Source organism: Marinoscillum sp. HNIBRBA16962 (assembly GCF_057801515.1).
In genome coordinates this window covers 634,387-692,057 of the sequence record NZ_CM173603.1, presented here as the reverse complement: position 1 = coordinate 692,057, position 57,671 = coordinate 634,387, and the positions used below count along the sequence as shown (strand labels likewise).

31 protein-coding genes (2 of these 31 only partly in view) are annotated in these 57,671 nt (G+C 44.1%); 3 read left to right on the top strand and 28 right to left on the bottom strand.

Annotated elements, in window-relative coordinates; genetic code table 11:
- The 5 genes from AC3E9V_RS02900 to AC3E9V_RS02880 all read right to left on the bottom strand — a co-directional run.
- Positions 1 to 1,481 carry the 5' portion of a SulP family inorganic anion transporter gene (locus AC3E9V_RS02900; RefSeq protein ID WP_488751685.1) on the bottom strand. It extends 250 nt beyond the left edge of the window, so only the first 1,481 of its 1,731 coding nucleotides appear in the window; the start codon lies at positions 1,479 to 1,481; its stop codon lies off the left edge, out of view.
- A 64-nt stretch (positions 1,482 to 1,545) separates the two neighbouring features.
- Positions 1,546 to 2,175 (bottom strand): Crp/Fnr family transcriptional regulator, encoded by a 630-nt coding sequence (locus AC3E9V_RS02895; protein ID WP_488751684.1) that lies wholly within the window; start codon positions 2,173 to 2,175, stop codon positions 1,546 to 1,548.
- Positions 2,176 to 2,329: 154 nt separating this feature from the next.
- Positions 2,330 to 4,651 (bottom strand): ABC transporter permease, encoded by a 2,322-nt coding sequence (locus AC3E9V_RS02890; RefSeq protein ID WP_488751683.1) that lies wholly within the window; start codon positions 4,649 to 4,651, stop codon positions 2,330 to 2,332.
- 335 nt (positions 4,652 to 4,986) lie between these two features.
- Entirely contained in the window at positions 4,987 to 5,454 is a 468-nt protein-coding gene (locus AC3E9V_RS02885) for a hypothetical protein (RefSeq protein ID WP_488751682.1), read from the bottom strand.
- On the bottom strand, positions 5,451 to 8,069 hold the full coding sequence (locus tag AC3E9V_RS02880; RefSeq protein ID WP_488751681.1) for a BNR-4 repeat-containing protein: 2,619 nt from the start codon (positions 8,067 to 8,069) through the stop codon (positions 5,451 to 5,453). The genes AC3E9V_RS02885 and AC3E9V_RS02880 overlap by 4 nt, the downstream gene beginning before the upstream one ends.
- 609 nt (positions 8,070 to 8,678) lie before the next feature.
- On the opposite strand from AC3E9V_RS02880, the gene AC3E9V_RS02875 reads away from it, so the two are divergent.
- Positions 8,679 to 11,813, top strand: a complete 3,135-nt coding sequence (locus AC3E9V_RS02875; RefSeq protein ID WP_488751680.1) for a glycosyl hydrolase — start codon at positions 8,679 to 8,681, stop codon at positions 11,811 to 11,813.
- 9 nt (positions 11,814 to 11,822) lie between these two features.
- The gene (locus tag AC3E9V_RS02870) at positions 11,823 to 13,280 is read left to right on the top strand and encodes a hypothetical protein (protein ID WP_488751679.1); all 1,458 of its coding nucleotides are present in this window, start codon (positions 11,823 to 11,825) and stop codon (positions 13,278 to 13,280) included.
- Positions 13,281 to 13,368: 88 nt separating this feature from the next.
- On the opposite strand, the gene AC3E9V_RS02865 is transcribed toward AC3E9V_RS02870, so the two are convergent.
- A complete protein-coding gene (locus AC3E9V_RS02865; RefSeq protein ID WP_488751678.1) occupies positions 13,369 to 13,896 on the bottom strand; it encodes a DinB family protein in 528 nt (175 codons plus the stop codon).
- Between the two features lie 171 nt (positions 13,897 to 14,067).
- Between AC3E9V_RS02865 and AC3E9V_RS02860 the strand changes: the two genes are divergently transcribed.
- A complete protein-coding gene (locus tag AC3E9V_RS02860) occupies positions 14,068 to 15,120 on the top strand; it encodes a tetratricopeptide repeat protein (protein WP_488751677.1) in 1,053 nt (350 codons plus the stop codon).
- Positions 15,121 to 15,407: 287 nt separating this feature from the next.
- Here AC3E9V_RS02860 and AC3E9V_RS02855 read toward each other — a convergent pair whose 3' ends face one another.
- The 22 genes from AC3E9V_RS02855 to lacZ form a co-directional block, all read right to left on the bottom strand.
- A complete protein-coding gene (locus tag AC3E9V_RS02855) occupies positions 15,408 to 15,566 on the bottom strand; it encodes a type II toxin-antitoxin system mRNA interferase toxin, RelE/StbE family (RefSeq protein WP_488753650.1) in 159 nt (52 codons plus the stop codon).
- 150 nt (positions 15,567 to 15,716) lie between these two features.
- Positions 15,717 to 15,941 (bottom strand): hypothetical protein, encoded by a 225-nt coding sequence (locus AC3E9V_RS02850; RefSeq protein ID WP_488751676.1) that lies wholly within the window; start codon positions 15,939 to 15,941, stop codon positions 15,717 to 15,719.
- Between the two features lie 149 nt (positions 15,942 to 16,090).
- Positions 16,091 to 17,158, bottom strand: a complete 1,068-nt coding sequence (locus tag AC3E9V_RS02845) for an RICIN domain-containing protein (RefSeq protein ID WP_488751675.1) — start codon at positions 17,156 to 17,158, stop codon at positions 16,091 to 16,093.
- A gap of 62 nt (positions 17,159 to 17,220) precedes the next feature.
- Positions 17,221 to 19,311: a glycosyl hydrolase gene (locus AC3E9V_RS02840; protein ID WP_488751674.1), complete on the bottom strand. Its 2,091-nt coding sequence runs from the start codon at positions 19,309 to 19,311 to the stop codon at positions 17,221 to 17,223.
- 388 nt (positions 19,312 to 19,699) lie between these two features.
- Entirely contained in the window at positions 19,700 to 20,788 is a 1,089-nt protein-coding gene (locus AC3E9V_RS02835; protein WP_488751673.1) for an InlB B-repeat-containing protein, read from the bottom strand.
- A 72-nt stretch (positions 20,789 to 20,860) separates the two neighbouring features.
- Positions 20,861 to 22,990 carry a PKD domain-containing protein gene (locus tag AC3E9V_RS02830; RefSeq protein WP_488751672.1) on the bottom strand — a complete coding sequence of 710 codons (2,130 nt, stop codon included), beginning with the start codon at positions 22,988 to 22,990 and terminating at the stop codon, positions 20,861 to 20,863.
- Between the two features lie 139 nt (positions 22,991 to 23,129).
- Positions 23,130 to 26,654, bottom strand: a complete 3,525-nt coding sequence (locus AC3E9V_RS02825; RefSeq protein WP_488751671.1) for a cadherin-like beta sandwich domain-containing protein — start codon at positions 26,652 to 26,654, stop codon at positions 23,130 to 23,132.
- Positions 26,655 to 26,877: 223 nt separating this feature from the next.
- Positions 26,878 to 33,591, bottom strand: a complete 6,714-nt coding sequence (locus AC3E9V_RS02820; RefSeq protein ID WP_488751670.1) for a cadherin-like beta sandwich domain-containing protein — start codon at positions 33,589 to 33,591, stop codon at positions 26,878 to 26,880.
- 401 nt (positions 33,592 to 33,992) lie between these two features.
- Positions 33,993 to 34,262 (bottom strand): hypothetical protein, encoded by a 270-nt coding sequence (locus AC3E9V_RS02815; RefSeq protein ID WP_488751669.1) that lies wholly within the window; start codon positions 34,260 to 34,262, stop codon positions 33,993 to 33,995.
- A gap of 437 nt (positions 34,263 to 34,699) precedes the next feature.
- The gene (locus AC3E9V_RS02810) at positions 34,700 to 35,317 is read right to left on the bottom strand and encodes a hypothetical protein (protein ID WP_488751668.1); all 618 of its coding nucleotides are present in this window, start codon (positions 35,315 to 35,317) and stop codon (positions 34,700 to 34,702) included.
- Positions 35,318 to 35,411: 94 nt separating this feature from the next.
- A complete protein-coding gene (locus AC3E9V_RS02805) occupies positions 35,412 to 37,997 on the bottom strand; it encodes a T9SS type A sorting domain-containing protein (protein WP_488751667.1) in 2,586 nt (861 codons plus the stop codon).
- Positions 37,998 to 38,095: 98 nt separating this feature from the next.
- Complete coding sequence (locus tag AC3E9V_RS02800) at positions 38,096 to 40,549, bottom strand: DUF6055 domain-containing protein (RefSeq protein WP_488751666.1); 2,454 nt, start codon at positions 40,547 to 40,549, stop codon at positions 38,096 to 38,098.
- 489 nt (positions 40,550 to 41,038) lie between these two features.
- On the bottom strand, positions 41,039 to 43,675 hold the full coding sequence (locus tag AC3E9V_RS02795; protein WP_488751665.1) for an alpha-L-arabinofuranosidase C-terminal domain-containing protein: 2,637 nt from the start codon (positions 43,673 to 43,675) through the stop codon (positions 41,039 to 41,041).
- 471 nt (positions 43,676 to 44,146) lie between these two features.
- On the bottom strand, positions 44,147 to 44,584 hold the full coding sequence (locus tag AC3E9V_RS02790) for a hypothetical protein (protein WP_488751664.1): 438 nt from the start codon (positions 44,582 to 44,584) through the stop codon (positions 44,147 to 44,149).
- A 407-nt stretch (positions 44,585 to 44,991) separates the two neighbouring features.
- Entirely contained in the window at positions 44,992 to 46,683 is a 1,692-nt protein-coding gene (locus tag AC3E9V_RS02785) for a RagB/SusD family nutrient uptake outer membrane protein (protein WP_488751663.1), read from the bottom strand.
- Between the two features lie 40 nt (positions 46,684 to 46,723).
- Positions 46,724 to 49,969, bottom strand: coding sequence for a SusC/RagA family TonB-linked outer membrane protein (locus tag AC3E9V_RS02780; protein WP_488751662.1), 3,246 nt, complete (start codon positions 49,967 to 49,969; stop codon positions 46,724 to 46,726).
- A 155-nt stretch (positions 49,970 to 50,124) separates the two neighbouring features.
- Entirely contained in the window at positions 50,125 to 51,117 is a 993-nt protein-coding gene (locus tag AC3E9V_RS02775; protein ID WP_488751661.1) for a FecR family protein, read from the bottom strand.
- A 142-nt stretch (positions 51,118 to 51,259) separates the two neighbouring features.
- Positions 51,260 to 51,826, bottom strand: a complete 567-nt coding sequence (locus AC3E9V_RS02770; RefSeq protein WP_488751660.1) for an RNA polymerase sigma factor — start codon at positions 51,824 to 51,826, stop codon at positions 51,260 to 51,262.
- A gap of 94 nt (positions 51,827 to 51,920) precedes the next feature.
- Positions 51,921 to 53,726, bottom strand: a complete 1,806-nt coding sequence (locus AC3E9V_RS02765) for a glycoside hydrolase family 2 protein (RefSeq protein WP_488751659.1) — start codon at positions 53,724 to 53,726, stop codon at positions 51,921 to 51,923.
- 9 nt (positions 53,727 to 53,735) lie between these two features.
- A complete protein-coding gene (locus AC3E9V_RS02760; protein ID WP_488751658.1) occupies positions 53,736 to 55,892 on the bottom strand; it encodes a glycoside hydrolase family 43 protein in 2,157 nt (718 codons plus the stop codon).
- Between the two features lie 66 nt (positions 55,893 to 55,958).
- Positions 55,959 to 56,798 (bottom strand): glycoside hydrolase family 16 protein, encoded by an 840-nt coding sequence (locus tag AC3E9V_RS02755; protein ID WP_488751657.1) that lies wholly within the window; start codon positions 56,796 to 56,798, stop codon positions 55,959 to 55,961.
- A 126-nt stretch (positions 56,799 to 56,924) separates the two neighbouring features.
- A protein-coding gene (lacZ, locus tag AC3E9V_RS02750) for a beta-galactosidase, LacZ type (RefSeq protein WP_488751656.1) crosses the window boundary here: on the bottom strand, positions 56,925 to 57,671 show its 3' portion. Its footprint extends 2,391 nt past the window's final position; the window shows 747 of its 3,138 coding nt (coding positions 2,392–3,138); the start codon falls outside the window, past its right edge — the gene reads right to left on this strand; it ends in the stop codon at positions 56,925 to 56,927.

Sequence of the window (57,671 nt, the reverse complement as noted above, 5' to 3'; positions counted from 1 at the left end):
CTCATCGGGCCAGCATCCAGAATTACTGTATTAATTGCTCCTCTTGATGCCTTAACCGATTCCTCTACATAATCTTTAAAATACTGAATATTTATAAAAGTAAGTGGAGCATCTACCCTTAATATCAAAAGGCTGTCCCACACTTCCAGATCCTTGAATCGTTTTACATTTCTAAACTCATAGTGCCCTTTAATGCGGCCCAGCCGGGCAATATGAGGATATGCCGCCTTGTAGAGTAGCACTAAAACAGAAAGTACAATACCTGTAATGATACCGGGCACCATACTAAAGACCAGTGTGACTAAAAAGGTTGAAAGTAACAGTAAGAACTCCACTTTACTATCCTGCCAAAGTTGTTTTGCATATTTGAGATCAATAAGCCCTGCCACAGCTACCATGATCACTGAAGCAAGTACCGCCTCCGGAAGGAAATAAAATAACGGGGTAAAAAACAAAAGAGTAAGTCCAACAAGCACTGCACTGACAAGCAATGCCAATGGGGTATTTGCTCCCGTTTGTTCATTGACGGCTGACCTGGAAAAGCCTCCGGTCACAGGGTAAGACTGAAACAGGGAGCCAATAAAATTAGAAGCTCCAAGCGCTACCAGTTCCTGATTGGGGTTGACCCTATAGTTTCCTCTTTTGGATTCCAGGGCCTTAGCCACCGAATAAGCTTCCATAAATGCTACTACCGCAATGGTGATAGCTAATGGGATCATTTCCTGAAAGATCTCGGTGTTCAAAGCCGGAATAGAAAAAGACGGTAGGCCCTCCGGGATACTTCCAATCACACTTAGGCCTGCCTCCTGTAAATCAAAAAAATATACAGCCAAAATCCCCAGGAATACCGCAATCAAAGCCCCGGGTATTGCAGGGTGGGCTTTCCGCGCTCCTATAATAATGATTATCCCTGCAATACCAACCAGAAAGGTTATGAGATGCGTATCCCCGATCTTCGTAAAGGTATCCAGCAACACTTCATAAAAACTGTTACTTTTTATCACTTCTGTGCCCAATATATATTTTAGCTGATTGATGCCTATGAGAAGCGCTGCTGCAGAAGTAAAACCGCTGATCACTGGTTTTGAAAGCAGACTTGTAATAAATCCCAGCCGAAATACACCAAGCAGGACCTGAAATATACCGACCATTGTGGCAAGAAGGATAGCATACGCAATATAGGTTTCGGTTCCCTCTGTTGCCAGGATCGAAACACCTGCGGCAACCAATAAAGAATCCATCGCAACTGGTCCTACGGAAAGCTGTCTTGAGGTGCCAAACAACATATAAATAAGCTGAGGAGCAATGGATGCATAAAGTCCGTAAACAGGTGGAAGTCCCGCTATCAACGCATAGGCCATCCCTTGTGGAATGAGCATTACACCTACGGTAAGCCCGGCAAAAAGATCACCTTTTAAGTATTGTTTTTTATAGCGGGGTAACCAGGTCGAAATGGGGAAAAATCGCTCCAGGAATTGCATTGGTTCAATGTTGAAAACACAAAGGTACTGCTTTCAGAAGGAAGGGACTGTAACAATTATCACATTACAGGATCTCAATTCGGTTCCGATACTGTTCTATTCTTCCTTCTTTTTCCAGTTGCTTCAGCAGACGAGAAATCACCACTCTGGAAGTACTGAGCTCATTGGCAATCTGCTGGTGCGTTTTGTTAATCACAAAAGATCCGGATGCCTGCTTTTTATCCAGCAAATATTTGTACAACCGTTCATCCATCTTGAGGAAAACCACACTATCAATCGTATTTAGTAGCTCATCAAACCGAGTGGCGTAAGAATCAAATACAAACTTGCGGAATGACCGGTATTTGGTGATCCAGCTATCCAGAAAAGTAGTAGGGATCATCCAGAGAACAGAATCCTCCTCAGCCACCACATGAAAAGCATTTTTACGACCCTCTATACAGCATGTGATGGACATGGCACAGGTCTCTCCTCCCTCCAGAAAATAAAGAAATACTTCCCGACCGTTCGGATCCTGTCGCATGACCTTCAAAAGCCCTTCCAGTACAATGGGCATTTCTTTGGAGTCAGCCTCAGGACTAATAACTACCCCTCCTGCTCGCACTTTTTTCAGACGACCGATGGTCAGTATCTCTTCACGAAGTTTTGGTTCCAGCTGGGAATTATCCAGGACCCTGGCTACTAATTCTTCCATTTTATACAATTACCTATGACAAAACATATCTGCCTTCAAGATAATTCTAAAATTCAAGTGAGTGATACTATTTCGACAGTCTGCTTCAAAATGGGAGACACATTGTCGTGAGTTTAGCAATCAGGTTGTATTACCTGCCAAAAACCAGCCGGTTTTACTCATACCTCAGTGACTTTACAGGATTGGCCCGGGCTGCCCTCAGAATGGTAAAACCTGTAGATAACAGACCAATAATAATAATTACAACAGCAGCGACAATTAATGGTATCACGCCTATTGGCACGTGGAAGGCATAGATGGAATCCATCAACAATTTAGACAGATAGTACCCCCCGAAGCAACCTAGCATGGCAGCTATGAGCAAAATAAATGCAAACTCCCTGGTAAGCAGAAGTAAAATGTGGTAGACCGTCCCTCCCAAAGCCTTCCTGATCCCTATTTCCTTTGTGCGCTTTTCTACATTAAGTGAAGCCAAAGCAAAGATGCCTGACGTTGATAAGAGTCCTCCAAGAATAGTAAGGAAGATAAAAATCTTTTTAAGGTTAGCATTTGTTCGTCGCGAATCGCCACGGGTCAGCTCTTCCTGAAACTCAGCCTGAAATGGTTTATCCGGAAACTCCTCCTTCCAGATTGTTTCTAAATCTGATTTGATTGTAGGCAAGTCTTCCTTTTTCCCTTTCACCAGCATGATCTGATATTCATTTCGTTTAGAAGGATAATACGCAAAAGGTTCAGCCTTAGCAGAGCGATAAAGGTTATCCACATGATTTTTGACTACCCCTACAATTCTGCGTTTCTGATCGCGGACATTGACATGAGCGCTGAGCGGATCTTTTATCCCCGTCAGTCTTAAAAACTCTTCATTAACCACAATGGCCCCTAATTCATCTGTAGCCTTTTCAAAATCAATAAACCTCCCCTGAATCAATTCCAGCCCCATTGTTTCGAAAAAGCGTTCTCCTACCTCAATATGCTGACACTGGTACTCCTCATTATCCACCTTCACAGGAAAAGGATAGCTGCTCATCCCGAGTTGGTGATGGCTGACAGCCGTATTAACCACTTTTGGATTAGCTTTGATGCGGGCATCCAGGATTTTATATTCCTGCTCGTTCTGAATGAAAACGGTCAACACCTCCTCCAGATCAAATCCATAATTCACATTATTCTGAAATTTGGTGTTTTGTATGAAGACTATGCCGTTAATTAATACAATTACCGAAATGGCAAACTGAGAGCCAACCAGCAAGCGTGTTATAAAACTATTGCCCCGTATCTTCACTTTGCCTCGCAATAATGTCACTGGCTGAAAACCACTGTTTTTAAGTGCCGGATAGAGCCCTGCCAGCATAGAAGCTGCAAAAATCAGGGCTAACAATGCCACTGTAAGGTTAAGCCCATTCAAATCACTGTAATCATACCGGAGATTCCACATATCAGAAAACTCACCAATGATGATAGGGGAAATGATCAATCCAACTGCCAGCGAAAGGAGGATGGTGATCAACATCTCAAACATAAACTGCAAAATGATCTGGGCTCGTGATGCTCCGGTAACCTTTCGAATCCCAACTTCCTTAAACCGACGGGCAGTGGTAGCGATGGTAGTATTGGTAAGGTTGAAGCAGGCAATAAGCAGGATCATCAAGGCCATTGAGACGAAAACAACAATAGGCAATACGCTCATCCGCACATTAAACTGGGACCACATAACATCATCCTGCGTTACCGGCTCTTTGAAATGCTCAAGATGAAATGCAATAACTTTAGCATCCTCCTTCAGCTTATTGCGGATGGGCACATATTGCTGAAATAACGCAGTATACTTTACTGCATTTTCAGGATGTGTAAGTCTTACCAGTACTCCGGTGTCACGCCAGTCTCCCCAATTGCTATTGGATAACGAATAGATATCCATGAAATGCTCTATTCGCATCAGGATGTTATAGTTTATTGAGCTATTGACAGGCATCCTGGCGGTTACAGCACCCACCACTCCCTGGATTTCCTTTTGATTGGGAAAATTAAAGGTCAGCACTTTACCAATAGGATCTTCATCAGGAAAATATTTCGCTGCAGTAGACTCTTCCAGGATGATGGTATTGAGGTTTTTGAATGAGCGCGTATCTCCTTTGAGTGCATCAAACTCAATCAGATCGTAAAAGGTGTCATCAGCGAAAAATATGCCTTCACTAAACGACTTGTCTCCGGACCGGACAAATCCTGAATTATAAACATACCTGGACTGTATTTCTATACCTGCCATATCTTCTACAATGGCAGGACCCATAGCAAGTGGAACGCTGATGTGGGAGCTTACTGTACCATCAGGCCGCTCAATGTCTGTATGAATGCGGAAAAGATTTTCTACCTCCTCATCCGGCACTGCCGCATCAAATTCCAGATTAAAAGCCAAAACAAGATAGGCTGTAATACAACAGGCAAGGGCAATGCCAAGGCCCATGGTGTTGATCATTACATAACTTTTATTTTTCCATAGATTTCGGAGAGCAATTCGGAGGTAATTTCGGTACATGGTGCTTATATGGTGATCTCCTTAATTAAACGTATTTTTCAATCACCGGGTAATCGTTTGGTGTAAATGATTGTCATTAAATGTCACCTCAAAAAATGGAGTCAATACAGCAATAATGCACTAAAATAATAGGTAAAAAAGGGATTCTCCCTGGGAGTCATTTGGACCTACGGAGCGGGAAATAAAGAGTGTGTTACACTATGCCTGAGACATTATATCATTAACATAACACTAGCTACTGATAAAAACCTCCCTTCTCGTCATCCATCGCGTGATCAATTAATAATGATCGAATGCCATAATCCTTTTTGGTTTACCCCGGAAAAATCCGTTAAACCCACATGAGACACATCATAATTTTTCAAACCGCTCAACACTCTGTAGGTCAGGAAGTCATCGTATTGGCGAAGTTCCAGTAAAAAGTAGTCATTGTTATAACTTATTTCATATAAGCCTTCCATAAAAGGACGCTCCGAATCATTAACCATTCCTGATTTTATTAGCTGAAAATCAGTGATTTCAGGAAATGGGATACTTAATGACTTCTTTTGCGCCTGCCAATTATGAAGGTAGCTTACCTGAACGCCCTCCCTGCCAAAATAAACCATACTAGTAATCTGACCGTCAGGGCTCATAAGATATGTCTCACTCATACCACTGTAATACAGGATCGCCAAAGCCATGATCAGGTAGACCAATGGGTACCTTAAGAAAAAGCCCTTTTGATCTGAAGTTACCATCATCTCTGATTGACAATTCGTAGTTGACCGGAGGTCTGATCGCAGTGAAATATCTTCATAACCAGAAGTCCCACAGGTAGCCCCCCAGACGAAACACTGGTTGTATTCCGATTTATATTTTCTATCCTCCTGACCAGCTTACCATCCAGGCTGAAAATCTCGAGAGAGGAGATCTCTTTCAGACTCTCTACTCTGAAGGAAGAGGTAAACGGGTTAGGGTAAACACTTACAGACTCAGATGATATTGTTTCTTCTCCCAGCAAAATGGCAACAGTAAATTGAATGGTATATGTTTTTTGATTCGTGCCGTTTTCAGCAGTCACATTAATGGTAGTAGTTCCTGGTAACTCCTGTGCATCTACCACCTCGATTGATTCCGGGCTGTGATCGGATTCTCCTACTACAACCGGAACCTCATCCGTGCCTGCCGGAAGCTCAATGTCATATTCGTATACTTCCGGATCAAAACCTTGGAGAGAGGTACCATTGACTTTAATATCAGACAAAGTGGCATTGTCAGATGCCAGCTGGTAATTAGAGATCAGTATTTTCCCGTCATTATCCGCACTTGCGTAGAGATAAGAAAGAATATTTTCCCCCAGCAATCGCTCTCTGTCTACGAATCCTTCATTTTGGGAATTACCAGCATTGCTCAGATCAAACTTGGTCCAGGTCTGCCATCCATCTGCTGCAGAAGCAAAATAGATCCTGTGATCCCCGGAAACCACATAAAGATTATCGTTTCGATCTACTGCAATCTCACTACGGTTTCTGGCCGAATGTGCAATAACATCACTGTGCCATGTCCCGGATTCATCCTGATAGATGTGTCTCAGATCTCCGTAATTGATCCGGAATCCCCAAAAATTATTGCTGTTTGGATGATCATCACCTATATAAGACTGCAAAATGTGCACCCTGCCTTTACTGTCCACGGTTTGTGCTTCCTGATTGATCAGGCCACGGTTTTTTCCTACAGTCCACACTTTCAGGCCTTCCGAATCCAGGGTCATAGGGTCGGTTTCAGCAGTACCTGTCTGAGTGCCTTCCGCATTGTACCACGTACGTCCATCATCGTCACTATACCCATAGTACACATCATGATTCGTCTGAGGATCAGGGGTTTCTCGCCATACCCAGGAAACATGTAGTCTACCACTCGGATCATAATGCAATCCATTGATGTAGGCATTCTGGCTTACTGAAGTGCCATTGATATACTCACCCACATAGGTCCACTCACCAGTTGCTCCGGAGTATTCCCACAAAAATGAGTCTCCATTACCACTCTGCCCCAACCGACACTCAAAAAGCATATCACCATCAGGTTTTGATATAAACCTGGGGTAAGTAACAGGCGTCACCTGAGTTCCCTCCACCAGGTAATCTTGCTGAGCCCCAAATGAACTACTGGCCCATTCATGACTCTCCGGGTCACTTGCCAGCCCAACTACGGAACGTTGATACTTCAAGGGCACATCATGATGGTCATAAGCAATATGAATGGTGCCATCAGTTTCACAGATACCCATTGAGATAGTCTGGTGATTATCACTGAGTGGTGGTGTACTGCCTCTTACATAATCCAGCGTCATCTCCTCCCACTCTCCTGATGGTAATGCTTTTCTGGCAATGGCTACTTTGGAGTTGGCAGTCCAGTACGTCACATACTGATACCCGTTAAAGGTCTGGATAGCATTCTGCTGGAAGGAGGCAAAATTGGCTCCCTCTACAGAAGAAAAGGAGGACGTGGTGACGGTATCAGTGTCCAACAACTGATAATCCAGGTCGTCACACAAATCTCCAAATCCATCTCCATCTGCATCCGCCTGATCAGTATTGGCAACCTCCGGACAATTATCAAATACGTCAGGAATACCATCACTGTCTATGTCATTTCTTGAAAAGGAAGAAACATACTCACCTCCTGTAATCGTCCCGTCAAAACCACTACCAGTCACATCTGTAGCCGTTGTTGCCAGATCATCAAAACTCCAATACCCGATCAGTCCTGCTTCATCACCTTGTAAGGCTGTGTATCTATTATCGGCAATATCAGTAGCGGACCGTTCCACATTCCAGATCCTGACCTCATCTATAATCCCATTTAGCGTTCTGCCAGCCACGGCCTCATCCCAGCCAAGGTAGGTTGTACCATCAAAGGGATAGCTTGTAAATGATCCGGATTCCGTATGAGCCACTCCATTCACATAAAGCGTCCTGCTTGTGGCTGTTATTACAAAAGCTACATGATTCCATTCACCTGGCATAGGAGTTGCCGGTGACAGGTTCGCAGGAGATGCTCCATTCCAGACCCCTTTTATTTTGGTTTGGTCTATCCAGCGGTCATATTGGATTCCACTATTGTTAGTCCCTCCACGATTGTAAAGTAAGGTAGCATATTCGTTTTGTGAGGCATTTGGCTTATACCACATTTCGATAGTTACCGGCAGGTTGGTAATATTCAATGCGGGGATCGCAACATTACTTAGACTACCATCAGCACCTCCCTGCAAGGAGATCGCATTGTTTCCGCCCTCAGTTTGTGAAAATGCAGAAAAGCTTAATAACAGGATTAAAGCATAAAGGTTTCGTTTCAGGTTTGAAATTGGAGTCATATGTGTTTTAGATCAATACAGGGATAATGGTTCTTATCCATATAAGGAAAAAATCTCCAAAATGATACCGCTATAACCTACGGGTAGTGCGTATTTACCAGTTAAGAGTTGATCGGACGATGTTTGGCTTAGGGATCAATAACGAAGGAATGGTAAATGGTGAAAGTCAACAGCCAAAGTGTTCCCGGAGGATAAGCAGAAAAAAAGAGCGGCCTCCTTGAGGCCGCTCGTGACTTATTCTCGCGAATAAATCTGCCTTAGTTTCCTAAATTTTCAAAAATGAACAGGCCCTCACCAAAATCTGTCTTCACCACTCTTCATCACTATACGTCTTTAAGGGCCGACTCACTTAAGTAAGGACTCATTTTGAAAAGTGATACCGGATCCGGGATAAAAAATTTAAGATTTTGTATTCCACTTCCATTTACACCCCGCCCATTGACATTCATTTTTATCTACATTTCCGGGATACTTCTACCTACGTTTCACTAAAATATTCTACCCAAAAACCGGTATCATTTCATTATTCTCTTCCTTTTAATTAATAGGATCAGCATTCTAAAAATTCAAGGCCTCTTTGGCCCATCTTATAATTGAAATAACCATAAAATGAATAGAAGTTTACTTGTATTGGGTTTAACATTCCTATTGTGTCCGTTTCTGCATAGCCAGACTGTTCATAATATGCAGGGGCTTCAAGCTCCTGTAACTCAGGATACCATTCTTTACTTTCAGGTAATTCCGCAAAACACTAATGGTAGCGGCAACATTGACGCGCTATTCGCACTATCGGAAGGTCCCGTCACTGCGTATTCTGACTGCTCTGCCATCCTGAGGTTTAACAATGTACAGCCATCCCCTTATCTGGACGTTTACAACAATGGCTACACAAGGACCAATAATGTGGATATAAATCTGGGAACTGTTTACCACTGCTGGTTTGAGATCCATTTTGATGAAAAAACCTACAGCACGTATGTGCAAACAGGAGAAACTGCCCCGGTCCTCGTTTATGAAAATGCTTCGTTTAGAAAGAGCGCAGTATCAGGGTTGTTTTACTGGAATTCAGTTTATTATAGCCCTTCTTCTACAAACCCATTATCCATTCAAAACTCAGGTTTTGTAAGTGAAGTCGGCGAGTTCGCCGCTGATTGGCTGATCACCGGGTCAGCATTTGGGATACTTGACAATGAAACCCTCTCCATTACGGATATTTCGCCAATACGCATATCTGACTTTGTAGAAGGGTTGAGTTATGCAGCTTCTGCAGAACTTGAGCTGATAGATGGATCCGGGAGTTCTGTTTCACTCTCCAGTGATGATACCCTGAAAAGTGATATGACCCTGAAAGTGACGGGAATGGAAACTTCAGAATATGATCTGGAGGTACGCTCTGTAAGCAGTGAAAACAAGATCTTAAGTGCTTTCAAGGCTGAAATCAACCACGGAACTGCTCAAGTCACCAAACTCTATAATAACCTGACTTTACTGCAATTTAAAAGTGGGGTCCGTATCTCAGCGTTTGCTTCATTTGAAGTGCTGGATACATCCAAAGACACAATTGCCTCTGACCCTAATGAGATAATTTCAAGTGTACATGCGGTAAAGGTTACCGCTGAAAATGGGGACAGCAAAACTTACACGATCACCACCTCTTCAGAAGCGATGGCTGTAGAAACTGTCAGAGATTCAACCAATACTTTTGGTCAGCTTTACTACCAAAACCTTCAGCTGGAGGGAGATATCGAGTGGCGCATCAAAGACTCCAAAAATCCGTTGCCAGGTAGCTTTATTAATGTCATTTCTGAAAATGTATGGATCTACTTCGAAAACATACGCCCCCAGAAATTCTATGATAACTTCCTGAATCAAATCCGTATTAACAATGAAATACCGGAAGTGGATGTCAATATTCGCCTGGTTTCATATGGAGAAGGCTGTGTGCTCATCAGTCACTCTGATACCTACACTCCTCTGACCGTCTATGCTGATCCGAACCTTGCCGGGGATTCAAAAGACCTTGGGATCTATACTTTTCATAAAAACGCCAGCCTTTCAACCTTGTATGACAACATCGAATCCTTTGTCCTAAGAAAAGGGTATATGGCTTCCTTTTCTGAAAACCTGGATGGCACTGGAAACAGTCAGGTTTTCATCGCTGATGAAGAAGATCTGATTTTTAATGAAATGCCAGACGGCCTGTCCAACAATGTATCGTTTGTAAGAGTGGTGCCCTGGAGATGGGTATCAAAAAAATCTTTTTCTAACGGGAGCTACGAGAAGAACGAAATACTGAACAGTACCTGGAGGTATGACTGGGACAACGCAGCAGAATCCACCCTTAATATTGAGTATGTACCCATGCGTCACAACCCCAACTGGCCCTCTTACTCAAATATCATCAACAAGAAAAATGCAACTCATGCACTGCATTTTAATGAGCCTGATAATCCGGTAGACGATGGTTATGCTACTGTAGAAACAGCCATAGCACAGTGGCCGGAAATGCTGAAATCAGGCCTGCGCCTGGGCACCCCCGCTCCCACAGATGGTGGAGCTCAATGGGTAATTGATTTCGTAAATGAGTGCAAAGCAAACAACTATCGTGTGGATTTTGTGGCCATACACTTCTACCGGGGAGGGCAATCCGTAAACGCATTTTATGATTTTCTGAATTACATCCATACACAAACGGGCCTTCCTGTATGGGTAACCGAATTTAACAATGGTGCAAACTGGACCTGCTGCTTACCCACTTATGAAGAGCAGGCGGAGACGATCAGCGATTGGGTGGATATGCTGGAAGCTGCCCCATTTGTGGAGCGTTATGCACTTTATGGCAAAGTCCAGGCAGAACGTCAAATGTTTTACGACGGCACATTATCCCTTACTCCTGCCGGACGCGTATACAGGGATAAGTCCTCAGGTCTGGCTTATAGCTCCCGGGAAGAGCATGTGAATAATCCGTTCCCGGCAGATCAGGCTGAAGAAATAGAATTAAATACAACACTTTACTGGAACCCACGGCCCGGGACTTCTGCTCAGACTTTATACTTCGGCGACACCAACCCACCGGAATTCACAGCCAACCTAAGCGGAAACCAAAGTCAATTTGAATTAGACGAGTTAGCGTTTAATAAAACCTACTACTGGAGAGTGGATGAATACAACGGAGGTACTGTCCAGGCTGGCGAAGACCTGGAGTTTTCTACTGTTAGTTTTAAAAAAGCATCAAATCCCCTTCCTGCCGATGGAGAAGAAGGAGTAGACCCAAACACGGTGCTTTCGTGGACCTCAGATCCGAACAAGACTGAAATTCATAGCCTGTACCTGGGCGAATCCATTGACAACATGCTGCTGGAAGCCACTTTTTTAGACAATGTCACTTCTTATAGCATGGCTGATCTTAAAGGAAATAAAACCTACTACTGGCGAGTAGATGAACTTGTAAAATGGCGTGATGGTCTGGAGATACTGACAGAAGGAGATATATGGTCTTTCAGTACGGTTACCATTACCGGGTTGGAAGGAGGAGAGTCTCTCACAGCTTACCCGGTTCCTTTGGAAAATACACTTTTTATCAGAGGCCTTGAGAATAAGGAAAGACAAGTTCACATTTTCAACATCCTGGGTCAAAGAGTGCTTTCTGAAAAAACAAATGGAAAACTCCAGGTAGGACACCTGCCCAAGGGAGTATATATCATCAAAATTGAAGGGTTTAAATCCCTTAAAGTCACAAAATAAAGAATAAACATGTTAAAAAAATCATATAAAACTATCCTCGCAGGGCTGTCTGTTGTTGCCCTTGGTTTAAGTATTTCCTGCGATGAAAATACCCCTGCCGAGCCGGATATTTCCACTGAAATATCTATAACGACCAATAGCATCACCAGAACGGGGCTCAGGTCAATAACCACGGGAGGAAAGGTATCAGCAGACCCACAACTTGAAATCACCTCGCGAGGAGTGTGCTGGAGTGAAGAGCCTGAACCAACCGTGGGTGATAAAAAGGTCACTGAAGGATCGGGTATCGGGACCTTTTCAGTAGAGATTACATCTCTGCCGTTAAACACAGATATATTCTTACGAGCTTACGCCACAGGTCCTGATGGCCCGGTATATGGAAATGTGGTGGAATTTTCAACGGCTATAACCTCTTCTCTATCCGGAGATAGTATTGCCTCTAATCAGGTCTGGCTAAGCGGTACCATCTCTGAAGAATTGGAAGCCGCAACCAGGTTTAGTGGCATTTGCTGGGATACTGAGCCAAGTCCACTTATAGCAGCTGGCAAAAACTTACCGCTTGAGGCAGGTCCATTTGAAGTACAGGTGAACAACCTGAATCCAAATACCAAATATTATTTCCGCACATTTATGATCCTGGAAAAAGATACGCTTTACAGTGTGGAGGTGTCTGAAAGCACTTTACCAGTCATCACCATCAACGAGCCAGAAGCGATCGGAGCACGGCATGCCATCGGGATAAGTGCTTTTGCTGAAGAAAATGGTCCGTTGGAGATCCTTACCAGCGGAATTTGTTTTTCCACTTCGGAAAACCCAACGCTGGATGATGATGTGGCCGAAGTTGGGACAGGTCTTGAGGAGTTTCATTACATTATGAAATCACTGACGGCCGGCACCACCTATTTTGTGCGCTCATTTGCCACCAATGAATCCGGTACTGCTTACAGTGAGCAGGTCACTCTCACAACTCCTGAAGACCTCAAGATTATTTATACTCTAAACATGGCCGAGGATCCTACAGCGGATCAGCTGGATGCTTATATCCGTCTTACACATTCTATGAATACAGCCGTAGAGTATTACAATGATTACACCAATCATCAAAAGCATGTCTGGGTGAATTACGTGCCAGGCGTAGCTACTGCAGATGCCACCATTGGAGGATGGATGAGGTTTGGAAGTAACCGGCCTTATATGAATGTACGCACCTGTCTGCACGAATTGGCCCATACCGTGGGAATAGGCACTTCAGATGGTTTTGATAACTTAATGGTGGATGGTATATGGACAGGGCCGGAAGGGAAAAAGACGGTAAAAGAATTGACAGGTGACCCGAATGCGGTTATCCATCGATATGGAGTACATATCGGGCCATTTGGCCTCAACTACGATAGTGAAGGCACTTCGCATGAGGATTTTGTGAATCATTGCCTTTTACTGGAAAGTATGAGAAAGGACGGGTTATAATTTTCAAACGCCGGAGAAGTTTGGAAACCTCTTCGGCGTTTTTTATCCCGGAATCTTTGACGAAGAAAGCCCGTTCAACTATTTAAGATCAATCTCCTTCCTGTTCACTCCAGGGAGGCGTGATATCATTGCTTCTACTGTAGGCAATCAGCTGACCAAGATGCTCATTGGTATGAGACAAAACAATCAGGGCGGCAGTCATCTTCGTAAATTCTCCCGGAAAAGGGAATTCCACTTTTTCAGCAAGATCTTCTGCAGTGGTATTTTTGATAGCTTCAATGATCAACTGGTAGGAAGCTTTGAGTCCTGCCGCAAGCTCTTCTTTGGTTTTGAGCTCTTGCTCCACAGTCTGTAAGTTCACCGATTCAGGCAGGGTAGCCCCGATCTTTGAAGCGAAAAAATAATTAGCTGAAACGATATGCGCCATCACTTCCCCGAAAGAGCGGACCCCTTCCGCAGGTCGCCAGTCGTACTTGTCAGCCGGTATTACTTCAGCAAGCTGCATGACCCGACCGGAGGTGAAGGAGAGGGATCCGGATGATTCATTTTGAAACTGATTTTGGCTCCAGGCGGAGAAGGAAGCCAGTATGCTACAAATAATGAGTAATTTTTTCATAGTTGTATAAGGGTTTAGATTTTATATGGAAAGGTAGCATTTTCCAGGTAAAGTTAAGTGTGATGAAAATAAGAATTATCGGTTACACGAGCCTGTATAAGAAATACTAACCTACCGGTATCATCTATCAGAGCTATCCCTTATATTATTTAGAAGCCAAGTTTTATCTCTATGAAATCCTACTTACAAATGATTATCCTGTCAGTTTTTAGTCTGGCAGCTTACTCCCAATCCTTTGAAGAGATTGGGCAGCAATATTCACAAGGTAACCTGGACTATGTAATCGAAACAGGAAAAGAGCTCTTGTTATCTGACAAAGAAAACCCGGAGTTAAACATGATCGTTGGGCGGGCAATGGCAGATAATGGTGATCATTCTAATGCAATTCCATACCTTGAGCAGGCAGCAAATTCTGACTTTGAAAAGACCTGGGTCCTTTCATGGTCGTTTGCTTACCTGGGTACATGCTATTTTATGACCAGCCAATACAATAAGTCCAAGCAGGCGCTAAACAAAACGCTTGAACTGAGCGCAACCAGAAATTCCAACAAATATGCTCTTAGAAGAACATTGCTATTTGGCCTGGACCCGTTTTATGAAAACTGGACAATAGATTCAACAGCGCAGATCAGGTTTCATTTCCAAAGTAAAGATTCCCTTCCGAATGCAGAAAAGTATATGAATGACCGTCAAAAAGCACTGGATAACATCATAGACTCATTCCCCGCTCGGCTACCCAAAAAAATTGACTTTTTTGTATGGGACGCTGAACTAGACGCTATGAGAATACTCAGAAGGAATCTGGGATTTTCCGACCCGGAGTACCTGATTACCCATAGCAGAAAAAACCAAACTACCGGGCACGAGCTTTGCCACCTCATTATCCATCATGCTCTCAAACCAAAGTCAAAAAGCAGGTTTATAAATGAAGGAATAGCCACCCTCTATGATCAGACACAAAGAAACAGGTTAGAGCTTGCCAAAAAGGCTGTTTCAGAATATGGAAATACATCCATCAAGGAGCTATGGACTAATGGAACTGAACATCCGGAAACCCTTGTTTACTCCGTATCAGCCGCGTGGATGGAATACTGCTACAAGAATCTTTCTGCTGAACAGATAGAAATTATCCTGACTAATCAAGCATTTGATGAGGCAGAGAAGATCCTGGGAGAAGATCTGATAACAGCAATTCAGTATTTTGAACTGCTACTGAAAAATTAGAAAGTTAGAGGGAATATATTTTTTTAGTATTTTTAACCTACGCAGAAAAAAATACAAGAGTTGACAGAATTTGCAGCCGATCATAAGATCATGATCCAAAACATGAATAAACGTTTGAAATTGGTTGAAAACGTTGGCGCCATTGTAACCATAGTGTCAATAACCTCTTTATTGGGCCTTATTGCCGTTTTGATAAATATCGGATTAAACCGAATCTGCATCAGCCCCCTTGCACTATAAACAATGATTTTTGAGGGATCTCTGGTGGCTCACTCGCTACGACCGAGCTATTTAAAAAGGTCAGAGTGAGAACCAAGACGTATCAGTTTTATACGTTTAGGGCTCTCAACCTGGTACCAGATGATTAACAGGTCCGGTTTTATATGGCATTCCCAGTTCTCCTTATAAATGCCCTTTAGTTGATGTGGTTTCATTGTTGGCGGTATGCCTTCCGTGCTTTTGGCTTGTAGCGTTTTTTAATAACTCGGATACCAACAAAAAATCTTTGGGCTTACGTTTAATTTTCTTCAAATCCTTTTTGAACTGGTTGGTTGGTATCAGTTGGTACATCAATCGGGAAATTCAAAAAAGAAGGGTTATATAGAATCTAAAAACGTATCCAGGTCTTCAATGGGTTTTAGATCTTTACTGTCATGAGCTTCGGCAATAGCCCGTCTAGTTGCCTCGTTAGGAATGTTTCCTACATCCTGAAGAAGCAAGTGCTCTATATAATTGTTCAGGCTTCTTTTTTGGGCAGCCGCTTTTTCCTTCACTAAATCCAAAAGCTCTTTATCAAATCTAAATGCTGTTTGTACCTTCATACACATCATTTTGTATGAACTCAAAGATAGTGAATAACACAGTATGAGTTAGAAAAACCATTTGTCCTTTAAAGTAGTCAAAATCAGAATTTTCCAGGTAAAACCACCCCATTTCTGAGGTGGTTTTATAATTATTGCATTGTTTTTCACTAATAAATTCCATCCTCAACCATCGCACTCACGATCTGCACGTGTCTTTGCGCTTTGGTCTCAGACATCTCATTGTTGTAGTTTAAACCATAAGGCCAGAAATGAGATCCACCTGTGTTGATCACTGCGCCGGAACCATCATAAGATTTGATCAGGGCATCGGCATTGGCACCGGTAAAAACACCATTTGATGTATTTGCTGACCATCCTGATGAAGTACCCACACCCCAGGTATGGGCTATCTCATGCAAAGCAGTCCGCTGGTTTTGATAGCCGGTACTAGACCCAAATCGGATGTGGCCGCCGTAAGTAGCATCTGCTGTGGCTACACCGGTGTTATACTCCACAGTCAGTGTACGGGACGGCCAGTCATTTCCGGCATTGTATCGCAATACCGCGGCATCCATAGCCACCGTGATCCGGTCTGAAACATCTTGCGGGACTCCTGAAGAAGTCATGGTCCAGGAAAGCTGTCCGTTACCTGTACCTGTAGCCAGTTGGGTTAAGCTCCATTGCTGGTTTTGTCCGCCCCAGTAGGACCACTGATTGATGTTAGCTCCATTTGCGGTTGACTGTCCTGCTACATCCAGTACTTTACCACTGTTTCGGTTTTCAATGCGATAGTATCCGTTGCCCAGGTCCACAAAGTCCCATTGTTGGTTCTGTCCTCCCCAGTAATGCCACTGGAGCACATTATCGCCGTTGGCAGTACCTGACTGACTTACGTCCAGGGCTTTACCGCTTTTTAAGCTGATGATGGAGTAATAACCAGCACTATTTTCTCTGATCAGCCATTTCTGATTATCTGAACTTGTGGAGCTATACTGGATGATATTGCCACCGTTTTCCAAACTAAAATTACTTACATCCAGGGCCTTGCCACTATTTCTATTGATTATTATAAAGATCCCATCTGATATCGTGGCATTGGGCACTTCAACTGCACCTGCCATTTCAGGTGTTTGAGGCATCGTGACGGAATTGTCTTCTTCACAGCCGGTAAAAACTGTGGAACAGATCGCTAAGCTCAGCATCAGAGCTACTGATAAAATTCTGTATTGTTTCATAAATTTAGATTAGTTAAACAGATGCTGCCATTTAGCAGACAGCATCCATGAATTATAAGAGATTATTTTGATTTGATAAACTTGAGTTCTTTCAACTGATTGCCTGCCTTAAGCCTAAGCATATAAATACCTGGCTCTAAGTTGGATACATCCAGCGTATTACGTTGCAACTGCCCGGAAATGATCAGTTGACCACTTATCGAATAGACTTCCGCCTGAGAAAAGTTGTTGTCACTTCTGATGTGTAGTTTGTCGAACACCGGATTTGGGTAAACGGTAAAATCAACTGATACTTCTTCAGGTTTTTGTTCCTCTGTGGTTCGTGAAGATGACCCTACGAGGTTAAACTGGAATTGTTGATTTTGGCCACCCCAGTAATCATAGATGGTAGCCAATGCATTATTAGCTGTGGATTGACCTGCAATATCAACCGCCCGTCCACTGCCCTTATTCGTAATACTGTAGTATCCATTGCCCAGGTCATTAATTGCCCACTGTTGATTATTCCCTCCCCAGTAGCTGTATATCTGACATTGGGATCCATTTGCCGTACCGGCAGCATCAAGAGCCCTTCCACTGGCAACATTTATCAGTTTGTAATATCCTGAGGAAGCCAATTCCACTGTCCATTTCTGGTTGCTACCTCCCCAGTAAGAATACTGCTGGACATCCGAGTTATTGGCTGTGCCTGCAGCATCGAGGGCTTTTTCGCTATGTCTGGCAATTATACTGTAGGTCTGTCCGGGAACGATCCCGTCCTCTGAACTTCCCTGGTAAGCCATGGTTGAGATCTTGTCACGATATACGATACCGGCTGGGGTGTGGTCATTCGTACCACTATAAAACATCTGGCGAGTGGCTTCTACATTTTCATAGATGGCATAACGCTCTACGAAAGGAGCAGATTCTAACATATTCACCCAGTCATCAATGGTTTCTGCCTGCGATTCATAGGTCGGATCACAGCAGGTCCAGTTTGCACCATTGTTAAATTCGGTTACCCATACAGGTAAACCGGTGGTATTATGGATGTTTAAAAGGAAGTTGTAAAACTGCTGAGTGGTCTGACCTCCCCTGTAAAAATGGATCACAGCAAAATCAACCCGATAATTATTTGCTTCACAGGCATCCACAAAATCATAGAGCCATTGAGCCCCACCATCCGTAGGAGCCGGGGTACCTACTCGTAAGCCTGATTTCAGCATTTCCGGCCACTGCGCTATGGCTGTTTCTACGGTTGCGTACCCATCATCATTGGGGTTATCCGGTTCATTGAAATGAAGCGCATGGGTAGAGTTGGTTTTATTTTGGATGTTTGCATAGGAATTCCACCACCTGTTATGCCTCATGGGTATATATTCCACATCCAGTGAAGAAGTGCGCACATTGTCCCAGTCATATTGCCAGGAGGCATTCAGCAGAGCTGCTTTATCAGACGTTCTTGCCCATCCTTTTTTAGCAGTCCACCTCCAGGGGATAACCCGAATAAATGAGGCAGTATTGGAAAGCCCGGAAGGCATTTGGTCTACGATAATATCTTCCTCATCCGCTACATAATTTTTGCTCGTCCCGGTACCGTCTTCATTAGCCGCAATGGTCACCATGTATCCTCTTTTAAGGACAAAAGACTGGATGTTATCATTCATAGAACCCAGCTGTGCAGCTTTATAGTAGGTGTAGTTACCCATTTGCATTGATAAGCCGGACTGGTTGTTGTCCGAATAAGCAGTCAATGCCTGAAAGCCGGAAGAATGACTGATTACCATAGCTCCCTGCAGGTACTGAACTACTCTGATATTGGTATCAATAGCTGCAGCAGCACCATTCACCTGAATGTGATCCAGCTCATTGGCTGCCACTGAAGAAGGAAGGATATTTGGGAAATAAAGCCAGATATCGTCTGACAATAAATTAATACTGCTGCCACTCAGGGGGTCAGATGCGGAAGTAATGGTCACATTACAAGAACCTGAAAACTCAATATCCCTGTTAGCCAGATCTGAGACCGTAGCATTATAATTGTTGAGTTGTTCCTGCCCAAAAGCTGCCGTGACCGATAATAGTATAAGGAGAAAAAAGGCAAGTAGCAGTCTGGCCCTAAGGGCACTTCGGGCTCTCCGCTCATTGGAGATTGTTTGATAACGTTTTCTCATAGTATTGAATTTTATTTGGTTACCTATTCAATTGCCTCCAAATCAAAATCCAACACGACACAAATCTCCCTTCCCAATTTCAATTTCGGAGACTCATTAAAGCGGATTTAAGGTTGCGGAAATGGAATTGATGATCTTATTATTCCAAAGAACTCAACCCTTTATGCATAACCTCAACTATACAAGGAACTTATTGATAAAACGATACCGAAACGCTCAATAAAAATTAAAATCTTAATTTGTAGAACTATTCCAGTGGTGGTATTGATAATTTTAAAAAAATCGATACTTGTAAGCAATTCCCTGTTGGAAAGTTGCAAGTTGGTCAGTTGCGCCTACTCACCAATCACTAACTAACTACCGACCCTTATTGAAAAGTTGGCTGACACTAGTTATCAGGCATTCCTTCATCGACCCAGACCCTTATGATTTCCAATTCTTCATCAGGTAACTGTCCGTAGGTTGGCGGTGGCATGTTTCCACTTTGGGTCTTACCCACTATACTGGTACCATCTGCCACTATGGCCTCATAAGTCTGATATGAAGGAGAACCATTTGTACCATGGCATCCTGCATCATTACAATTACTTTCGAAAATCGGGTACACATGATCACTGAAACTGACATTTAACACCTCCCATTCCGGCTCTAGCTGTACGTCCCTCTGAGGCATTTGAAATGTTATATCTTCTTTTAAAGAATCTCCAGCTAAAAAATCAGCCCCACCCTTCCAGTATTTAAATATCAAAGGTGTCTCCAACTGCAAAAAAACCTCTACCTCATTCCCGGGTAAATATTGGCCACTCCCGGTTCCGTAAATCACTGTCAGGTTTTTAAAGAAAGAAGAGTCCACCCGATAATTGGCCTGTAATGCGACTGCCTGGTCAGGCATCTGAAAAAAGGTAGGGTTTAAAGTGCTATCAGCTAAAAATTGATTATCTCCGCTCCAAAAATGAAATACGTAAGGTATTTCCCGCTTTTCAGCCTCGATTGACACGGATTCTCCCGGAGCATACATACCTGACCCTGTTCCATTTTCTACATATACTGAATTTTCATCCTCCATATAGTAAATGGCGACCTCATCTTCAGCTACCATACGACCGTCCTCGCTAATCTCTACGTGAATAACATTCCAGCCAATTAATAAGCCAGAAATGATAAAGGATGTTTTCGTAATGCTTACAGGGTCTTCTTCATTTAACTGATAATATAAAAAGACCTCAGGATGGGACAGGTCCGGACCAACCATCTCCAGTTCAACCTGTATATCAGGCGAATTAACGGTATCCGAGTCTATAGGAGCAACAAACTGAATACTAGGTGCAATCTTCTCAGTCCCTTCATCACATGAAATGAGCATGATGCTCAACACAATCCCGATAGCTATCTGGAGAGAACACCGGGCCGCGCAGGCCAACCGTACGTGATCGCAACGGCGAACCGTCAAAATTGGGTGGCAAACCTCTGATTTCATCAATTTTAAACACATAAAATCACAATGAATAAAACACCAATTATAAATACAGGAACCACACATTCATAGAATCTATCTGTTTAAAATGACCTTCTTATGATACCGGGATAACCCGTTTTCTAAAAGATGAAAGATGTACACCCCATCGGACAGAAAGCTTACATTCAGCTCGTTCAATCCCTGACTTACCTGGTATTGATGTAGCTTTCGACCGGTTAGATTGCTAATCACCATAGTTGCAGACTGACTCACATTTACATTGATCAGGTTTTTCGCCGGGTTTGGATAAATAGCAAACTCGTCCCCATTGTCCAGTGAAAGAGGTACAACTGCAGTGTTTACTCTAATGGTATCCCGGTCCAGATCGCCTAATCCGTCTTCCAGGGTCAAGACCACTTCATGCATTCCCCTGCTTGAAAAAGTATGAGAAACATATCCGGTATTAGCTTCCTCTCCATCATCAAAATCCCAGTGATATTCCGCTTGTCCCCTGTCATCTGTTTTTGATGTCCTGCCATCCAAAAGGACGGTCAAAGGTGGTTCTCCTTCAGTCACATTGGCTACTATGGCTGCCTCAGGCTTTGAATAAACATTTATCTCTGTTGATGAAACCTCTGAATCCTGTGAACCATCACTGACAACCAGGCTTAAATAATACAGACCAGGCTCTTCGTAGATATGCTCAATAAACTTTTCGTCGGAGGTATTTCCATCCCCAAAATCCCAGTGATAGGTAAGATCTACTCCCTGTGAGCCGGATGGGTCAGGATTAATTGAAAGAGGTACATGGCCAGCATTATGATCAACGGCAAATTGGGCGACCGGCGCTGGCTGAGTTGCACCCACGCATTTATATATGCGTCCGTTAATTTTAGTAAACATCAGAATTTGCCCTGACAGATTACGAGCAAAGCGCAGGTCTACTCTTCCATTGTTATGATAGGCAGGGAAGGTAGTTACCTCTCCTCCGTCAATGGTAATTTTCGCTTCCTGCATATCATACTGTCTCCCTTGCACCAGGGAATCCATCGGAATGTGAAAAAGCCGACCTATAGGAATATCCCCGAAAAACAGAGTTCCCTGCAGATCACTATCCATATCAGAAGTCCAGATATGTCCTAAAGCAATAGCCCTTCCTTCTCCATGATCATACTGGGCAACAGGATAGATATAAGGCACATTGTCCGAACCGTCCAAAGGCAATATTCCGCGTCCAGGATCGGTGCGATCATGGATGAAGGTTCCTTCCCGCTGATCCCAACCATAATTTCCGCCCTTTTCTACAAGATTTATCTCTTCAATTTTGTGATGACCTATATCTCCAACAAAAAGCAATGTATCCTCACCTCTCACTTCGAAGGATAACCGATGAGGATTTCGGAAACCATAAGCCCAAAGTTCTTTTACAGCCCCTGTCTCATTATACCAGGGATTATCTGAGGGAATGCCATACTTGCCATTGGCGCTGTTGCTCCCTTCAGGCTCTATTCTCAATATAGCGCTCAGGTAGCTTTCTATGGTTCCTACATTTGCAAACAGCCAGTTCTCAGAGCTCGCTCCGTCTCCATTACAGATATACAACATGCCATAGTCAGTATCTCCATCTTCAGCGTATGGGTTAAAAGTTATGTCCTGGGTCCCGTGGATAGTACCCGGGAAATCCATTCGTAGAATTTCGGTATGAGTTCCGGAAAACACATCTGCTCCCGGGTCTGATGCTATCCACCTTGTAATAACCCACTGCAAAGCTGTACTCCCTTCATTAGGAGAAAAGTCGGCCTCACCGGACTCACTATTTTCCGAATGGGTAGTGTAAAAAATACCATTTGCTCCAAATTCCGGGTGAATAGCCACAGCACCGGCACCCGTACCCAAACCCGGTGAGCTTTTAAAGTTGGGAAATTCAGTATTAAAATTTATGTATTCACTGTAAGCACCCTGATCGTCTACGATGTATAAAAAACCATTCAGGTCAATAACCGCCATCCTGCCAGACCCATCGGGTAGCTGCCGGATCATATTGATACGAGCATCTGAGTATCCCTCTCCCCGAGGTATGGTCGTAAAAGACTCCAGGTGTACCACCAGGCCTGATTCCTGAATTAACTCCGGTATTGGATTTACAATATGTTGGGATTTTAAAGTACCGGTACTGATCAATCCCACAATCACCAGGCCTAAAATGCTTTTCACTGATCTCATGGTCTATAACTATTCATCCTTACACTAATAAGTGCTCCAAAAGGAAAATGATACCGAAATGACAAAAAAGAACCCTGAGAAAAATTCTCAGGGTCTTTTCACCACCGCACTCTAAAATCCACTTTTAGAGTATCTTTAATCAGTCAACCTTGATAAATCGTTTGGTTATCACAGAGCCCTCAGCCTGCAACTTTAAGAAGTACATACCTTCAGGCAAAGTGGAAACGTCCACTTTTAACAACTCCCCAACACGGTCCTGTTTGACCTTCATGGCCTGACCTCCGGCATTCATGATCGTGATTGACCTATCTTTCAATGGATTGCTTCCCAGGTCAATGCTCAAGAATTGGCTTACAGGGTTGGGGTAAACTTTTATGATTTCACTAAGCTTATCATCCGCAGACAAAACTTCCGGGTCCGGTTTTGCGCCCACATATATTTCTACCACATAGGTATTTGTAGTTGTACCGTCTTCGGCAGTTACCACAACATTAGCAACGCCGCTTCCAGAAATAACGTCTTTCGCTCCTGCTCCGGATACACTCGCACGATAAAAGGTAGTTTCAGCAAGAACAGTTGCAGTCTCCGTTCCTAGTGGCACTACAGCCACGTATTCAAAAACTCCCGGATCAAATACCGGTTCAAAAAGGGTGGCACCCTCCACTGAAAGTGAAGCTAAAGTAGCATCTGTTGATGCTTCCAATACGGTAATAACAATCGTATAGTCCTGGGTATCGCCACTTTCTGCAGTGACTGTGATCGTAGCAGTTGCACTTCCAGAAGACACATCAATAGTTCCATCTCCTGCTACCGTAGCCCCAATATGATTTGCTGCGGCTGTAACCTGCACCTCATCATTACCATACGGTACATCCAGGGTATATTCAAAGACTCCCGGATCAAATGCCGGAGATATCTCTGCTCCATCCGCTACCACTTCCAATGAAGCAAGTGAAGCATCCGTAGAAGGTGGTGTCACCGTAATGTCAATAGTATATGTCTGTGTAGCAACTCCATCCTCAGCCGTAACAACGATTTCAGCCGTGGTAACTGATTCCGTGGTAACAGCAACTATTCCATCAGATGTAACTGTGACAGAAGCATTCAGATCTGTTGGTTTGTAGGTAATCTCTACTGTTTCCGTACCAAATGGTACCTCTACATCATAAGCTGCAACCTCTGAACTGAATGCCGGGGTCAGCTCACCAAGATCCACCCTTAAGAATTCGAGAGACGCTTCTGCTGAAGCAGCAGCAACTTCAATACTTACCGAATAGGTTTTAGTGGTAGTACCATCAGTAGCTGTCACTACTACATCTACCGGAATGGTACCCCCCGCTGAAACGTCAATTGCCCCATCTCCGGCAATGGATGCTCCTGCCACATTAGCTGTAGCTTCTAAATTAACGGTAGTCGTAGCATATGGAACCTGTAAGGTATAGCTTGTTTCTGCTGAACTGAATACCGGACTAAGCTCACCCACATCAGTAGTGAGAGCAGACAATGTAGCATCCGTGTTTTCGGCCAGTTCAGTGAAGTTTATCGTGTAGGTTTTGGATACAGTGGTATCTTCAGCTTTCACTACAAGGTCAGTGGTACCCGAACCTGCATTAATGGTCACATAACCTTCGCCCTCAATATACGCCCACTGGTCTGCAAGCGTTCCTTTTACCCACAAGGAATCCGTTCCGAAAGGTACATTCACATTATAAGTAGTGACCGCCGGATCAAAAGCCGGATCCAGGGAACCATACTCCAGTGAAATTCCCGACAGATCAGCATTCGTACCCATTGCAGGAATATCTCCCATATTGTCAACTATTTCTACTCTACGTACATTCAGGCCCTGGCTGGATCCTCTGGCACTTAAGGCCGTCCAGCGGTCGATCATATTCGTCTGAAACCTGAATTCAGCACCTTCACCGATAGCAACCGGAGAAGCGGCACCCTCTATCTGCACATAAGCGCTGTACGTAGTGTCAGCAGGAGATATGACCAACCAACAGTGGTATGTGCTATCATATTCAACGGTAACAGTATCCCCATCAAAACCTTTGTTAGATTCAGGCAGATAGCTACCACCATCTCTCAACTGTACCAATCCGGTACCTTCTTCAAAGCGCAAACCTCCTGAAGTATGTCCCCAGTCTCCGATCTTACCATTACTGAATGCAAACAAACCATCCACAGCTACTCCATTATCGGTAATATCAATACGTGAGTACACCACATGGTCTGTGCCATCTAAAACCGGATCAAATACCCCGGTACTTGTATTGTAGACTGCCGGTGGAACCCCAAGTGTCACTTGAACCGTAATAGAACTTTCAAGGTTTTCAGATGTTACTGTCAGCGGTACGGTAACACTTCCGTCTGAAAGGTCTACCGTATCCGGGTACTCAATAAATGCATTTGGATCATTGGTAGTTGCTGAAGCAATATATCCGGTAACCGTCCCTGATGGTAAAGAAACCGTGTATGCTGTCGCCGTTGGATCCAGATCTGAAATGGTTGCGGTAACTTCATCACCATTAAACTTAACTCCTCCTGCTTCTATGGAGGTCAGCATAAATTCATCTACAGTAGCATTTATTGTGTAAGTGGTTGTGGCAGACTCATCTTCTGAGGTCACTGTAATTTCCTGTGTGCCACTTCCTGAAGAAACGTCCAGCGGTTCGTTTCCTGAAATGGTTGCTCCTTCGGCACTGGCAGTTGCTGTAAACGCTACTGTCTCAGTCAGATAAGGGGCCAAAAGACTATATTCAGTTATAGCAGGATTAAAACCTGGCTCTAAAGTACCTGCATCCGGAGCAAGCTCGGCTAGTGTAGCATCCGCTATGGTATCCGTTACCGTCCAGTTGATCGTATAAGAATTTGTGGCCCCTCCCCCAGAAACGTCAATCACTGTTGGAGACGAAACCTCTACTTCTCCATCTCCGGTAACTCTGGCATACGGGGAGTTTGGAATGGCATTTACCGTAACCGTAGTTACGTTGGAAGGCAGAGTCACATCATAGGAAGTGGTCTCCGTGGCAAAAGCCGGAGCAAGTACTCCCATGCTCAATTCAATGTTTGCCAAGGTAACATCATCAAAACCTTCCGGAAGGTCTCCCACAGCATTTACATACTGTACTGTTTCAACTACCAAAACACTCGCCACATTATTATTGGACGCCACCCATGTATCTATCGCAGGGATCGTCAGATCTCCACTGCTTCTCCATCCATAATTTTCACCAATCGTATAAGTGGTACCTTCTGAAACAGGCTGGACATACACATCGTAAGTCTGTGTTGCAAAATGCACCACCATCCAGATGTAATAATATTCTGAAAAATCAAACATTAATTCTTCAGTAAAGGTATAGGAGCCGGCATCACGTGCATCAATGGGCTGACCATCTATAAACCTGAGGATTGCGGCAAACTGACTCCAACTAGTGGCCGTAGTTTCACTACCCATAAGGGAAAACTGGGCATCTATATCTCCAGTACCTTCAGTTCCTACGGCTCCAAAAACAACCATATCATCATTGGATCCGTCAATCACCGGGTCAAGGGTCCCGGTATCATCAAAATTTTGAGCATTTAAGATAAATGGGCAAAACAATCCTATCCATATCAGGATACTCCACCCCGCTTCTTTTAGTCGAATTTTCTTCATATCGATACATATTTTAACATTCGGTAGTACTTTTTCAGGGTTACTCTAGTGCAGAGAATACTCCTAATACTATAAGGGAGGGTTTTCAGGTTTGATACCGGAAAGGCAAAACTTTTTTTATATCCACCTGATGAAAGGTTGGCCCGGTTTGTGAGAACTCCAGAAATAAAAAAATCCCGAACCTCAAGAGGCCCGGGATTAGGAAAAAGTAATAACCAGATTGTTACTCTTTAATCACTTTCAGCATTACAGGTTTATCACCTGTGTAAATGTGCATCATAAATATTCCGTTGGAGAAGCTGCTCACGTCTACCTCTACCTGACTTCCCTGAAGATCAACTCCCTGCCATTGAAGCTTACCATCCATACTGAATATCTTTATAGTAGGGTAAGTAACCTCATAAGCAGACCAATCTACTGTCAGAGTCTCCTGAACAGGATTAGGACCAACCTTTAACAGCTTATCACTATCGTCAAGGTTGAGCACAACAAAATCATCGTCGCAGACATCGCCTATTCCATCACCGTCCTGATCAGCCTGATCAGCGTTTGCAGTGTCCGGACAGTTGTCATCTCCATTGGCCACGCCATCTCCGTCATCATCTAAGATCTCAATACAATCCGGCGTTCCATCACTATCAGCATCTTGCGAAAGGCTTCCGGAATCTAAAGGATCAGAACCACAAGCGATCTCATCCTCATCACTTTGTCCATCACCATCGTCATCGGTATCTGCATTGTCTCCGGTACCATCTCCATCGGTATCGGTATCCTCTGCAGGATCATCAGGGAAGGCATCTTCTGCATTGGCCGTGCCATCACCATCCCGGTCATCATCACATACATCTCCGATTCCATCTTCATCCATATCCGCCTGATCCTCATTGGCAGTACCAGGACAGTTATCCTCTCCATTGGTAATGCCATCGCTATCATCATCTTCATTCACCACACAATCAGGTACTCCATCACTATCAGAGTCTGTAGAAGTGGACGCTGAATCTAACGGATCAGAACCACAGGTTGTCTCATGAGCATCACTTTGTCCGTCTCCATCGTCATCGGTATCCGCATTGTTTCCAGTACCGTCTCCGTCCGTATCTGTATCCTCAGTCTCATCCAGCGGGAACGCATCATCCACATCCGGAGTGCCGTCACCGTCATCATCAGTATCTGCGTTGTTTCCGGTACCGTCTCCATCCGTATCTGTATCCTCAGTCTCATCCAGAGGGAACGCATCATCTACATTCAACACCCCGTCACCATCTATATCATCGTCACAAGTATCGCCTATATCATCTCCATCCAGATCGGCCTGGTCTGCATTGGCAGTAGCCGGACAATTATCCACAGCGTCAGGGATGCCATCACCATCTGTTTCCTCTGTTGTTTCGAGATTCAGATCTGTGATTGCTCCCAGATTACCATTAGAACTACCCAGAGTAAAGTAATAGGTTCCTGCAGTTTCTATCTGGAAGCCGAGCTGTAAATCATGCAATACCCCTTCACTTGGAACACTAATCACATCACTTGTCAATGTATCTCCAGTGTTATCCGCAGCAGAATTGATCTGATAGAAATAATCTGGTGCTGAAGCAACGCTATTCCACCCCATCTTTGCCGTGAATAAGTAATAGCCTGCATCCAGGGTTACCGGATAAGCATAAATGGAGTTTGTACTGGTACCGCCTGTACCATCCCATCTTACATACAATACTCTGTTGGTAGAGTATGAAACACCATCCTGGAAACGGACACCTAAGACACCGGCTTCTGTCCAGCCAGTAGGATCAATATCCGTACACTGCCAACCATAATTATCAGCTTCTGATCCTGCACCGGTAACACCATCACCATCCCAACCAAACATGTAATTAGTTGCATCTACTGTGAAGTTAAGCGTGTAAGCTGCTGTAGTAGTACCATCCTGAGCTGTAATATTGATCACCGTAGATGGAGATGTACCCGTTACGTCAATAAGTCCGTCACCGGAGTCTATTGTAGCTGTTGCATCACTTTTTGTAGCTGTTACATTGACTGAGGAAACCCCGGCAGGAACCAACACCTCATAGGTAGTGGTACCACTGTCAAACGCCCCTTTGAGATAGCCAAAGTCAAAAGAAATATCAGCAAGCGTAGCATCGGTTGAGATAGCCGAAACGGTAATATCAACCGTATAGGTTCTTGTGGTAGTTCCGTCTGTTGCAGTTACCACAATATCTGCAGTGCCACTTCCGCTCGACACATCGATCGTACCATCACCAACTACTGTAGCTCCTGATACGGTAGCAGTAGCCGTTACATCCACGGAATTGGTCCCGAACGGAACAGCCACCTGGTAAGTAAGCGAATCCGAATTAAATGCCGGATCCAGACTACCTACACTTAATGCTATAGCTGACAATGTAGCAACAGTATCTCCAGGATCTACCGCAAAGTTTACAGTATAGGTCTTGGTAGTGACTCCATCAATAGCAGTTACCACAATATCCGTTGTCCCGCTACCAGACGACACATCGATGGTGCCACCGCCAACTACATCTGATATACTTATGGTAGGTGTGGCTGTTACATCTACTGAGGTGGTTCCGTAAGGAAGCTCCACATCATAGGATACAGTAGCAGAATCAAATGCAGGGTTGAGGCTTCCTGAGCTCAGCGCTATGTCAGACAGTGTCGCATCACTGGAGGTGAATGCTTCCAGATTAAGATCTGTAATGGCGCCCAAAACACCTGCAGAACTCCCCAGAGTGAAATAATAAGTACCTGCAGAAGTCACTTCAAAAGCCAGCTCCATATCATACAGTTGCCCTGTATTAGGAACGTTAAGCACATCATAAGCAAGGGTATCACCTGTATTATCCGAAGCTGAATTAATCAGGTACGAATAATCTGGCGCTGAAGCATTGGCATGCCAGGCACCCTTTGCAGTAAAAAGGTAGTAACCCGGTTCAAGGGTTGCCGGGTAGGCGTAGATCGAACTGGTAGTAGCATTGTTGACATTGTCCCATCTTGTAAATAGCACTCTGCTTGTAGCGTATGAGACACCATCCTCAAAACGGATACCAAATTGATTTGCCTCTGTCCATCCGATTGAATCACTGCACAGCCATCCAAAGTTATCCGGTTCCGAGTTTGTACCGGTAGCTCCGTTCCCATCCCAAAGAGCTATAAGATTGGGATCTTTATTGAATGTAATAGTATAATCTTGTGTAGAGCCATTTTCTGCAGTGACTGTGATGGTTGCCACGGCTCCATCCGAGAGCACGAAGGTCCCGGTATCGCCTTCCACTGTCGCTTCTGAATAGTTCTCCACAGCAGTGATGTATGTAGATTCAACAGTGTAGTCATACTCCACTGTATAATCGGTTATCACAGCCGAGAATGCCGGGCTCAAAGATAGCCCCCCATCAATTGAAAGATCAGAAAGTGTAGCATCTGATGAAACCGTCTCTACCTCCCAGTTGATGACATAATCCTTAGTGGTAGTGCCATCTGCTGCTGTCACCGTCACGGTATTAGTGCCTGTAGTACCCGAAATTGCAACCGTACTATCCCCCACAACTGTAGCTAATCCGTTTGCCGCTGTTGCTGAAATGATCAAGGTATCAGACCCTGGAGGCATCAGCAAGGTGTAGGCCGTACTATCCGCAGAAAAAGCTGGATCTAAAACTCCTGCATTCACTGACAGGGCTGATAAATTAGCATTGGTAGTTACTTCCTCCAAGTATAGGTCCGTGATAGCTCCCAGATTACCATTGTTACTTCCCAGGGTAAAATAAAGAGTATCCGCAGAGGTCACTTCAAAAGCAATCTGCATGTCAAACAGTTCACCAGTATTAGGAACGTTCAACGTATTAATAACTAATGTATCTCCGGTATTATCAGCAGCAGAATTGATCTGATAATAGTATTCTGCTGTAGAAGCATTGGCATGCAAAGCCATTTTCGCCGTAAACTGATAGAAGCCCGGCTCAAGAGTTGCCGGATAAGCCCAGATCGAGCCTGTGTTTGTTCCTCCGGAACCATCCCATCGGGTAAAGAGCACACGGCCTGTTTGATTTCCTCCATCATAGTTATATGTCTGATCCGTATACCTTACTCCACCCCCTGCGTTGGCTTCATTCCATCCACTTATCACTGTACACTGCCATCCAAAATTATCCGCTTCTGACCCAGTTCCTGTATGGCCATCTCCATCCCAGCCAAACATGTAATTGGTAGCGTCTACAGTAAAGTTTACCGTATAGGTGCTTGTAGTGCTTCCATCCTCAGCAGTCACTATAATATCTGTTGATGTGCTGCCTCCGGATACATCTATAGCTCCGTCTCCGGAAGTTACAGTAGCAAATTGATCTGTAGGAGTTGCCGTTACATTCACAGCAGAAGCTCCCGCAGGCACCAACACTTCATAGGTGGTAGTACCGCTATCAAATACCCCTTTGAGATACCCAAAATCAAACGAAATATCGGAAAGGGCAGCATCCGCAGAGGCTGTCAGCTTGTTGAAATTGATCGTATAGGTTTTGGTATCTGTTTCGTTTATCGCTGTCACCACAATATCAATACTGGTACCTGAGGTCACATCGATGGTGCTGTCGCCCACTGTGGTGGCTCCTGATACGGTTGGTGCAGCAGTCACATCCACTGCATCGACACTAAACGGAACATCTACGGTGTAAGTAAGCGAATCCGGGTGAAACTCAGGGCTTAAACTCAAACTACCTACACTCAGGTCAATAGCTGACAACGTAGCATCAGTTGAGTCAAGGCCTACCTCCCAGTTTACGATATAATCCTGTGTGGTTACTCCATCCAGGGCTGTCACAGTCAAAGTGGCCGCACCGCTATCGCCTGTGATCGCAACAGTATCATCTCCGGTCACTGTTGAAAACTCGATAGTTGGAGTACCCGTAATGAATAAGGTATCCAGGTTCGGGTCTATTAGCAGACTATATGAGGTGGTCCCTGAATCAAATACCGGATCTAAATCACCATCATTGACTGTCAGGTCTGACAAAGTAGCGTCGCTTGAAGTGAATCCTTCTAAACTCAAATTGTTCACTCCTTGCCAGGATTTCTCACTACAAGTAAACTTCACATAGTAGACACCCGCAGCATCAGTCATAAATATCAGCGAATCACTTCGGTATTGAGTGGTATTACTGGCAGTTTCAAATCCCTTAGAGGCAACGTCTGAAGTAGCATCATTGGATGTCCCAATTCCGACAGTAAGGGTTGCAGGTGGGGTTCCACTACCTCCATACACATAGTCGAAGGAAAATTTATATACTGAATCTGCCTCTAGCATCACAGGATAGGTAAATGCAGAGGTTTCGCTAGCTGTAGAGCCATCATATCTCAGTAGGAATTGACGACCTGTTACAGTGGCCCCACCATCTTCATAGGTATATGGAACACCAGGGGACTGTTCTGGGTCATCTCGAAACCGGCAACCACCCACATTCGCTTCTCCCCAAGGGGCGTCACCTGCTGTATTCTCCCAGCCAAAACTATTTGGTTCTGACCCGGTGCCTGTGTGTCCGTCACCGTCCCAGCCGAACATGTAATTAGTAAGGTCTACGGTAAAGTTAACCGTATAGGTACCTGTGGTACTTTCATCCTCAGCCTCCACGTTGATTACTGTGGAGGTGCTGCCTCCGGATACATCAATGGCACCATCGCCCGAGGTCACCGTAGCAAACTCATGAGTCGGAGTGGCCGTAACATTGACTGTAGAGGCTCCCGCAGGAACCAATAGTTCATAGGTATCCGTACTGCTATCAAAAACTCCTTTCAGATAACCGTAGTCAAAGGAAAACGCTGAAAGTGTGGCATCCGTGGATGCTGACAGCTTATTGAAATTAACCGTATAGGTTCTTTCATCCGTTCCATTTTTCGCAGTTACCACAATATTCGCACTCGTACTGGAAGACACATCAATGGTGCCATCACCTGCAGTAGAGGCCTCAGGCACTGTAGTGGTGGCAGTCACATCCACCGAAGTGACACTGGCTGCAAGATCTACATCATAAGAAAAGGTTTCCGGATCAAATGCCGGGCTCAGACTACCTTTACTTAGTGTAATACCTGACAGGGTAGTAACAGTATCCCCAGGATCAACCGCAAAGTTTAATGTGTAAGTCTTGGTAGTTATATTATCCACAGCAGTCACCACAATGTCAACAGTATCTTCGCCTGCCGAGATATCAAGGGTGCTATCTCCGACTACACCGGCTCCCGGCACAAAAGGCGTGGCGGTTACGTCCACCGAGGTGGTACCATAAGGTAGACCGACATCATAAGAAACAACAGCCGAATCAAACGACGGGCTGAGACTACCGGCACTTAGCGCAATGTCTGACAAAGTAGGTAATATACTTGGAAACTCACCCACTGCATCTACCACCTCCACTGTATTTACACTGGCAGCAGAACCTCCATTGTGAACCAGATACCAGGTATCAATAGAAGAGATTGTCAAATCGCTTGAGTTTCTAAAGTCAGCATTTTCACGTATAGTAGTAATTGAACCATCTAACCCTTCCCGAATATAAGTATCATAGGTTAGGGAAGCATAATGGATCACCGTCCAAACATGGTACACTGTTCCACTTTCAGGTATGATACTATTGTCTTTAACATACCCTGTCCCATCCCGCACATCAATTGGATTTGAGGAGCCTAAAAACCGGCAGAGTGTCGAAAACTTATCATAACTGCCTTTGCTGGTTGAACTTCCCCCAAAACACAAAGTCGCGTCTGTAGAAGATTCGGGATTTACAGATGCGTATATCACCACATCGTCATTGGAACCGTCGATGACCGGACTAAACGTCCCTGTGTCATCTTGAGTCTGTGCATTAACAGCACTCGGCAGCAAAAGGCCGATGGCTATTAATCCCCATAAGCAATAAAGTAGTCGATTTTTTTTCATACTTCAGGTATTTACAGTGATAGTTGATTTTCCGAAGCATCTGGATCCAGGTCCGTTTTTGATAGCCGAGACACAGCATGCCAGATACTCCTCACTATTCTAATAAGGAAGGAATTATGAAAATGATACCGGGAGCGGCTAATACATTTGATACTTTAGTTGGAATGCAAAAAATGGTTTGATAAATAGAAGTATTTCAAATATGCTACTTCACAGCTTTTAATGAAAGAATATCCGGGTACGGGTTTCTGGTATTGGAATGGAAAAAAATTTGTTGGATCACAGTAAAAGTATTATGTTTTCAGGGGCTGACCAGGGAGGAGGGATGCTATTAAGTTAAGGTTGTAAATTCACCTGCTAGTGTTATGATTCTTAAATAGGCCCACTAATTCATGCCATCACTAGTTGACTAGAAGCTCAACTGACCGATCGGCAATGATCCTTTGATGGTAGTTAGCGATTTTCAGGTGGTCGGGAGTCATTTTTACCCGGTCCGCAGTGATTTTTGAGTGGTACTGAGTCATTTTCAGGCGGTACTGAACGATTTCCGGGTGGTGCAGAGTCATTTTTATACGGTCCCCAGTGATTTTCGGGTGGTACTGAGTCATTTCCGAGTGGTCCCCAGCCATTTTTTGATGGTACTGAATGATTTTTGAGTGGTACTGAGCCATTTTTAGGTGGTACTGAACGATTTTCCTCCTCCGGGACCCATTTCCGAAAAATCCGGAGTGTCCCCCGCTGGCGGGGGAAAGGGGGTGGATAGGTCCACCTCATCTGGTGCGAAAGCGCAGGTGGAAGTTTATTTTCCGCCACCCCTCCGCCTTTCAGGCAGCTCCCCTTCGTAAGGGGAGAAGTCGATTTGGGAATAAAATGCTAATGCCGGTATATTTAGCAGACTTAAAAAATTTGCTCCCCTTTGAGGGGAGCTGACTGGTCGGAATTGATCTTTAAGTGGTACTGAGCCTCCAAAATCGGTCTGGCTGAAGCCTGACCTTAAGGAGTGCTGGAAAGCCTCGGAGTCCTTTGGCAACTCTGAGGCGAAAAAGTAACCGCAGCAGGAAAAAACCCGCAATCCGGCCAAGCGCCCAACACGCGACCGGAAAAGCAGCTACCTGTTCCTATAGTTATAGCTTTTTACTACATCTTCCAGATCATATTTCTTTTCTTTACCAAGGGTGATCGATAGAACCATAATGGGAATGCCCGCTAAAAATGGCAGGTTGGGCTTAAATTCAAACCGGCTGACACCTTCTGAATCCGGCACAAACATTTTACCGATACCCACCGCCGTGAGCGCTAAACCTCCGGCAAAAACCCCAACACGAATAAAGTTATTCCGACCCATCTTCCTGATCATGGAAACACTTTGTTCATCATGGCTCAGACTCTTTTTCAAATTGTCATTTGTCAAGGGTTTAAGCTCATCATTGTATTGGTAAAAGGTATAATTATTGAAACCGCCTGCATCACCAACCCAGTAGGGATCGTAGGTTTCCTTAGAGAACTTAAATATGGAAACGGGGCCCTTTTCGGTTCTGCGCATGGTTACATAGCCCACATCATCAAACTTTTGTACCAGGAAATAATCACTGGCAGTTTGATAATAACTCACCAGTTTGATCCCCACACGGTCTTTCCGATCCAACAGCAAGTGGCTGGTTGGCAACCCTTCATCCAGATGCTGTATGGTGTCCGGGTAAAGGACCTTCCCCGTTCTTAGTCCCAATTCAGGCTGTAAGTTTTGGCTATATCCTGTTATACAAATAAAGAAACATACTGCAGTTAGCGCGTACTTTATTTGAAAACAGTGAAATGCCATCCTATTCTTTGATTATTCTACGAGTAATCGTTTCTTTTCCGTTTGAAAGCTTAAGCAGGTAAACACCACTGGTATACTGACTCAGATCAATCGTGCGTCCGGATTCAGAAATATATTCACTCCAAATAACACTCCCATCCACCGAGAGCATGGTCAGATGACGATAGGAACGATCCAGACCGGACCAGTCAATATTAATAACACCGTCCGTAGGGTTAGGAAACACGTTAAACCCTGAAGATTCCTTAATATCCAGAGGGCTGGCAACTACAAACTCTACAATGTACTCTCTCGTGGTTTGACCTGCCTCAGTAGTAACCGTTATAGATGCCTGCCCTGGAAGTGCAGAAGCTGGCTCTATTTTAATCTTGGAAAAGGGAACACCGGAAAATGCAACCACATTAGGTATAACCTTCGTTCCTGTCGGCAACTCTATCATATAGTGCAAGCTATCCGGATGAAAATCCTCCAGCTTTTTGCCACCCACAAAAATACTGTCTAAAGTAGCATTTACGGTATTCGGACTGTAATACATCACAGCGGTCAGGTAGTTTGAATAGGTGACATATTTACCTCTCATCCACATCACGTCAAATGATCCCGGAACATGTCCACGCGGGATCACCGGCCGCACGTTTATCACACTATCAGGCGTGTTTTTAGTGAGCTGTTCAGTGTCCCAATTTTCTCCTTTGTCGCTGGTGGTGTATTTAAAAATTTCGAAAACACCATCTACCTGTTTTGACAAATAAACTACTGAAGGGTCGTCAGGGTCCACGGTCAAGCCTCCGGAATAATTAGGTTCCGGCTCTCCGGCACCTTCAGGGGTCTGAGGAAACCATCGCCCACTATTCACGATGTGATTGTTGTTCCATTGAGTCCCGTCCCAGTGTGCATAGTAGTAGTCGTGATTGAGGTCATCCGGGAAGGCTGCATAAAGGATCACCGGGCTTTCATTTTCGTCCAGCGCAATGTCCCACGTCCAGCCTTTACCCAGTGAAGCGTCATATACCACTTCCGGCTCCCCGGCATCTATGTCGAGGGCATCTGCCGCACCACTGTAGCTTTTAATCAGCGTACCATCTGCTTTGTAAAACTTGTTGTTCTTAAAATACACATAGTAAATTTTATTCGCAGACTCCTGACGCGGATGACCTGTAGTAAAGGTAATGTGCATACCACCCTTGCTATCTTGTGTATACTTTACATAAGGCCGCTGCTGGCTGCCTCCCCTGGTGATAAGCTCCTGTGGTGTGCCCCATGTCACTCCACCATCGGTAGATACACACATGGTAGGGTGCCAGGTAGAACCATCGCGATAAAACATGACCGTAGAATCCCCGATCTGGTATGGGTTGGCATACGTCACACTGGTTCCAAAAGTGGCTTCCGGTCCAAATGAAGTAATGTCTTCCGGGTTTTCTGAAACTACCACCCGCATGGGGCCGTAAAAATGTCCCGAGTAGGCTACCACAATTCGTCCGTCCTCCCGGATCAAAAAGGTGGGATTGTTATGATCATCCACCTGAAATTTCTCATTGATCGTATGCGTGATGATCTCACCTGTCTCATGGTTGTAGCTACCTACCTGCACAGTGCCATCACTGGTGACCCAACCTGTGTAAGTCTGCTTCTTTTCGCCTTCATAGTATACTGCGCGCGGATCCTGAAACCAGCACCAGGTACCATCCGAAGTAAACTCCTTCGTACCTGGAGCCATCCAGGGTGGCAACACTTCCTTTACATTAATGGTCTTGGTAAGTGAACCGCTGGTTACCTCAATGGAGCCATCAGTTAACGACTCTTTATTGTCAAAGGCTGCAGTTACTGATACGGCAGAACACTTAACTTCCTCCGGAGTAATGGAGGCAGGTGTGAGGGTCATCCCGTCAGGAGCAGAAAAGGTAATGTCCTCCGTGAATCCGAAACCGCTGACCTCAAAAGACTGTGACAATCGTGTACTGTCGTAGGTCAATTCTGTCTTTGAAACCGAAAGGAAAGGGTCTCCGGTATATTCTTCCAGGGACAGATCTCGAATACCACCCAGAACCCCCGAACTGGCTTCCAGGGTAAAATAATAAGTGCCTGTTTCATCCGGAGTGAATGCCAGCTCCATATCATGTAAAATTTCTTTAGAGGGCGCACTCACCTGATCTTTGGCAACGGTCTTCCCTGAGTTATCCTTAGCCGAATTGATCTGGTAGGTATACACCGGAGCGCTTCCGTTATTGTGCCAGGCAATCTTGGCTGTGAAAATATAAGTTTTACAGGCTTCCAGGTCTGCGGGATAGCTAAAAATCGAAGAGGTAGTAGTACCACCTACTCCATCCCACCGTACAAACAGGATGCGACCAGTCAGGGTACCTTCACCATAAGCGTAACTTATGTCATCCTGAAAACGAACGCCAAAAGCATTGGCCTCAGCCCATGTAATCGCCGGGGAACAATCCCACCCAAAGTTGCTTGGCTCTGAGCCTGCACCGGTGGCTCCTCCCCCATCCCAGTCTGACATCAGGTTTTGGGCGGACAGGGCCTGTGTCATTAGTACTAAAACATAAAAAAATAAAAGTCTGTAAAGTTTTTTCATCGCGAAAATTAGGTTTCTCTTCTTAAGGAGAAGGGAGCAAAATCAAAAATGATACTGAAATCAATGATTTTTTTGATTTATATTTTTATAGATAAAACCTACTCTTTTACCAGTTTCAGAATAGTGAGATGCACTCCGTCATGAATTTTCAGAAAATACAGTCCGTTTTTTAACCCTGAGACATCTACATCCGCACCTTTTGCTGTCAGCTGAACCCCAACTTGCTGAAGCCTTCCGGACAAGTCAATAATTTGAATAGATGGATGGGTATTGGCTTTGCCGGTCCAGTTTACGTGAATATTTTCCCGGGCCGGATTTGGGCCAAATGACATCCTCGACCTTTGTAAAGCCACCGGTAAAGCCAATACAGCTTCGGCTGAAAGGATGGTGTACGAAGTGCCAGCATTGGTCTGTAGAAAAAGCGTGTCATTAACCAATCCAATTTCATCAGGCTGGAAGCTGATCAAAACAGTTTCCGAGCCGTTCCCGCCTATAGTCAATGCCTGCGGACTTACTGAAAACCCTTCCGGTGCAGACATTTGGGTAATTTCCAATTGATCTGTGCCCATATTGGTGATCAACACGGACAGAGAATTACCGGAACCAAGCAGCACCAGACCAAAGTCCACCTTTTCTGGCAATTTGGCTTTGGCTACCAGCACATCACAGGCATCACCCACCCCATCTTCGTCCAGGTCAGACTGGTCACCATTAGCTATGTATGGACAACTATCCGAATCATTATCCACCCCGTCACCATCGATATCTTCGGGCGAAACAATACGCACATTAAACTGAAAAACGACATGCACTGAGAGTTCTCCGGCAGAGGTATAAACCAATGCCTGCCGAATAGTGTATTCATCACCAACCTCACTTGAATTCGGATATTGACCTATATTGAAGGTTAAGTTGTCAGGATTGAATTCAGAAAAAATATAGCTGTTGTTTCCCCAGGTAGTAACATTCCCACCTTCATCAAACCAATGACCTGGTGCGCTGGCCGTAGATTGATAATCGAACGCTCCTGAAGGAGTCACCGCACCGTAAAGGACAGATGATCCAATGGCTGCTTTCACCTCAGAAGCCTGAATAACAAACGCCCTGCAAATAGCCTCCAGGTTTAGCTCCACAGGTTTACTGGGGTAAGGGTTGGCATTGCCGGTAAATGGCAGCAATGTCACATCATAGGTCAGCGTATCATTATAAGGCTGGTCTTCTTCCGAAAATTCGTAAACTCCATACAGGTTGGTATGATCGAACCCGACCTGGTAAGGCCATTGCTCATCATTGCTGTCATTGTCATCCCACTGATGGTGCCAGTGACTTTGAGGCGCTCCTGATACCACCAGCCAGAGTTTTTCGGATTTATCCGGTACAGTAAAGGTGAGCGTATCTTTCGGGTTTCCCGAATCAAAAACGGGAGACCGCATTGGGCTGTACACTCGTGTTCCATTTTTCAGCAAAGTAACCAGACCATAGCGCCATCCCGCGTCCTCCTGGTTTAATGACCGGTAACCATCCGCTCCGGCTTTTCCTTCAAAATACACCGTAACTTCAGCTGATCCATCCGGCACATTGAGCCTGATGGCATTATAACCATAGTTCTCAAGGCATTTAGATGAATCTATCATCCAATATCCGTCTTCTGTCTCAGTCATTGGGGCAGATCCATGAGCGCTGGTATAATTTCTCCCATATTCCTTAATGGATGGTATGTCCCAGGTAATCATCCGGGCAGCGTGATCGTATAGCTCATCATTAAACTCTTCCTGAGTCACACCTGTAATTCGCTTATAAGCATCTACCGGATCTTCCGGAAACTGTGAGTCACGCCAAAGCCTGCCTATGAAATCTTTACCATGCAAGTGGGTCCAGTAATCCTGTATGAAATAGTTAGCATAGCGAGGCGCCTCATGCAGGATATGTTTGTGGGTACTGGCCAGATAATTGCCAAAGTTGTGATCCGTAAACTTCGCTTCGGGAAAGACTTCAAAAGCCATCCACTGGGCGCACTGCTCCCACCAGCCGTTACCGCCTTCTCCGTTTGGTCCCAGCCCATACATCCAGCCTCCCGGATGACCATCGCAGTGCACCTGGTACTGAAAGCAATGACCTACCTCATGAGCTACTGTCGTGCCGGATGCCTGGGCAGCATTGGCGCTAAGGCTAAGCAGCCCGATCATATCATCCACACCCGATCCGGTAGCCTGCCAGGTGGTAGAGTAGTATAGCAAAATGATCATTTTGTAGGTGTCGGTCCTGGAATCTCCTTCTATGATAAACTTCAGCGAGTCGCGGTACATTTCAAAACTTGTTTCCGCAATGTCCAATACGGCATCCACGTCTACCTGGTAGCTGCTGTTTGGGGTGGTTTTTGGATCAGTCCCATAACCAGCTTCCCAGAAGACAATGAAGTTTTCAGATTCTCTGCTTCGGGCATAGCTCCATTTACCTGCATCATTGTTCAGGTCTATATTCCCGAACGAGGATGGTACATAAATGGACTTTTCACTCTGCTGAGCGTACGGCCTATCAAGTGTTCCTAGCATAAATAGCATTAAGCCCAGGTACACGAAATATGATTTACAATGGATCATGAATTAGTATCAAGTAATGTCTTGTCTATTAAAACAAGGGCTTACCCATAGAGAATGATACCAATCATGAAGGATTTTATAAATAAAAGTTAATGCCATTTCTTAAGCATGTTTTCTTACATCCTCTCCTTCTTACATCCTCTCCCTGGTCGGGCACCCCTTCACCCAAAGGGAGGGACAAAGGGAGCTTAACCAAATGGCATTAATTCTACTCTGTCAAGTTGCGATTAAGCAGTTAGGAGTAAGGAGTATGGGTTTGATACAAATATTCCCCCTTTTTCTTGCAAAGAGGGCGATGGGGGTTATAGAAAAATTTACCAAACCCATACTCCCTTATGATCATTCAATATAATTTAACAAAGTAGGGTTACCGTCAATCGAAAGTACCACGATTAAAACCACCAGGAGCCCCCGATGACAGATACATTCCTGATTTAACTCCTATGGTTTTCCAGCTTTCACCAGGATTACACTAAATGAGTAAGCCGGTAGCGTATAATCCAAATTCGAGGTAACAGCAATTTCAGTTACCTCAGGCTTTACATCTTCATCCTCGGGGTGACCTTTCATAACAGAAAGAAGGGCTTTGGAGTCCGGATTACCCATTGGAGACAAATCCAATGAAGCACCCACCTCTTCAGGGAGCAGGTTGACCAGCTTAATGATATAGTCTCCGGAATCTTCATCCTTTACTACCGAAGCAGCTACCCGCTTTTTCACATCTTTACTTTGATTGGAAAGATCGATGTAAGATGGAATATACACCTGACCAGAATTGTTACCAAAAAGCTTTTGCACATGATAACTGGTGGTCAGCTTTACCTCAGTATTGTTGAAGTAGATGAGATCGGGGTTCCAGTTGGTCTTACCTTCTTTTGCCAGGAGGGGTGCATAGGAAGTCATGGTCACCACATCAGCATTGCGTTCAACTGATATGAGGTAAATCGCTTCAGTCAGTGCTGTTTCCATGTTTAGCTTTCTGCCCGGACCATGGGCAGCATACTCTCCCAGATATACTTTCGGACCATTTCGGTCGTACTTATCGTAAAAATCCTGATTGTTTAATAGCCAACCCGGGGGCACGTAGTAGTGCTCGTCTACCATGGGCACTTCCAGCTTTTTGGCAAAATCCCAGCCTACCTCATAATCCGTACCCGTATAAAAAGGCCCCACCGTACCAATTACGATGATTTCCGGATATTTTTTCTGAACAGCTTCATAGATCATAGCGAACCGCTCTTTAAAGATATTTGTGATCAGGTCCTCGTTTCCAATACCCAGATATTTCAGATTAAAAGGCTCCGGATGGCCAGCTTCTATCCGCTTTCTCCCCCATTCAGTATTCTTATCACCATTGGCCCATTCGATCAGGTCCAGCACATCCTGCACATACTCATCCATTTCGCCAAGTGGTATACCACCACACTGACCGTGACCTCCGGTTCCGGAATTTTGGCAAGGCACTCCGGCAGCCAGCACGGGTACCGGCTCGGCCCCTATATCCTCACAAAACTGAAAATACTCATAATACCCAAGACCCAATGTCTGGTGATATCCCCAAAGATTTCGCATAGGCACTCTCTCCTCCAATGGTCCTATGGAGTTTTTCCACCGGTAAATATTTTCCAGCCCGTCTCCATGAGCCACACAGCCCCCGGGAAAGCGTACAAATTTTGGATTCAGGTCTGCTATCGTTTGAGCCAGGTCAGCACGCAAACCATTCTTTCTTCCTTTAAAAGTCTTTTGAGGGAAAAGCGAGATCATATCCAATGCCAGCTTACTGTCAGACTCAGGAATAATCTCCAGATGGGCATCTGTTACTGATTCATTTGCCTCGATCGTCGATTGAAATTTCTTCCAACTCCCCTCGATCTCTTTGATACGACATTCTCCAAAATTGCCCGATCCGTCTTTAGCTACCAGACGAACTGTTATCTCACCGGCAGATCCAACCAATGATTTCGCAAATACTGAAAAATCATACTTTTCGCCTTTTTCGACCGGTATGCCATCCCAACCTTCGTTGATCAGTCCCTTATCCTCAGGCCGACCTTCCAGTACTGCGTAGTACCTGTTGTTTTCATGTATGGGGGCCGTTGAGTCAATTTTAAATCCATATTTCTCGCCTTCCCAAGACCAGGACCACCATTGGTTCCATTCTTTATTATTTCCCCATTTATCTCGTGGCAGGTATTCGAAATCACGATTCTGAATGAGCTCAGCATATAATCCACCATCTGCCGCCCGGCTAATATCCTCGAAGAAAATCCCGATAAGCTCATCGCTGATTGCTTTGGATTCATCCGGAGTAAGGGTGATCCTCGCCTTCACCGGCTCCAGGTCAGCAAATCGCTGTGGATCGTCTTTCATGGATTCTCTTCGCTCACTTTCATGAAACTCACTCCATTCGTAGTGTTTGATCAGGTCTTCCACAAGCTCCCAGGAAACTTTGTTGACCGCCCCTTCATACACATCACCATCAATCGTCGCTTTCACCCGGTTATTTAGTCGCTTAACCCCTGGATACTCTTTTGTAGGTGAGTAGTCTTTAAAATTTTTCGTAGTTACCATGAAACAATCATCTTCTTCATCACTCATCCAGCTCACCACATAGGAGCTTCCCTGTTTTGAAATTTCTGGCTTGTAGACATTACCTTCGGGCATCACTTCAGGATACACCTGGCTATCCCATTCGTACAGGTTTTCAGAGCTGGCATGTGCAAACTGATGAATTCCTTCATTGAGACTCCACACACAATGCCACCTGCCCTCTTCATCCGGAAACAAATACGGATCAAACATGCGCTTTTGGGATCCCCATCGTCCAAAATCAGAAAACAAAAACCGATGATGCGGACCTATGCCGTGCCAGTTTTTCTGATCCATGCTCCAGGCCAACAGCAGACCACTTTTTCCCTCATCTCTTGAATAGGCAAACAGATAGGTGGAATCTGTGGGACCAACCAATCCATTCGATACGTGACTTGAATTTGCTTGATTGACAAAAAGCAGGGAAAGTAACACAAAACAGGAAATGGAACACCTCAGCGTATATTGCCTCATAAGTCTTAAATTCATCCGGAATAATATTTTAATCAAATTTCATAAATAGCTTTAGCCTGGATAATCCAGGCCGACGTGGAACGAATTATTTATTGAGAACCCTAAACGCACTGATAATCAGCGATTCGATAGCTATCGGATTGACTACTTTTCATTTGCAGTATGATTGTGAATTTTTTTGACTGAATGTCGCATTAACTTACTGTTAGTCAATTCTTTAAGCCAACATGAACCGAAGTTTATGAATTAAGCAGGTTAGATAGCCAAAGTTATTGTTTTTGTTGGAAAACAATGGTCGTCAGAGATATGGAGGTGTAGAAAAAGTACTCTTCTCAGGATTGGCACCTAATACATAATTTCAATCTACCCTCACCAGGATTTCTTCCAGGGCTGTTCCTATCAGTATATTATTGACTTCTACCCTTCGGTAAAAGTTGCCCGTGAGATAAAGGGTATCGTTTTGGATCCGAAAGTGATAAAAATTAGCTACTCCACAAGTTCCCAGGTCTGGAAATAACCGGTCTTACTTATGTTACCATCTTTATCACACGCTGAGATACTGAGCAAATTGCCCTCCAACTCCACTTTAAAATGTGCTGTATCGCCTATACGATCTGCTATGGTAAAGTATTCCAGGTATTCCGTATAGATTCCATTTTCATAGGTATAAGTGCCCCCATTAAATCCTCTGTTGCTATTATAAACAGTATCTTGCCAGAGCGAGGTAAAATGGGTCTCATTGATAACCTTCATTTGCCTGGTATTATCGGCTGAATAGTTTGTTTTCCCATCAGGTCCATAATAAACCCCACTTTTCATTTCCCAGGTACCTATCATGGGATTGGTCTTTTCGCTCCCTGATAAAGTAATAAACGAAATACCCCCTATGAGTATCAGTATGGCAACAATCGAAACAATTCTCATTGAATAAAATTTGTACATTTTAAGACTTAATCCGATATCCTACAAAGATATCTATCTTTATAAGGGAATGTTGTCTTTTTTGATACCGTTTTTTAAGAAAAACTTCTAATATTTTTGGTTATTAGAAGTTTAATAAGAATTGCCTGGAAATTTCCAATAAATCAGTTATACTCAAATTTTCATTAACACCATCCCATTCTACTTCCCTCAGAGTTAAACTCTTTAGGGTAATTTGATTAATTAGACATCATACGGAAAGGAGAATCAATCGGCGAGTCTCTCGTATTTAAGATAGTGGTAAATACCGTTTTAAATATTTATCCCACCCTCATGGCGAAAAAATCAAAAACAATCTCACTCTATACTTTATAGAATGAGATTGTCTTGTTTACAGAACTATTTCAAATTTAGTATCCCGGGTTCTGAGTGAGCTCCGCATCTTTATTCAGATCGATCTCATTTTGAGGAATAGGCAACAACATATGATGGCTATCCAGGCCGTTAGTTGTCTCGATGTTTCCATCAGCCAGGGGAGCTGTACCATTCAGAGTTCTTGCTCTGTCTACTAAAGTCCCTGTACGTACCAAAGTCATCCTTCTGTTTTCTTCTCCTACCAGTTCTCTGGCACGCTCATCCAGAATAAGGTCTAAATCTACATCTGCCGGATCAACATTTGAAGCATTTGCTCTGTCACGTAACATATTGATATCATCAGCAGCTCCTGCAAGATTTCCCTGCTTAAATCGTGCTTCTGCTCTCAAAAGATATGTTTCCCCTAATCGCATCAGGATATAATCCTTCCAGTTACCATACCCAAAAGTATCCCTGGAATCAAATTGCTTCCATTTAAGCGTATAAGGAGCATACTTATAGATGGTATCAGCAGCAAAAATCCTTAATGTATCAATATTTTCACCCTCGAAAGGTTCATCAACATCCTTTGGGATGTAAAATTCAGCGTCCTCTCCATAGGGGATAGGTACTCCTCTTATGGTATCATACCTTTCACCAGGATTATTAAAATATTGCTGACGTTTTATATTGTGTTGGGAATTTCGCATATCACCTGGCTCGTATAATCCGTACAACACCCAGTTATTCAGGCGCATACGTGTCAGCCCTCTTCCACCTAATGAATCCGCCGGTACCATACCGGGAAGGTCATGATAAGCGCCTCCCCATACTCTACGCTGTTGTGGCCAGCCTGTAGACCCACCAGGAACATCAGCCGGGTTTTCTTCTTCAAGTACCCATATAGCTTCCGTATTTCCCTGAGATCTGCGTTGATTACCTACAAAGAACATATCAGAAAAAGGATCACCGGGCTGATCTGCCTGCACGCCATAGCGCTCTGTGATCAGGCTAAACCTTCCACTGTTAATGATCTCATCCAATTGATCTTCTGCCAGGCCAGGTTCGTCTATACGAAGATAAACCTCGGCAAGTAGCTGTCTTGCCATTGATTCGTTTGGACGAGCTTCATGCCTGGTATTATCAATTGTTGGGAGATTACTTACCGCAAATAACAGGTCTTCTACGATCTGATCATTGACTTCACCAAGGGGTGTCCGGGTGAAATCTGTGCGTGCATCGGTGACAGGCTCTGTTAATAACGGAACATCCCCGTAAAGAGTAGCCAGCATATTATAAGCATAAGCCCTGAAGAAACGCCCTTCAGCATTATAAGTATCCATTTGCTCCTGAGTGAGGTCAGCCTCTCCACCTTCTGCATTGGCAATGAGTATGTTTGCATTGCCTATTAACTTGTACAAATACTGCCAAAGATCATCTACTCCATCACTGGTAGAGTTCAGTAATGCGTAATCAAAAAACGGACGTGCATCTCCATTGGACCTGCCCGATGGAGCCCACGTAATATCCGTTCCCAACTGAAAGATCCCCAGCAAGGTCTGATCATCTGTTCGGGTATACCAAGTACTAAAGTGATTATGCAGACCTACAACTGCTGCTTCAAAGCCCAATTCGTCATTCAAGGATTCGGGAGCGAATGAATCTTTCACTTCCTCGTCCAGAAAAGAATCATTACAACTGCTAATCAGGGTAATCCCTAACAAAGCAGTTAAGCATATTTTTATCATATAATTCATTTGATTCAATTTTTTAAGTGAAACCATCAGATCAGAGTGAAACATTCAGACCAAGTGAAATGGTACGAACCAGAGGATAGTTGTTCGTCCAGTCACCTCCCCCTCTCGAGTCATAGTTCATCTCAGGATCCCAGCCAAACCAGTCAGTGAACGTATAGAGGTTTCTACCTGCGATGTACACGATCATGTTTTGGATACCATATTTGTCCAGGAGATCAGCCGGTAAACTATAGCTTAGGCGAACGTCTTTGATACGTACATAACTATAATCCTCAGAAAACGAATATCCTCTATAATTATTAAAAGCTGCTAAAGATGGCCAATAGTTGCTTGGGTTTTCAGGCGTCCAGTATTTGAACCCTTCAGGCAGGTTTCTACGACCTGCTTCATCTGCGTACGTCAAATCCCTGTTGCTACGCAATCCACCCTGTGAGGTCTGAATAAATACTCTCAGGTTAAAATTCTTATATCGAAAGGTATTGGTTAATCCGCCGATCCATTTCGGATCTCTTTGACCAATGATCACCCTGTCTTCTGCTGTAATCTGCTGATCACCATCCTGATCCTTGAACTTTAGATCACCAGGCTGAGAAATGGGATCAGTTGAACTCACGTCTTCACCTTCCTGCCAGATACCCAACTTTTCATAGTCATAAACCACACGGAGCGGTTCACCGATAAACCAGCGATTTCCTATATCATCCTCACCATCACCGTAAAGTTCCAGAATTTTGTTTTTGTAAGTCGAAAAATTCAAGCCGGTTTCCCAGGAAAAGTCGTTTTGTTCAATATTTACAGTATTCAGAGTCAACTCGAAACCCACATTTTGCATCTTACCCAGATTAGCCCATACATTGCTAAAACCCGATGTATTAGGCAGGTTTCTCCTTAGTAGCAGGTCCTTGCTTACTGTCTTATAAACCTCTACAGTTCCATATATTTTGCTTTTAATAAACCCAAAATCAATAGCTCCGTTAGTCGCAGTTGTAGTTTCCCAGTTTAGGTTAGGGTTACCCAATCGATTGTAAAGAATACCTGTAAGCGCCGTACCACCAAATGGGTACTGAACTGCCTCAGCAGTAGATACGGTTTGATTCGGATCGATGGCCTGATTTCCGGTTTCACCATAGGAAAACCGAACTTTAAGTTGATCCACAATGGGAGAGGTGCTCAAAAAGCTTTCATTGCTGGCATTCCAGGCAACAGCAAGTGACGGGAACAACCCATATTTATCTGTATTAGCCCCAAAAGCTGAATAACCGTCTCTTCGAGCAGTCAATGTCAATAAATACCGGCTATCATAAGCATAGTTGATCCGCCCCATTTGGGAAACTAATGAGTATCCATTGCCATAGGAATCATTGGACTGTGTACTACCTGCACTCAGATTGTAAAACAGCAATCCATCATTTGTAAAATTTCTAGACTGAGCTTCAAACCCAAAATCATCTACTTTCTGTGCACTGTACAGCGCTGTAACATCCACATGATGCTTACCAAAATCCTTAGTGTATGTCACAATATTCTCTACCACCCAATTGGAGGACTCGTCGTAGGCGATTTCAGCCGTACCACTCTGGTCATTGGCTGCCCGACCTGTGTATTGCGACCATCGATCCAGATTGTAATTATAGGATCCGTTGATCCGATACTTCAGGCCTTCCAGAAATGGAGCTGAGATTTCTGCATACCCAGTCCCTGTCAGGTTTCTGTCACGATCTACACGCTCTCTGGTTAATCCCAATAACGGGTTAAGGAATAGCTGCTCTGGTGCCATCGGATAAATGATGTAATCACCATTTTCATCCCGGGGGACCGAATAAGGGCTCATGGCTGTGGCCTCCAGCAAGTTGACACGTCCACCGTCTGAATTATTCTCTGTAAAAAAGGCTGACGTACCTATTTTGATGTACTCATTGATTTTCGAGTCCAGATTGGCCCGGAAGGTGGTCTTCTTAAACTTATAGCCCTCTACTACTCCATCCTGGGACAGATGAGATCCGGAGAGGTAGTACTGCACATTTTTTGTGCCTCCGGATACGCTTAAGTTATGCTCCTGGATCCTCCCCGGCTGTGTCGCAAGGTCCATCCAGTCACTGGTAATTCCCTGATCATAATTTTCTACTTCTGCCGCATTGGGTAATACCGCGGTTTGTGCCAGTCCATTTGCATCCAGAAAATCGGCATACTTCTGTACATATTGATCCGGACCCATAGGTTCCAATACGTTAGCTATTTCTTCAAATCCAACATAGCCACTGTAGCGAACTGTCGGTTTGGCATCAATATCAGATCCTCGTTTAGTCGTGATCAGAATGACCCCATTGGCGCCTCGTGTACCATAAATAGCAACCGCAGAAGCATCTTTTAGCACTTCAATGGATGCAATGTCATTGGGGTTGATATCGTTGGTTTGTCCAAAAAAGGGCACTCCATCCAGGACAATAAACGGGCTGGTATTCGCACTGATCGAGTTAACTCCCCTGACCTGCATCGTTCCGGAGCTACCAGGCACTGAGCTATTTTGCGTAATATTTAATCCAGCTGTGGTCCCCTGTATAGCATGCATGAGGTTGGTTACGGGTAGGTTCTCCAGCCGGTCCTTAGGAACAGATGCTACCGATCCAGTCACGTCAGATCTTTTCTGAGTACCATATCCTACCACAACTACTTCTTCCAGACTAGCGTAATCCGGCTGAAGGGAAACATCAAATTGGGTCTGTTCTCCCACGGTGATCTCCTGCGATTTGTACCCCACAAATGAGACCAGAAGAACAGCATCTTCTGCTACTGTCAGCCTGAAGTTTCCATCCACATCAGTTATGGTACCATTGGTAGTGCCTTTTTCAACAATCGTGGCGCCAGGCAATGGTTCTCCATTTTCATCCGTGACGTTACCTGTTACTTCCGCCTGCTGTACTACTATATCCTCAATCACACGATCTTTTAAGATCCGATGAGGCTTTACGTGAATGGTCTGATCTATTCTCCTGAAAGAAAGGCTGGACTGCCTGGAAATTTCGGTAAGCAACTCCGCCATTGACCGTTGTCCATAGTTCAGGTCTATGTTTATCTTAGGGATCTCACTTTTCTTGTAAGCAAATTTGAATTCTGTTTTTTGCTCAATCTCCTCAAAAACCCTGGTTACTCTCTTATCGTTAATTCCCAGGTCAATCGTAATATTATCCAAGCTCTTCTGCGCCTCGCTTTCTAAGGCAAAAGCAAAAGAGTAGAGAGATATCTGTATAACTATTCCATAGATAGCACACTTCGACATCCAAATTAATTTTTTAGTTAATTTTGTTTTCATAAGATTGGTTTTTGGTAAAAAATTTTATCAAAGACTCCAGGCTCATGATTGCTGGAAAACATTGCCGTGTTCCATCCAGCATCATGAGCTTTTTTGTGATTATGTTGAGTTGTACATCATCATTAATTTATAATTACAGTTTCATCATTAATTGTATATTCAAAATCATATATGTAGGACAGCCCGTCCAATACGGTCTGTAATGACTTATTATGGTACTCTCCGGAAAAATCTCTTTTCATATCAAGTTCTTTCCTGATCAGGATTGAGACTCCATACCATCTTTCAAGCGTTCGTACGATTTCTTTAATATTTTCCTCTTTGAAGTACAGTGTTTTGTTTTTCCAACTAAGTATTTCTTTATGGTCATAGCCGGTCACTCTATATGATTGGTTAAGTCTGTCACAAATGGCCATCTGGTCTGGCTCTAATTCGATAGGCTTACCTTTGTTATTATGATGAACAGCCACTTTCCCACTTGCTACGGCTACTTGAACAGAATTCTCCTCAGGATAGGCCCGCACGTTAAAGGACGTTCCTAAAACCTTCACATCAAGGTCTCTCGTTTTTATTATAAAAGGCCTGGATCTATCAGGTTCTATCTCAAAAAACGCCTCCCCTACCAGCTCTACTTTACGTTCATCAGAAGCAAAGTGCTCCGGTGTTATAAGCTTGCTGCCGGCATTAAGCTTTATCTTACTGCCATCGGGAAGTTTTACACTGATCTTCTGACCGGGTAAGCTTACTTTCTCTATGTAAGTGATATGTGGTTTATTTTTGTCATTTCTTACACTGGTGTTAAGAAACAGAGCAATAAAAAACCCAATAGCTAAAATCGCAGCAATTCTTAAAACAGGCTTGTAGTAAGTATTTATAATTCGGTTTTTTCCAGGAATGCTCTCTTGTGTATCACTCAAAAGCTTTTCCCAAATCTTTCCCCTGCTTTTCTCAGTCACCTCCCGGTTGTTCTGCCAGGATTGTTCGAGCTTATAAAGTAATCTCGGATTATCATCATCTGCAGCTAACCATTGAGTAAGTCGCGCGCTATCCTCAGAAGACAGTTGGCCTTCCAGGTACTTAAGAATGACACCGTTTATTTTGTCAGAATCTTTCAAGTTGTTTTTCTCCTGTTTCACTTATAAAGAGGAAAACGGCAGCAACTATTCCTATGAAATCAAAAATTTTTATACCTGATAGACAAAAAACGTGTACGCTTTGAATATTTCCCATCAAATGAGGTGGATAATTATTAAAATATCAATTTCCTTTTCCTAAATGATCTTTAACCACCTGCTTAATGCGGCCCAGGGCCTTGGAAAGCTGATTTTTAATGGTTGACTCAGAGATACCCAGCTCAGCGGCAGCCTCGCTGTACTTCATATGCCGGACTTTAATCAGGTCATACACCACCTTACAGTGCTCAGGTAATTCTTCTATTGACTTTCTGATGGATACCAGAAGCTCCTTTTCTATAAGCAGATCCTCGGGAGTAAGCCCCTCAATCCTCTTCATAGTCAATTCAAAATCAGAAAGCTGGAATTTATACGGGTGGTTGGCTACTTCTTTCACTGCCTGATTCCGTACGGAAACGAATAAATATGCACTCAGATCCTGAATCTCCGCAGTCCTATCCCTCAAACGCCACAAATTCAAAAAAACCTCTGAAACGACATCTTCGGCTAATTTCTGATCATGTGTAACTGTAAGGGCAAACTCAAAAAGTCGATCAAAATAGGTGCGATACGCTTCTTCAAACCAGCTGCGGAAATCTACATACTTCTCCTGAGATCCAATGTCCCTTTCAGTTTCCAATATTGCTCGCATTAAGTGAACCCTCACCCCACGACCGGATGATGGTATCAAAGCCAAAAATATAGTTAATTGAAATGAGCCATCGCTCTTTTCAATATAAATTTTGCTACTTCAGCTGGACCGGAAATTCACTGTAGTATTCCTGCAATACGAAAAATGCCTCTTTCTTGATTCCCTGATCGGATATGAGTCCTTTCCTGTTCCAGTAATCCTGAATGTCTGCCAAAGGCCTCCTGGCTGAATAAAAATCCATCAGTATCCATGGTGTAGTACCCCGCAGAAAAGGAATGCCTTTCAGCATTTCAATATTGTTTTTATACACAGCTTCCTGGTACTCTTCCGTCCATCTTACATCTGACTCTCCGTGCATCCCCTGCAGCGCTCCACCACCAAACTCACTTATGATCAGTGGCTTTTCATAGATTGTTTTCCATTTTTGCTCCGAGCAGGATTCAGGAGTCCCGCCATACCAACCGCAATAATTATTGATCCCAATGACATCCAGGTATTCGCCGAAGGGATCGTCAATCACTCTGAACCCATCCCTGGAATGAGGCTCTAATGCCCCGGTGAGAAGTCGCGAATTATCCTGCGACCTGGCAGTCTCTACCAGTCGCTTAAGAAAATCAGTTCGAGGCTCACTGATAGGCGTTTCATTAGCTACGGACCACATAATGACTCCTGCGCGATTTTTATCCCGTTTGATCATATCGATCAGTTGCTGTTGGGCATTGTTAAAAACCGTACTGTTCTCCCATTCAATAGTCCAGTAAACCGGAATCTCAGACCAAACCATCATTCCCATTTCCTCAGCGATACGTACCATCGCTTCATTATGTGGATAATGCGCCAACCTCACGAAGTTACAGCCAAGCTCCTTTGCCCAGTGAAGCAACGTCCGGCACTGCTCAGGAGCGATTACTCTTCCTGCAGTGAAAGGTGCTACCTCATGAATGGAAATACCTTTGAGGAAAATTGGTTTCCCGTTTAGCAAAATATCATTTCCATCGGTTTCGATAGACCGAAATCCAATCTGGTCTGTCATATGATGCCCTCCAGAACTTATTTTAACGGTATATAGCCTGGGGTCTGTGTCTGACCAGAGTTCCAGTTTTTTCTTAAAGCTAAATGTGGCCCGGCCATTCTCATCTGGCACTGAAGTTACCTTGACGTTGGCCTCCGGAATGGAAATGGTTACTTCATTGAATTGGTTACCATCCAACTGTACCCATCCTTCCACTTCATTTTGGCTGCCCTTTTTGAGCTGAAGGTAGTAGTCCCTGATAAAGGTTTGAGGAAACTCCAACAAGCTGACCGAGCGGGTAATACCACCGAAATTATACCAGTCACTATTTACTGTGGGAATCTGTTCTTTTTTCCGTGTATTGTCCACTTTCAGAATCACAAAATTCTCTCCATCCTTTAGCAAATCCGTCACTTCAAAATTAAAAGGAGTAAAACCGCCCTGATGCTCTCCCAGTTTTTCACCATTCAGGTAAACTTTTGCATCGTAATTGGCAGCTCCAAAATAGAGAAATGCCCGGTTCTCACTCTTTTCATAACTGAAAGACTTCTTGTACCAGATGGTCCCTTCATAAAAGAAAAGATCCTCCTTTTGTGTATTCCAGTCTCCCGGAACATTGATCAGATCTGCATTATCAAAGTCATATTCTACCAGATCACTTGGTGAGTTGGGCTTTCGGTTTTTGAAAAATCCATTCGGGTTTACATTGTAGCGATAGTTATAGTACCCATTTTCCATGGGATCTATGATATACCGCCACTTCCCATCCAGCCGTATCGCATCACGATTTGGAACATTGGTGATCAATGGATAAGTGTCCTGGCCTAATGCATGTAGTGCGCTTACAAGAAAAAAGACTACTGAAAGGTTCTTAAAAAAGGTATGCATATTGTTCTCTTATTTTAACGAGGATATCCCCTCTAGTGTCGGAATTACTTTTTTGATGGAGCCATCCGGTTCAAACTCAAGTTTATCAATACATACTTCGCGATGAAACCCGGCAGCTCTTCCCATATTAATACCATCTGGCCTGGTAAATCGATGGTAGACAATATACCATTCATCTTTGCCAGGAACCTGAATAACTGAGTTATGGCCTGTGCCGTAAACTCCAAGCTCCGGCTCTTTAGCGATTACAAGATTATCTTCCGGAATGTTTAAAGGACCAGTGGGTGCGCTGGCCGTAGCATACCGGACACGGTAATCAGGATCTCTGGTATCGTTTTCTGACCAAAGGAAATAATAAGTCCCATTGCGGTAAAATACCTCAGCACCTTCCCTGAAGGTGTCATCTGGTGTCATCACCTGAATGGTAGTGCTATCAATAGAGGTCATGTCTTCGTTGAGCAGGGCCACTGCCATATAGCCATTCCCCCAATAAAGATAGCTTTGACCCGTTTTTGGATCTGTAAATACATCGGGATCAATCTCCTGTCCGCCACGTACTCCTTCAGGTTTAAAATCAATAAGTGGCTCTCCCTTATCCGTAAATGGTCCTTGAGGATCATCCGATACCGCTACACCGATCTTTTGAGCCGCTGTAAAGTAATAAAAGTACTTATAGTCATCGCCCATTTTCTTCTCGGTAGCCGTTGGAGCCCAGGCATTGCGATTGGCCCAACTCACATCAGTCCGCAAGTCCAGTATGGTGCCCTCCGGCTCCCAGCTGACCAGGTCAACTGATGAAAAGGTTTCAAAATATTTCCCGGACCACCCATGAAACCCATCGCTTGTAGGATAAAGGTAATACTTCTGTTCTCGTTCCGAATAGATAATTTCAGGGTCCGCATAGTACCCTTCAAGCACAGGATTGACATTTATAGAAGCGGTTACCTCAAAAGTCTTTGATTGATCATTCAGAGAAACTGTATACGTCACTGCTCCGGCCGTAAAATCCTGTGTCCCACTACTGGAGATCTCGGCTCCCGGAAATACCATAAACTGTGGGTCAAAAGATGATAGGTCTGTGCCCTGTTTTACCGGTAAATAGATCTTACCTTCTTCCTCCTCGATAACCATATTAATATTCTTTACCTGGTCAGATAAGCTGGTCACAATCGCGCCTTCATCCAATGTTCCCCACTTCGCATTTAAGGCATCCAGCTCAGATTGAGTGATTGGAATAACTGAACCATGCCGTGGGTGGAAGTTCATCGATATATCCCGATCAATCACCTGGAATTTTTCCAGGTCAGCACTTTCGCAAAACTGATATTTACCTGAAGTATACATATCATACATCAGAATATACTTATCCGAACCAATCAACTTGAAAGTACCGGAGCCTTCCACAGGCTGATCGGTTTGATCTACATAGTCCGTTCCTACTTCATAGCCTTCATTGATCTTATCCGAAACGGCCTTCAGAATCCCTTTAGCTCCTTCGTCTTCATTCTTAAAGAAGAAATGGTATTTATCATCTTTGTAGACAATGTCTCCATCTATACATGCACCATTCTTGAATAGTAATTGCCTGGGTTCCGCCTCAAGCCCCGTAAAGTCTTCATTAGCGTAAGCATAGTAAATGATATCCGCATCCTGGTTATGACGCATGGACCAGTAGATCATATACTTATCAGTCTCCTTATCGTAAATAGTTTGCGGTGCCCATACCCTGTTCACATCACCGAAGTTTTCCGGATAGGTTTCAGGAATATTGATCACAGTATGGGTCCAGTTGATCAAATCAGGGGACTTGAGTAAAACCATCGCATAATTCTGCCAGCCCATTTCCGGTACATACAGGTCCGTTAGCACCATGTAAAACATACCATCCTCTCCCCGCAAAATATGGGGGTCACGTACACCACCACTGGTGCTGATCTTCCTGGAGTCTATAACAGGTTGATTGTTGTTGAGTGCCCGGTAATTGTAACCATCCGAACTAACTGCATAGTATACCTGCTCCTGTCCGGGACCATTTCCCGTAAAGTACGCAAATAAGTATCCTGCGTAGGGCTCGTTTTCAGATACACAACTTGCCCCTACAAGGCCAAGAAACAAAATCATTACAGTGATGACGCTCTTAAAAGAAATAAAGGACCGGTATTTCATAGTACTTTTGTTTTGTGAATTACCAAATGTAATAATAAACGTATTAACTACACTTATTGAGAATGATTAGTTGACCTTCTGGTACACTCTCACATAATCCACCTCATAAACCCGTGGAAAAGTAGTAGTGGAAGGATCGCCGCCATTTGCTCCCAAAGCGAGGTTTAACAGGATATAATGGGGCTGATGGAATGGGTTAAATCCATCTGTATTGGTGGTCCTGGTGAGGTTAATTTCGTTTAACAATTCGTCATCCAAATAAAGCCGGATATAGTCCTTAGTCCATTCCATTTTCCACAGGTGAAATTTCTCAGGCCATTGAGGGTCCTTCTCCAGAAATTGATCCAATGAGACCTTTTCACTATCCCATAAGGTGTTGCTCCAATGATCACCCCAGGCAGCATTGGCCAGAATGACAGGGGTATCCTTTACACGATAAAACTCCATGATATCAATTTCACCGTTCGACGGCCAGGGCTTCTCAACACCAAGAGTCCATATGGCCGGCCACATGCCTCTGGAAGTGTCTATACGTGCTTTTATCTCAAAAATACCGTATTGAAAGGAGTGTTTGCCCCGGGTATTAATGCTTGAGGAAGTGTACTCAGCATAAGGCCTGTTTCTTTTCCAGCTTGCATCAGAAGGGTCAAAGCCGGGGTTGACCACCTTCTCCCGACGACCTTCTATGACCAGTAGCCCTTCCCTGATGCTGGCATTTTCAGCCTGATACCACTGTAGCTCTTCGTTGCGGACAAATCCACGCTCATAAGACCAGTCTGATGAATCAGGTTTGGTACCTTCATTGAATTCTTCTGCCCAAACCAATTGATATCCCTCAGCACCTTCCGGACTTTTTTCAGAGAGCGAACATGCTGCTGTTAGCAGTACTATTACAAAAAATCTCATCTGACTAGCCCATTTCAAACACACTTTTGATCTACTGACCATGAGGATTTTGACTGATGGTTCCAGATTGAAATGCCTATAAATTTGATAGATGTTCGTCTATTTATTTTCCAGGCATAAATGATGCTATTCACTAACCGGTTTAATGACAAAACTGTAGGTATACCCATCCTCTTCCAAACGATAAGACTTGTGAGGTAACGCTCCCCAGCTATTATCTCCACCAAGCCCTCGCTGAGCCAGGTCGATATGCAGCGTAGTAAAATCTCTGATCTTAATATCAGTAGGATGCTGCTGCTTCTTGGTAAGTCCGGGGTCCAGATCTTCTGCCATTACATTCAGGGCACTGAAATTCAGCGGCTGCATTCCTTCCACCAAAATGCCTTCACCCGCATCATTGGTTACCTTTAACCATCTTGTATCTGTCCGGTTGCCAAATTCCTGAGGACGGATATAGGGCATCACCTGATCGCTGACAGAAAACTTCCATATACCCATAAATGTAGCGCTCTTCCGGTCAGCGTAGTTTTCTCCCGGTCCTCGACCATAGTATTCCACATTAGTGAATTCCTCGCCAAGGCGTGTCCTCATCCCAAATCGTGGCAATTCCGGCAGGTCCTTTCCTTGCATATCCATTGCTACAGTGACCTTTATAGATCCATCATTACGGATTAGATATTCAGTAGTATAAGGTACTCCTATATCCGTCAATTCATACTTTACAGTAATTGGTAATCCTGATTCTGTTTTGTCTCCTACGGTTACATCTTTAACCTTTTTATTTTCATGCGCTGTTCTCCATACACCAAGACGTGAAGGCATTCCATTCCCGAAATCGTTATCGGTAGGAGCTCTCCAGAAATAAGGGTCCGG

Bases quoted from the DNA above. Each gene is read 5' to 3' on its own strand.
- AC3E9V_RS02895 (WP_488751684.1), bottom strand. From the start codon at position 2,175: ATGGAAGAATTAGTAGCCAGGGTCCTGGATAATTCCCAGCTGGAACCA.
- AC3E9V_RS02890 (WP_488751683.1), bottom strand. From the start codon at position 4,651: ATGATCAACACCATGGGCCTTGGCATTGCCCTTGCCTGTTGTATTACA.
- AC3E9V_RS02885 (WP_488751682.1), bottom strand. From the start codon at position 5,454: ATGATGGTAACTTCAGATCAAAAGGGCTTTTTCTTAAGGTACCCATTG.
- AC3E9V_RS02880 (WP_488751681.1), bottom strand. From the start codon at position 8,069: ATGACTCCAATTTCAAACCTGAAACGAAACCTTTATGCTTTAATCCTG.
- AC3E9V_RS02875 (WP_488751680.1), top strand. From the start codon at position 8,679: ATGAATAGAAGTTTACTTGTATTGGGTTTAACATTCCTATTGTGTCCG.
- AC3E9V_RS02870 (WP_488751679.1), top strand. From the start codon at position 11,823: ATGTTAAAAAAATCATATAAAACTATCCTCGCAGGGCTGTCTGTTGTT.
- AC3E9V_RS02865 (WP_488751678.1), bottom strand. From the start codon at position 13,896: ATGAAAAAATTACTCATTATTTGTAGCATACTGGCTTCCTTCTCCGCC.
- AC3E9V_RS02860 (WP_488751677.1), top strand. From the start codon at position 14,068: ATGAAATCCTACTTACAAATGATTATCCTGTCAGTTTTTAGTCTGGCA.
- AC3E9V_RS02850 (WP_488751676.1), bottom strand. From the start codon at position 15,941: ATGAAGGTACAAACAGCATTTAGATTTGATAAAGAGCTTTTGGATTTA.
- AC3E9V_RS02845 (WP_488751675.1), bottom strand. From the start codon at position 17,158: ATGAAACAATACAGAATTTTATCAGTAGCTCTGATGCTGAGCTTAGCG.
- AC3E9V_RS02840 (WP_488751674.1), bottom strand. From the start codon at position 19,311: ATGAGAAAACGTTATCAAACAATCTCCAATGAGCGGAGAGCCCGAAGT.
- AC3E9V_RS02835 (WP_488751673.1), bottom strand. From the start codon at position 20,788: ATGAAATCAGAGGTTTGCCACCCAATTTTGACGGTTCGCCGTTGCGAT.
- AC3E9V_RS02830 (WP_488751672.1), bottom strand. From the start codon at position 22,990: ATGAGATCAGTGAAAAGCATTTTAGGCCTGGTGATTGTGGGATTGATC.
- AC3E9V_RS02825 (WP_488751671.1), bottom strand. From the start codon at position 26,654: ATGAAGAAAATTCGACTAAAAGAAGCGGGGTGGAGTATCCTGATATGG.
- AC3E9V_RS02820 (WP_488751670.1), bottom strand. From the start codon at position 33,591: ATGAAAAAAAATCGACTACTTTATTGCTTATGGGGATTAATAGCCATC.
- AC3E9V_RS02815 (WP_488751669.1), bottom strand. From the start codon at position 34,262: ATGGCTCAGTACCACTCAAAAATCATTCAGTACCATCAAAAAATGGCT.
- AC3E9V_RS02805 (WP_488751667.1), bottom strand. From the start codon at position 37,997: ATGAAAAAACTTTACAGACTTTTATTTTTTTATGTTTTAGTACTAATG.
- AC3E9V_RS02800 (WP_488751666.1), bottom strand. From the start codon at position 40,549: ATGCTAGGAACACTTGATAGGCCGTACGCTCAGCAGAGTGAAAAGTCC.
- AC3E9V_RS02795 (WP_488751665.1), bottom strand. From the start codon at position 43,675: ATGAATTTAAGACTTATGAGGCAATATACGCTGAGGTGTTCCATTTCC.
- AC3E9V_RS02790 (WP_488751664.1), bottom strand. From the start codon at position 44,584: ATGAGAATTGTTTCGATTGTTGCCATACTGATACTCATAGGGGGTATT.
- AC3E9V_RS02785 (WP_488751663.1), bottom strand. From the start codon at position 46,683: ATGATAAAAATATGCTTAACTGCTTTGTTAGGGATTACCCTGATTAGC.
- AC3E9V_RS02780 (WP_488751662.1), bottom strand. From the start codon at position 49,969: ATGTCGAAGTGTGCTATCTATGGAATAGTTATACAGATATCTCTCTAC.
- AC3E9V_RS02770 (WP_488751660.1), bottom strand. From the start codon at position 51,826: ATGCGAGCAATATTGGAAACTGAAAGGGACATTGGATCTCAGGAGAAG.
- AC3E9V_RS02765 (WP_488751659.1), bottom strand. From the start codon at position 53,726: ATGCATACCTTTTTTAAGAACCTTTCAGTAGTCTTTTTTCTTGTAAGC.
- AC3E9V_RS02760 (WP_488751658.1), bottom strand. From the start codon at position 55,892: ATGAAATACCGGTCCTTTATTTCTTTTAAGAGCGTCATCACTGTAATG.
- AC3E9V_RS02755 (WP_488751657.1), bottom strand. From the start codon at position 56,798: ATGAGATTTTTTGTAATAGTACTGCTAACAGCAGCATGTTCGCTCTCT.